We start from the raw sequence: 57671 nt of genomic DNA on the forward strand, positions 1-57671 counted from the left end.
AAATAGCACTTTCAATTTTTGTTGTAACGCTGTTAGAAGTAATATTTTTTGAAACTGGAGGATTTGCTGGATTAACGATATGTTGGAAGCTAACGCTAGCTTGGTTGGAAATTGGATTTATAGGCGGAATTTCATTGGCATTAATATGAAATGCTACGATGACAGATTGGTTTGGCGCGATATCACCAATTGGAACACCTGTAATTATATTTGCATTTGGGATGCTAATTCCGTTAAGTGTAAAACTATTCGGTTCAAAGGAAGTTCCGGCTGGAATAAGGTCGGTAAAAATAACATTCGTTGCACTAACATTTCCGCTATTTGTAATTGTAACGGAGTAGACGATATCTTGCCCGATATCTACCGTTTCCGCATTTGAATTTTTTTGTGCAGTAAGGATAGCGCTATTAATTTGAGTTGTCGTTGTATTCGATTGATTGGAAGTTGTAATAGGTGACTGGCTAGGATCAACGACATAATGATATGTGGTAGAAGCAAAATTAGAAATTGGATTAAGTGTTGGAAGTGTAGTAACAGTTGCTTGGAATGTGACGATTGCCGCATTACCACCATTAATTGAACCTATATTTACACCAGTAGATAAATCAGCGTTTGGAATGGTTTGCCCATTAACTGTGAAACTGTTTGGAATGAAACTTAAATTGCTATCAAGAATATCGATAATAGTTACATCAGTTGCAGCCGCATTCCCTGTATTAGGAAGGTTAAGTGTAAATGTTATTGTATTACCAACATCCGCAAAAGTAAGATTTGCTGTTTTTGTGCTAATAATATTTGCGTTGTTTATTTGAAGAAGTGTAGTGTTGGAGCTAGCTGTATTCGATACCGGCGGATTACTTGGATCAACAGTAAACTCATATGTCGTTGATGCTGTATTCGGTGCTGGATTAATAGGTGGAATGCTGTTCACTGTAACTTGAAAGACGATACTATATATTTCATTTGGTGGAAGTGCTGCAAGTAATACACCTGTATTTGGATCCGCATTAGGTTGTAAAATACCATCGACAGTTAATGTGTTAGGAACAAATGTGAGTCCACTTGGTAATACATCTGTGAATACAATATTAGTTGCATCCGTATTGCCTACATTGGCAATAGAAGTAGTGTAAAAAGCAGTTTGCCCGACATCTGCAAAGGATAGACTTTCATTTTTCGTCATAGATAATATAGCTTCTCTAATTTGTGTTGAAACAGGATTACTAATTGAAGTTTCTGCATCAGGCGGTGAGATTAATTGATACGATGTTGATGAGAAATTTACAATTGGGTTTTCGGTTGGTAATGACGCCACGTTTACTTGGAATGAAACAGTTACTGTAGACCCAGCTGTTATAGGCCCAATATTTACACCGTTCGATGGGTCCGCACCACTTTGAGAAACCCCGTTAATAGAAAATGAGTTTGCAATAAATGTAGTTCCGCTCGGCATTGTATCTGAGAAAATAACATTTTGTGCGGATGAGTTTCCATTGTTTGTTAAAGTAACAGTATAGGTGAGTGTGTCTCCAATACGACTAAAGGATTTATCGACTTGTTTTAATGAAAGAATGGTAGCTGTGTTAATTGTAGTGAACACTGTGTTTGAAGTAACATTCCTTGAAACAATAGGGGCATTAGGGTCAGCGATAAATGTGTAAGAAGCACTAGCCGAATTGGCAATAGGATTTTGAACGGGAGTAGAAGTAGCGGTAACTTGAAATGCAATAGATATTGAGCTGTTAGGAGCAATTGATCCAATCGTTATACCTGTATTAGGATTAAGACCAATTTGCGTGATGCCATCTATTGTAACGCTATCAGTAATAAACGCTGTACCATCTGGTATAAGGTCAGTGAAAGTAATGTTAGTTGCATTTGTATTACCACTATTCTTTAAAATGGTCGTATAGGTAATGGCATCACCTAGTGTTACAAGCGTTTGATCGACTGATTTTACCATCGTTATCATGGCATCTAGTACAGGATTTGTAACGATATTCGTTGAAATAGAAGTTGTAATAGGAGCTCCGCTTGGATCAACAGTATAAGAATATAAAATTGTGTCATTATCCATAATCGAGCTTGAAGGGGGAATAGAAATAACATTTACTTGGAAAGTAACAGTTACTGTCGCGCCGGGTGCGATATTTGGTAAATTTACTCCAAGTGCTGGTTGCGCACCAGGTTGCTGAACTCCATTTACTGTAACTGAATTTGGTATGAATGTAGTGCTAGCTGGAATAGCGCTTGTGAATGTTATATTCGTTGCTGCTGTATTCCCTGTATTTGTAATAGTAGTGGTATACGTAATCGTATCTCCAACTGAAACTATAGATTTATCAGCACTTTTTTGGGTTGTTAAAATTGCACTATTAATAGTTGTCGAAACCGCATTAGATACATTCGTTTGTGATACGGCAGGTTGGCTAGGATCGACCACATGTGCAAATTGTACAGAACTAAAATTAGAAATTGGATTTATACTTGGAATGTTTGTAACAAGTACGTTGAGAGTAATAATGGCCGTTCCACCTGGATTTATATTTTCAATCTGTATCCCGCTAGCTGGATTTCCAATTTGCTGTGTACCAGAATCGCTTGTAAGAGTCCCGGAAATAAATGTCGTTCCGTCAGGTAAAATATCTGTGAAAATTATATTTTGTGAAGTGACATTTCCAGGGTTATTTAATGTAATTGTATAAGAAATTGTATCGCCGATTGTTGCGAAATTTTTATCCGCGGATTTAACCGCTACAATTTCCCCGGAATTTATTTGTGTCGAAACAGAATTGGATGTTGTACTTCGTGAAACGAGTGGTAAATTAGGTCCTGTCATAAATTGATAATTAATAGAAGCACCGTTTACAACCGGTGAGTTTGGTCCCCCAGGCCCAATTGTGAAAATTGGATTTGGAATACTAACTACTTGCACGCGGAAGGTGACGTTTATAAAATCTCCTGTAATAATATCTCCAATTGGTATCCCATTCGCTGGATTTACTCCAGGTAATAAAACCCCACCTACTCGAACGCTATCTTCTATAAATACTGTATTATTTGGAATCGGATCTGTAAAAATGATATTAGTAGCAGTCGTGTTCCCTATATTTTCTAATAAAACAGTATACGTTAAAAATGAATTTCCAGGTGCTACGTCAGAAAAGATACGATCCACACTTTTCGTTGCTTGAATGATTGCTTCATTTATTTGAACTAAGACCGGATTACTAGTAGCCGTTTCTGTAACAGGCGGCTCGGTAGGATCAATAATAATAGAGTATGTTGTGCTAGATTGGTTCATCGTAGGGTTTGAAGCTGGTATTGAACCGACAATGGCTTGGAAAGTAATGGTTGTCGTTCCTCCAACTGGAATTGGGTCTAAAGGAACCCCGTTATCTGGCCTAAATCCAAGTTGTGGGATGGTATTAATTTGTACGCTATCAGGCACGAATGAAAGTTCAGGTGGTAATATATCTATAAAAACAGGTGTGTTTGCAGTTGTATTTCCGCTATTGGTAAGGGTTGTTGTATACGTAATTGTATCTCCAACAGCAGCAAATGCACTACTCGCAGTTTTTGTTGCGATAACGGAAGCAGTATTTACTTGTGTAAAAGTTTTATTGGATTTAACTGTTCGTGAAACAGGTGGTTCATTAATATCTACAATAAAACTATATTGAACCGATGATTTATTAGGGATTGGATTAGGATTGGGAATCGTTGCAATGTTTACTTGAAAGCTGAGTATAACTGATGCATTTGAATTTATGTTACCGATATTGATACCATTTTGTGGATTTGCATTAGGAATGGTTGTTCCATTTACTGTAAAACTATTTGGAATAAACGTTGTGCCATCTGGAATTAAATCTGTAAAAATAACATTGTTTGCGGTAGTGTTACCGGAATTAGTAATGGTGGAAGTGAAAGTAAGTGTATCTCCAATAGTAGCGAATGTTGAATTGACAGTTTTATTTATAGATAGAGTAGCATCAATGATTGGAGTAACTGTTGTGTTTGTAATTGTACTACCAACAGCAGGTGATTGGTTTGGATTCACTGTATATTCATAATTTACAAGGGCGTTATTTGTTAATGTGCCACTAGGCGGTATCGCTAAAATTTGTGCTTGAAAAGAAATAAATACAGTATTACCTGGTGGAATATCTGCTAAGTGAATACCAAGTGATGGATCTAATCCTGGTTGTGGAACATTATTGATAGTTACGGAGTTTTGGATAAATGAAGCTCCTGCGCCAAGCCCATCCGTTAAAACATTTGCACTAGCAGGGATATTTCCAGTGTTTGTAACTGCAATCGTATAGGTAACGATATCTCCAATTGCAGCTGTCGGTGTATTCACTGATTTAGTAGCGACGATCGTAGCATTATTAATTTGAGTTGTTATTACGTTACTTAACGCATTGGCGGATGCTGGAGGTAAGTTAGGATTTACGAAATATTGGTACGTTGTATTACTTTGGTTCGGGATTGGATTTGGACTAGGGATGGAATTTACTATTACTTGAAATGAGATTGTTGTATTTGTATTGGGGTTTATTGGATCAATTGCTACGCCATTTGCTGGATTTATATTAGGGAGTGTAGTACCATTTACTGTTACACTATTTGGAATAAATGAAGTCCCACTTGGAATGGCATCTGTAAATACTATATTTGATGCAAGTGTATTCCCGCTATTTGTTAAAGTAGTCGTGTACGTAATAATATCATTTACGTTAGCGAACTGTTTATCTGCAGATTTTGCAGCGGTAATCGTAGCGTTATTAATTGTTGTCTGTACCGTGTTAGAAGCCACCATCTGCATTACAGCTGGTTTGGATGGATCGTACGTATATTGGAATGTTGTGCTTGATTGATTCGTAATCGGATTTACAGCAGGGATAGTTGGTACAAGAACCTGGAATGCAACGGTTCGTGATGAATTCGCTCCTATCGTACCGATAAAAATACCGTTAGCAGGATTTGCATTTGCTATAGGGACATTGTTAATCGTTACAGTATTAGGAATGAACAGGGTACCCGCTGGAATGATATCTGTAAACGTTACATTAGAAGCAGGGATATTCCCGTTATTTGTTAAAATAGTCGCATATAATATGACATCACCAACATCAGCGAAATTTGTGCTCGTTAGTTTTGTAGCAACAATATTAGCAGTATTAATTTGTGTAGTTACTATATTACTAGTAGCGTTTTTCACAACAACAGGTAAATTTGGATCAGCGATAAAGTTATATTGAAGTGAAGCGCTATTTTGAATTGGATTTGGTGAAGGTAGCCCATTTGCACTTATTTGAAAAACAATCGTTGTAAAACCACCTGCAGGAATGGAGCCGACTTGAAGGCCGGTACTTGGGTCTGCACCTAGCTGTAAAGCGCCACCTATAAAAATACTATTTGGTACGATAGTGGTGCCGGGAGGGATTATATCGGTAACAACAACATTGTTTGCTGTAGTATTCCCAAGGTTAGCTAAGGAAATTGTATATGTGATTGGTTGCCCGACATCGGCAATAGTTAAATCTACCTCTTTGACAATAACTACATTTGCTAAATTAATTTGTGTACTTACAGTATTACTTAAAGATGTTTCTATAATTGGTGGATCACCTGGATTTAGAACGAAACTATACTGTGTACTCGATGAATTAGTTGTTGGATTTTGGGCTGGTAAAGCAGTGACAGTTACTTGATAAGAAACGGTAATTAATCCGCTAGCAGGAATAGAAGGTAACAGGACACCTATATTTGGATCTGCATTGTTTTGCAAAACGCCATTAATAAGAAAAGTATTTGGAATAAAGGTAGTACCATCTGGATTTATATCTATGAAAGTAGGATTATCAGCAGAAACACTTCCTGCATTCGTTAAAATAACGGTATAAGTTAATATATCCCCTACGGTAGCGAACGCTCGATCCACTGTTTTGGCTGAAATGACATTTGCATCGTTTACTTGAGTAAATGTAGTGGTTGAAGTAGTGTTCTTACTTACAGGTGAAGCGTTTGGATCAACAATAAAGTTATAGGAAATGGAGGCACTATTCGAAATAGGATTTGGGTTTGGAATACTAGTTATTAATACCTGGAATGAAGCTGTAATTGTAGTATTAGCATTGATGCTACCAATATTGATGCTAGCTGGTGTTGCGCCCGGCTGAGTAACACCGTTAACTATAACACTGTTCGGTACGAAGGAAGTACCATTTGCAATTGAATCGGATAGTAATACATTGTTCGCCGCAACATTTCCATCGTTTGTAAGAGCAAAGGTGTAAGTTAATACATCTCCAACTTCCGCAAATGTTTTATCCACAGATTTTATAGCATGTAGATTTGCTAGTCTAATTGTTGAGGCAACAGAATTAGAATTTGCTGTTTTTGAAGTTGGCGGCAGGCTTGGGTTTACAGTGTAAATATAAGAGGCGAAAGCGTTATTAATGATAGGGTTTTGTGCAGTAATGTTAATGACTGTTACTTGGAAGGATAAGGTGAAAGTAGCTCCGCCAGGAATTGTACCGATAGGTAAGGCAATAAGAGAAGTTACATTTTGCAAAACGCCGTTTAGCGTTACAGTACCTGGAGTCAATATCGTTCCATTTGGAAGTGGATCGGTTAGCTGTACGTTCGTTGCAGCAGTATTTCCACTGTTTGTGATAAGGACTGTATAACTGATTGTATCTCCAATTGTAGCAAATTGTTTATTTGTCGATTTTGTTAATGTTAAATTCGCATTGTTAATTTGAGTGGTAACGACGTTAGAAGCGATGTTTTTCGTAATGGGTGATTGACTAGGGTTGACAGTATACTGATAAGAAGCGCTTGATCCATTAGATACGATATTTGCTGGAGGTATTGTGTTTACTACTACTTGAAATGAAACGTTTTTGGTTGTGCCAGTTGCGATGGATCCTATATTCACACCGTTAGCCGGATTTGCTCCAACTTGTGTCGTACCATCTATTGTTAAACTGTTTAGGACAAAAGTTGTTCCTGTAGGAATGACATCTGTAAAAATAACATTGTTCGCATTCGTATTACCTGTTCCTGTAAAGGCAACAGTGTAAGTCAGTGTATCGCCAATATCTGCATAGTTTTTATCTACTGCTTTTGTCATTGTTACAGTAGCATTATTCACTTGCGTGGAGACAATATTCGTCGTGTCAGTCCCGCTTACTGCCGGCTGGTTTGGTACAGGAATGTATTGATATGTTGTTGTACCACTATTTAATATTGGATTTGTTTGTGGGATAGAAGGAACGAATACTTGAAAGGAAATAGTAGTAGTAGAATTTGCAGCAATAGATCCGATTGATATACCATTAGCGGGATTTGCTCCCCCTTGAGTAACTCCGTTAACAGTTACACTCCCTGGAATGAAAGTGGTCCCGCTAGGAATCGGATCTGTATATATAACATTCGTTGCAGCGATATTTCCTATATTAGCTAAGGCAATACTGTAAGTTAATGTTTCACCAATATCGGTAAAAAGTTTGTTAACTGATTTTGTGCCATTAATATCTGCGAGGTTAATTTGTGTTCCTGCAGAGTTACTTGTTGCAAGACCGTTAAAAGTCGTTCCTCCGGCAATCGGTGTATATTGAAATGTAATATTCGCAGTGTTAGAGATAGGATTTTGACTTGGAAGAGAAACGACAGTCGCTTGGAAAGCTACTGTACGAGAAGAGCCATTATTAATTGTCCCCAGAGATATACCGGCGACCGGATTTGCATTTGTTTGTGGTACGTTATCTATCGTTACGCTTCCAGGTATAAAGGAAGTACCGTTAGGGAGAACATCTGTAAAAGTAACGTTATTTGCAGGAAGAAGCCCGGTGTTAGGAACAGTAACTGTATAGGTTAGAATATCTCCAATTGTAGCGACACTTTTATTCACGCTTTTAGTTGCTTGTATATTAGGTGAGTTTATATTGATTTGTAAACCGACTGTATTTAACATATATGCATCCCCGTTAGTAGTTAAACGAATTGAGGCAGATACTTGGGAATTTGTTAAATAAGGAGAAATATCAATGGAAGTAATGTCCCATCCTTGTCTTCCAGCGGAGATATTTGTACTTGTAGAGGCACTCTGGTTTCGCGTTCCAAATGTACCAGTTGTATCTAAGTTCCCTGCAGCATTATTAATTTGAGAACCGAAGAAATTATTAACAGCATTATTTGGCCCAGATAATGCATTTAATGAACTGAAATTTGGTCCAAATAAAGCTTGATCTCCAGTTAAATCAGCATCCCCTTCAGTAGAACTTAAAAATAATCTCCCGCTTACAGGTCCACCGGCAGGTGTTAAAAACCCTGAGACAGATACATCTGCACTACCGGTTTCTACAGAAACACGGTTACCAGCTACGTAAATTGTTAAATTTCTTGCGGGTAAGGAACCGTTTTGATAAGCGACAATAAGCGTCCATCCTGCAGAATTAATGGCTCCATTAGAAGCGTCTAAAGGATCTACAAGTCCAGGAACAGAACCTGTTGTATAAGATCCAGATCCAGCAGCTTGAACGAGTGACGTTACATCCGCTGATCGTGTATAAAATCCAAATGTGACAGATCCAGAAACGAATGTTTGATTTGAAGCTGTAACAGCTGAAGGGGTAATCGAGTATGTTGAAACAGGTGTTGTAAAAGAAACTGGGTTTCCTAATACACTCGTAATGTTTTGATCACGAGATAAATAGTTTCCACCCCAAACAAGTTCTGCGTAAAGAATAGTACTACCAGCAGGGATATTTAAAAGAGCGGTAGAACTATTTTGTGTATAGTTTAATGTTGTACCAGCAGGAAAAGTAGGTACTTGTAAAGCAGTATTCGTAGTTACGAATGCACCAATTGCCCCGATTGTACCAGCACGGTTTAGATTACTAATTTTACTTAAGCCTAGTGTATTTCCTGTAATAGCGAGTGCGCCGTTAGTGGTGGTAGAAAATCGATTCGTAATGGGCATGTTGTCACCTCATTTACAATATAGTCTTGGTCAAAATAGGATATGTGTGTAAGTGATAAAGGGAAACATGTACAAGTTGATTCATGCAGAATGGTTCAAACGTCTAAAGAAGGAGATGGGGAATGATTGAAGTGGAGATTAGGGTGGAGCGTCTTAGGAAAGGAAAAATAGAAGATATTGTAGCATTATCTTCTCATATTGGCTGGGATTACAACAGAGAGGAAATTGAGATGATTTTGAATACGGGTATAGTATATGGTGTAGTAAATGAGAGAGAAGAGCTTATTGCTAGCGCAGCAATTATACTATACGGGGAGACATTAGCCTCAATTGGAATGGTAATTGTACATCCAGATTATAAAGGAAGAGGGGTTGGAAAGATAATAACGGATTTATGTGTTAAAAGCGTATTAACTCAAACCCCCATTATGCTTATTGCCACGGATGAGGGGAAAATTTTATATGAAAGACTAGGATTCAGGGCTGTTAGTTATGTTTCTAAATACATATGTAACTCGTACAATGCGAATTACCATTGTGTAGGAAATGAAGAGTATATTGTGAATTATGAAGAATGTGATTTAGAAGAAATAATACAAATAGATAAAGATGCATTTGGAACAAATAGAGAAGAGTTTTTAAAGTATCGAATTATTCAAAGTGAACAATGTATTGTTACAAAGGATGCACAACAAAATGTATTAGGTTACGGTTTAAGTATACAAACGCCAGAAAATAAAATAATAGGACCGGTCGTTGCTAAAAATGATGCGATGGCAATGAGAATGGTACATTATTTAGCAAGGGAGCATCATGGTAAATTAAGAATTGATGTACCAGAAGGAAAGAAAGGTTTCATGAAAGAATTAGAGATTACTGGTTTTCAAAAGGTTAATACCCCACCAATTATGATAAAAAATAGTGATCAATTTTTGAAAAGAAATGGAGAACTATACAGTATTGTAGCGCAAATTTTTGGATAAAAAAGAATCCTTTTGTGAAAAGGATTCTTTTTCGTTAATCACGATATTGGTCGTGAGTTGGCTGAAAGAGATCTTCCTCGATATCTCTCACCATAGAAAAATGATCAACATTATAATGACCGTGTAGAGTTTTATTATGATGACCAATAATTTGCTCTGCAGACAATACGTCAGAATCAGTTGTGGAATGACCATTTTTAATTAATGTAACGTCAAATCCTTGTACAGTAGCTGTTCTAACTGCGGTGTCAATGCAATGTTCTGTTTTACATCCACCTATAACAATATGATTAATTTTTTCTTCTTTTAAAAGTTCAAGTAAAGAAGTGCCATAGAATGAGTTTGTTGCTGCTTTATTAATAAGGATTGCAGACTGAGGTACTTTAATTTGATTATGTACTTCAAATCCTTCTCCGCTACCAGAAGCAACATCGATATCTCTTACGAAAACAGTAAGGGCATTTGCATCTATTGCTTTCTGTACGGCTGTATTTAGTGTAGATAATAGCTCGGTTTTACGAAAAACTTCATTTTCTTGTTCATTTCCATCCATTAATTCTTGCTGAGCATCGATAATTAATAGTGCTTGTTTCATTCGATATCCCCTTTAATATAAAATAAATTCCACTTTACATATTCTTTTATATTGTAAGGAACTCCTCTTTTTTCTAAGAAGTAGACGATAGATTTACAAAGTTGTCAAATAAATTTCATTCTCATAGAGTATAAAAACATGTATGATAAGAAGTGGAGAATTTTTGAGTAGGTGGGAATATCATGCAAACAGTAGAAGATTATCTTTCATTCTTACATACGAAAGGATTTAAATTATCAGAGGAAGCACAAGGATTTATTATGTTCGGACAAGGATATACTGGTGCATCTGATGGGATTGTGAACGTAGCAATAGAAGCGACGATTAAACATCAATTACAGTTTGATGGCAGTTATTTTGTCGCGTTATTAGAACGATTGAAAGAAGAAGAAATTACAGATAAAAAAAGCGCTAAGGCTTTTATGCGGAAGTTACAAGCGTAACTTCACGCAGCCTGCGCTTCTTTTTTTGTTTTGGAAGGTAATTCAACAAAAACCATACCTAGGAAAATACATAGACATCCAATAATAGCAGAAATAGAAAGCTGTTCATTTGCAACTAGAACGCCTGTTAATGCAGCAAAAACGGGCTCCATTGCGAAAATAATTGCTACTCTTGTTGGAGAAGTATGTTTTTGTGCCGATGTTTGAATGAAAAAAGCAATGGATGTCGCAAATAGGGAAGTTAGAAATAGAGCGAATAAAAAGGATTGATTCGTCCATAGTGAAACTGAAAATAATTTTTCCCAATCTTCAAACAAAAAAGTGCAAATAGAAGAAAATATACCGACAGCTAATACTTGAGAGGTGCTTAGTAATAAAGGTGATATTTTCTTAGAAAAGAAACCGTTAACAAGAATATGGGCAGCAAAAGCAACTGCACAACCGAGAACGAGTATATCTCCAATGTTTAATTGAAAAGAATCACCAGCCGTTAATAAGTATAAACCTGCTGTTGCTACAGCAATGCCAAGTACGATGAAAATGGTAGCTTTTTGTTTTAAAAAGATAAAAGACAAAATTGGTACCATAACGATACTAAGCCCTGTTAAGAAACCAGCTTTTGAAGAAGTTGTATAAAGTAAGCCGAATGTTTGTAATACATAGCCAACACATAAAAAGAATCCAACAATCAATCCAGCGAGACTACTCTGTTTTATATCTTGTTTTGAAGTTTTTTGTGAGAAAATCATTTGAACGAATAATAAAATAATTCCAGCGAATAAAAAGCGAATCCCATTAAAAGTAAATGGACCAACGAAAGACATAGCATTTTGGACGACAACAAACGTAGCTCCCCAAATAAAAGAGACAAATAATAAAGCAAGAGGAGCAATCCAATCTTTTTTCACACTCATACCCCCGTTAATTTTGTAAGATAGCTTTTCTAGCTAATTCATCAGCAACTTTATTTTGACTACTTGGAATCCACTTAATAAAAAAGAGATCGAAACTTTTTATGTACTGCAGTGCTTCCTCTAATAGTGGTGCAAATATTTTATTTTTTGCGTATTCTTTTTCGACAGCTCGCTCGACAAGCTGCGAATCGGTACGAAAAGAGACAATGTTATAATTATGCTCCGTGCAATATTTTAATGCCGCAAGTAAAGCGTGGTATTCTGCTTCATGATTGGACATTGTCCCAAGGGGCAATGATAACTGAACAGCTGGTTGCACCCCTTTAATAAACACTCCTGCACCAGAAGGACCAGGATTTCCTTTTGATGCACCATCAATATATACTTCAATCAAAATGAGAAACCTCCAAATTATAAGATGATCCCCTACTTATATGTTTCTTTGAAGTAGGGGATAGAGTACTTTAGCCGATTGTAATACTATAACGACATGTAAATGTTTCATTCGCTTGTAAAGATTGAATTCCTTTTTTTTCCTTGAAATCTTTTGCCGGATTTACTTCATCAGCAATACCGTACCAAGGTTCAATACATAAGAAAGGTGCGTTTTCGCCTGGTGTCCATACGCCGACAAATGGGAATCCGTCAAATTCTACTTTTACAAATTTATTATGTTTATGAGAACGAATAGAGATTTCATCCGTATTCATATTTTCAAAAATAAGTGCATCATTTTTGAATAAATCGTATGTAAGTGGTAATTCATTCGTATTTTCAGCAATTAATTGTTTTTTACTTGAAAGGTAAGGTCCTTCTAATACGCTTGTTTCTAAGCGTTCAGAACCATTAAATGCTAAATGATAATCAGTAAATGATTCGCCCTCTAATAAGGGGAAGTTGAAACCAGGATGTGCTCCGATTGAGAAGGACATCTCTTTTGAAGCAGGATTATTTACTTCATATGTTACATGAACGATTTGTCCGTCTAGCTCATAAGAAACGAGTAATTCGAATTCGTATGGGTATTTTTTTAATGTTTCTTCATTACTAGTTACAATATAAGTGATTTTCGTTTCACTTTGTTCTTGTACAGAGAATGTAAGATCACGAGCAAAGCCGTGTTGTGTTAAAGAATACGGTTTACCATCTACGTAGTATGTATTATCTACTAATCGGCCGACAATTGGGAATAAAATTGGTGCGCGGCGCCCCCAATAAGTAGAATCGCCTTGCCATAAGTATTCAGTGTTATCTTCTTTTAAGCGAACGCTTTGTAATTCTGCACCTTTGTCAGAAATGGAAACGATCACTTTTTCATTTTGAATTGTTGCTGTCATGAAGTGAAACCTCCTAAAACTTTCATATGTTTTATTATACGTTTTCTAAAAGAAAAAAGGTAGTTAATGATAGGAATCTATTGACGAGAGAGTGTCTATTGCGTAGAATATATTCTTGTTGCTTAAAAAACGAATAACGTGGTTCGAAACCATCCCACGTAAAAAAACTAAGGAGATTTTGTCATGAATATAAGGACATTAGTCGGTAATGGTATTTTAGCGGCATTATATATTGCTGTTTCTATGCTTATTCAGCCATTTGGCTTTACCAGTGTACAGTTTCGTATTTCAGAGATGTTTAATCATCTTGTTGTATTCAATAAGAAAGCAATTTACGGGATTGTATTAGGTGTATTTTTAACGAATCTCTTTTTCTCACCTATGATCGCTTATGATTTAGTATTTGGAGTAGGGCAATCCATTCTTGCATTACTTGCAACTATTATTTCTATGCGCTTCATTAAAGGTGTTTGGGCTCGTATGATTTTTAATACAGTTATTTTTACAGTCACAATGTTTATGATTGCAATTGAACTTCATCTTGCGTTTGATCTGCCATTTTTATTGACATGGCTAACTTGTGCAGTTGGTGAATTTGTTGTAATGGCAATTGGTATGCCTGTAATGTACTGGATTAATAAGCGAGTGCAATTTGAAAGATTTATGCAATAGATGAAAGAGCTGTCCTTACTTAGGATGGCTCTTTTTGTATGTGATTAAATTGTATATAATACTGTGACTCTTGATAAAATATAATAAAATAAATATAAGAAGTCTTATAAAAGGGGAATCTAGTATGAAATATAAAATACATTGGTTGTATAAAACGAAGCGTGGTTTACAGACTGAATTAACAACAGATTATATGAACATAGAAGAAGTACTTCAATTTGCGGAGGATTTTGAGAAAACAGGTAGGGTGAAAGAACTTTTATTTTTCGATGAAATGGACGCGGAATGGTCATTAAAAGAAATGAAAAAACTGAGTAAGCAAGTGGAGGAAGATCCGCAAGAAATTCAAGTTTATTTTGATGGTGGTTATGATGTACAGACGAAAGAAGCTGGGGTTGGTATATGTGTATACTATAAAAAAGGAAATACAAATTATCGAATTCGTCGCAATGCATACATAGAAGGCATATATGATAATAACGAAGCCGAGTATGCAGCATTATTATACGGGATGAATACACTCGGGGAATTAGGAATTAAATATGAAGCAGTTACACTTCGTGGAGATTCTCAAGTTGTACTGCAGCAATTAGCTGGTGAATGGCCTTGCTATGATGAACATTTAAATCATTACTTAGATCAAATTGAACAAAAAGCGAAGCAAATGAAATTAAAGCTTATTTGTGAACCGATATCTAGAAAACAAAATAAAGAGGCACATCAATTAGCAGCGCAAGCATTAGAAGGGACGACAATTGATAGTCATAAAGAAATAACCGAATAGAGAGGTGCACACGTGAAGAAGAAGCAACTCATTACAGAGGTAAATGACTTATTAGAAACGTATTGCGGAGGGTGTTTCCTGCAGGAACATAATCGGAAAAATCATAGTAAATACTATGCCCATTCTTTTTGTATACGGCAATGTACGGTTGGAGAGAAGTTGAAAAAGTATGGGGAGCAATTGTCATGAAAAAACATCCAGAGAATTTTCTCTGGATGTTTTTTAGTGCTTCGCTTCATGTAATTGATGCTCGCATTTACTTAATTTTTTTTCTTCATTCATTAGAAATGGCTCATCTAAATCCGTTGCAACGGATTTCATGATTTCAAGCTGAGAACGAGCCGATTCTACTGCAGTAGTGGCATGCTCTAATGTGTCTGGATCCATTGAAATTGTTGCAGAACCTACCATTTTTTGTGCAGTTTCTACACGGAATTTTACCTCTTCAAAATCATTTACATGTGACCCCATTGTTATTGCCTCCTTTGTATTTTGCGCATTTCACATAGTTTTTGCTCTGGAAAACGGAAATATACAAAGGAATAACAAAGGAGGTTACCAAGTAAGGTAACCTCCTGTCATATGTGGGATTAAAGTTTTGCTACGTTAGCAGCTTGAGGTCCACGGTTTCCTTCAGTAATGTCGAAAGATACTTCTTGACCTTCCTCTAAAGCTTTGTAGCCGTCGCTTTGAATAGCAGAGAAATGTACGAATACATCTTCAGAGCCTTCCATTTCGATAAATCCAAAACCTTTTTCATTGTTAAACCATTTTACTTTTCCTTGCATGTCACAATTCCTCCTAAAAACGATTCCTTTTTTCATTTAGTGAAATTCATTAAAAAATAATAAAAATAAAAAATGCTATATTATCGAATATTCTGCTAAATGATTAATTTAAATATACATGAATTGGTAGAATTTAGTCAAGTAAGCGTTTTTAAAATTTTGTATTTTGAATTAATTTTTCTCGAATTTTTAAAAAGGTATAGGACAAGCCGAGTATGTAATATTCTTAAGTGAATGCTGTACATAATGAGGTGAAAGAATGGATAAGTCTTATTTATTAGATAATGAAGGGATGAAAAATAGAGTCGACATACCGAATTGGGTTGCAAAAGAATTTCATGATTTTTCGAGTGTCGTGTTAGAACCAACCTTCCCGTGTTATTTCGGTTTAACAGCTTTGAAGAAGAATGAACTTCGTTATTCATTTCTCTCTCATAATGATTGGAGTCATTTGCCCAATACAATGTTAACTTTTTTGGAGCTAATGAAAGAGCGGCCGATTGTAAGAAGAGGATTTTTTCTTTTTGTGGAACCGGAATGTGAAGAAAAATCAATCGAATATTATCGAGATTATTTTTGGAAAGTACTACAATATTTGCATGAACAAGATAATCAATTATGGCCAAAGCAAATCCCGAAAAATCCAGACCATCATTTATGGGAATTTTCATTTGGTGGTGAACCAATATTTGCATTTGGGAATGCGCCAGCTTATAAACAGCGAAAGACTAGGCATTTAGGAAATTCTCTCGTTATTGGATTCCAGCCACGAACTATTTTCGATGGATTAGAAGGAGATCGTCCTAAAGGGTCGTATTCAAGACAAATGGTCCGTGAACGAGTTGAAAAGTGGGATCAGTTGCCGAAGCACCCTAACATTAGTCACTACGGCGATCCTAATCATCGTGAATGGAAACAATATTTCATAGGGGATGATATTGAGCCGATTAAAGGTAAATGTCCTTTTCATCATAGAGTAGAGAAATAAGAGCCATCAATTGGATGGCTCTTTTGCATATTTTGGATAAAAAAGGGTATTGTATTAGTGAATAATTTTTATGAAAGCTAGTCTATTTTCTTTATTTGCATCATTACTTAATAGTAAAAGAAGTAGAAAGGATAGAGCGATGTTTGGAGCAATTATACAACAAATAGTATTAGGTATTTCATTAGCTGCACCTGTAGGTCCGATTAATATTGAAATGTTAAAACGAGGAATTGAACGTGGATTTTGGCATGCGTGGATTGTTGGAATCGGAGGAATGACTGCTGATATTTTGTTTATGCTGCTTATTTATTTTGGTTTATCTTCTGTGTTTATGTATACATATGTACAAGCTTTTATGTATTGCGCTGGTTTTTTCTTGTTGTTTTATTTAGGGTTTCAAAGTGTAAAACAAGGAATTTCTCACTCTAATATGGAATATAAACAAGAAGAGATAGGTGGACTTAAACAATCTTTTATGGCAGGATTTCTAATTGCGATATCCAATCCATTAAATCTCGTTTTTTGGTTTGGTATATATGGAAGTACACTTAGCTCGTTGCTTACAAAGGTAACGAAACAAGAAGCTTTTTTGTACAGTCTTTGTATTATTGTTGGTATTATTTTGTGGAATTTAAATATTGCTTTTTCTGTACATTTTGGAAGAACTTTATTAAAGAAAAAAGCACTTGGCTATATTACAGCCGGAGCAGGTATTATTTTAGTAGGATATTCTATCCATTTTGCATACAAAGCTTTACAGTTGTTCATATAAGATTGAAGGGGAGATTTTTATGTATCGAACCACTATTGACGGAAAAGAAATTATCATCACTTTAGCACCAAAAATCCGAAAAGAAATTACTGATAGGAATCCACTATATGAAGCGGTATTTAAAAATGCAGCAAGGTTACTGCAAACGAAACAACCAACGTTTGCGGTAAATCATGAAGTATTTGGTCTCATTATTGGAGAAGTACAAAGAGGAGAAGTAACAGTGTTTGCAGTAGAACACATTATTCCGAAGCAAAATATATTTGGTCCGAACACTTTTTTCTCGACAATAGAACAGCAGGCAAATTTGTAAAGTGAATAGAATAAGAATGAAATAGAAAAAAATGGTCGTAACGATATGTTGCGGCTGTTTTTGTGGAAAAGGGGGAAGTAAGATGAAGAGAGTGGTGAAAGAGTTTTTTTTACAACATGATATTGTTATTATGTATAGTGTTCTATTAATTTTTATTATTATTTTAAAAATGCAATTTTTCACATGGATTGGTATGTTAGCGTGTATGTTTGGGATTGTTTTTTATACGTTTAACGAATATATGACACACCGTTTTTTATTCCATTTAAAGCCGCCTAAAAACGCATTTTTATTAAAAATGTTAAGAAGATTACATTATGATCATCACGTATATCCAGATGATTTAAAACTTTTATTTTTGCCTGTATGGTTTAGTATACCTAGCTTTACTATATATTTACTTATAACGTATGGTATTACAAAAAGTGTTACTGTTACACTTTCATTCGGAATCGGAATGATTATCATGCTCCTCGTTTATGAATGGAAACATTATATTGCACATAAACCGATTCGTCCCTTCACTAAGTTTGGAAGATGGCTAAAAAAACAGCACATATTACACCATTATAAAAATGAAAAGTTTTGGTTCGGAGTTTCAAATCCAGTATTCGATTTTATATTTGGAACACTTAAAGATGGAAAAGACGTTGAATTAAGTAAAACAGCTCGTAATTTAGAAAAGGAGACAAAGAAAGAAGTAGTGCGATAAGCACTACTTCTTTCTTCTATTTTAATGGGAATAAAAGTTTAATCTAATCAATCAAATTTTATGTTAAAAAAGTATATTGGAAATTTAGGAGAAAATGACGAAAAATGTCTATCGAAAAATCTTTGCAGGAATGTACGGATTGTCTAAAATGAAAATAAGTTTCTGAATATTTATAAAATTTAGTCTTTGTGTATGCAAGGGGAATTGTATTTTAAGTTAAGAGAGGGGACCAGAGAATGAAACGAGATGATACGTCAGCACGTAAGTTAAAAAATGAGGTGAATTATACAGAAGTTGTTCAGTCTGAAGAGTTTCAATTGTTATTAAATACGAAAAAGAAGTTTATCATTCCGATGAGTATTTTCTTTTTAAGTTTTTTTATAGCACTACCTATTTTAACATCGTATTCAAAGGTGCTTAATACACCGGCGTTTGGTGATGTGACATGGGCATGGGTATTTGCTTTTGCGCAATTTATTATGACATGGTCATTATGTATGATTTATAGCAAGAAAGCCGAATCCTTTGATGGGATTTCGCGAAAAATTCTGCAAAATATGCAAAAAGGGAGGGGCTGAATTTGAATACTACTGCGTTTGCACTATTTTTAATTATTGTCCTTGGTACGCTCGTCATAACCTATTTTGCATCAAAAAAAACGAAAAATGCGAGTGAATTTTATACGGCTGGAGGGGGATTAACTGGCTGGCAAAATGGTCTGGCTATTGCTGGGGATTACATGTCTGCTGCGTCATTTCTTGGTATAGCCGGAGCGATAGCGTTAACTGGGTTTGATGGGTTCTTTTATAGTATCGGCTTTTTAGTTGCTTATTTAGTTGTTCTATATCTTGTCGCAGAACCGCTTAGAAATTTAGGGAAGTACACGTTAGCGGATATGATTGCGGCACGTTTTGATGCTAAAAAAGTTCGTGGTATAGCAGCGGTTAATACGATGACGATTTCAATTTTTTATATGATTGCACAATTAGTTGGTGCGGGTGCACTTATTAAACTATTATTAGGTATTGAATATACAACATCTGTATTAATCGTAGGTACACTTATGACTGTGTATGTTATTTTTGGAGGAATGACAGCTACGAGCTGGGTTCAAATTGTAAAGGCTGTACTACTTATGGCAGGGACATTTATTATTTCTGTTATCGTTTTCTCCAAATTTAATTTCAGTGTGACTGAAATGTTCGCTCACATGAAAACAGCTACTCCATTAAAAGATTCGTTTTTAAATCCAGGAGTAAAGTATAAGGATGGTCTTGATACACTTTCTTTAAATTTAGGACTAGTCCTTGGTACAGCGGGATTACCACATATTCTTGTCCGCTTTTTTACAGTACGTGATGCAAAAACTGCACGTCAATCTGTTGTATATGCGACGTGGTTAATTGGCGCGTTTTATATTATGACAATTTTCTTAGGGTTTGGGGCAGCAGCGTTTGTAGGAAATGAGGCGATTATTAAAGCAAACCCTGCTGGTAATATGGCAGCACCTTTATTAGCAAAAGCATTAGGCGGAGATTTCTTATTTGCTTTCGTATCAGCAATTGCTTTTGCAACTATTTTAGCTGTAGTAGCAGGACTTGTGTTAACAGCAGCATCAGCATTCGCGCATGATTTTTATAATGAGATTATCCGTAAAGGAAAATCAACGGAAAAAGAGCAAGTGTCAATGGCTCGTTATGCGTCTATTGGAGTAGCGATAGTATCTATTATACTTGCTTTATTTGCTCAGACATTAAACGTAGCATTTTTAGTATCACTAGCATTTGCGGTTGCAGCGAGTGCAAATTTACCGGTTATATTATTTACAATCTATTGGAAGCGTTTTAATACAACAGGAGCAATTTCTGGTATGATTGTTGGTCTTGTATCAGCGATTGTTCTTGTAGCGTTAAGTCCAAATGTTTGGAACCCAGTAGCTGGAAAAGCTATTTTTGTTGGAGAAGCGATATTCCCATATACGACACCTGGAATTATTTCGATCCCGCTCGGGTTTCTTGCAGCATATTTAGGAACTGTTTTCTCTAGTAAGAAAGAAGATGCAGCGAAATTTGATGAAATTCTTGTGAAATCTAATACTGGTCATGGTATTAGTGATGCATCTTCGCATTAAAAAAAGAGGAGCTTTTCGAAATATAAGAAAAGCTCCTCTTTCTTTTGACATTTTCTTATAAATATTACTTTAATTTTGGTAGGATTTGTCTTGTATTTGTGGAATGAAAATAGGCAGGGAGAAATTTAACTCATCATGGCACCAGCGCAGCTTTGTGAAAAATAAGTTGTTATGGAAGGTGGAAGAAATGATGAAGACAAAACAAACCGATGAATTATTAGCAAAAGATGAGCAATATGTGTGGCACGGAATGCGTCCCTTTAGTCCAAGTAGTACAATGGTAGGGGCAAAAGCAGAAGGGTGCTGGGTTGAAGATATACAAGGAAAAAGATACTTAGATGGTATGAGTGGTCTTTGGTGTGTAAATAGCGGATATGGAAGAAAAGAGCTTGCAGAGGCAGCTTATAAGCAATTGCAAACATTATCATATTTTCCGATGTCACAATCACATGAACCAGCAATTAAGCTCGCTGAAAAGTTAAACGAGTGGCTTGGTGGAGAGTATGTTATTTTCTTCTCTAATAGTGGATCAGAAGCGAATGAAACCGCTTTTAAAATAGCAAGACAATATTATGCTCAAAAAGGTGAACCGCATCGTTATAAATTTATGTCGCGTTATCGTGGTTATCACGGAAACACAATGGCAACGATGGCGGCAACTGGCCAAGCACAACGTAGATATCAATATGAGCCATTTGCTTCAGGGTTTTTACACGTAACGCCTCCAGATTGTTACCGCATGCCAGAAATGGAATCGCAAAATATTTATGATGTAGAGTGTGTGAAAGAAGTAGATCGTGTTATGACATGGGAATTAAGTGAAACGATAGCCGCATTTATTATGGAGCCAATTATTACAGGCGGAGGTATTTTAATGCCACCACAAGACTATATGAAAGCAATTCACGAAACATGTCAAAAACACGGAGCACTACTTATAAGTGATGAAGTTATTTGTGGTTTCGGGCGTACAGGAAAAGCATTTGGGTTTATGAACTATGACGTTAAGCCTGATATCGTTACGATGGCAAAAGGTATTACGAGCGCATACTTACCATTATCAGCAACAGCTGTAAAAAAAGAAATTTATGAGGCATTTAAAGGAACAGGAGAATATGAATTCTTCCGCCATATTAATACATTTGGTGGAAATCCAGCGGCTTGTGCATTAGCGCTTAAAAACTTAGAGATTATGGAAAATGAAAATTTAATTGAGCGCTCTGCACAAATGGGTTCGCTTTTATTAAATCAATTAAAAGAAGAAATCGGAGAACATCCACTTGTTGGTAATATTAGAGGGAAAGGGCTATTAGTTGGAATCGAACTAGTAAATGATAAAGCGACGAAAGAACCAATTGATAATGACAAAATTGCAAGTGTTGTAAATGCTTGTAAAGAAAAAGGGCTCATTATTGGGCGTAACGGTATGACAACAGCAGGATATAATAATGTCTTAACATTGGCACCGCCGCTCGTTATATCAAGTGAAGAAATTGCTTTCGTTGTTGGTACGTTGAAGACGGCGATGGAGCGTATTTAATTAATTGAGCGAGCTGTAATATACAGCTCGCTTTTGTTTATTACGTGAAATAGGATAGCTTTTTAAAGGAAGGGATATTAATGGAGAAATATGACCCTAGTAAACATTATCACATCGGATATTATGAAGATGGATATGATTTAGAAGTGACAGCGTATAAAAAAATAAATGAACCAATTTGGGATGCCTATATTCCACACTATGAGGTAGATGATTTTTACAAAAAAGTGGAGGAAATGAAGCTAGGTGAATATATAGATGATTACGGCATTAAAGTCTATTCATTTCGTGATGATATCGATGATGAAGAAGCACGCTCCATTTTTGAAAAATGGTTAAAAACGAATGGAATTGTTTAAAGAGAAAATGAAAAAGGAGATTGCTATCTTTTAAGATAGCAATCTCCTTTTATTATAGTAAACTTATTTACTTGCTTTCATTGCTTTATCTTTTGCACCAAAAGTGTATTTTAACATTGGTGGTGTAATCATTGTAGTTAAAATAACGACAATAACGATAGCTGTAAAGTAATCTTGTGCTAATAGGCCAGAAGAAAGTCCTGTTCCTGCGATGATAAGTGCAACTTCACCACGAGAAACCATACCAGCACCGATAATTGCAGAAGACTTTGCATCAAATCCAGTCATTCGTGCACCGAATCCACAACCAATTAGTTTTGTGAATACAGCGATAACTGTTAATGCTAAGATGAACCAAATTTGATCGCCAATACCGTCAAATGTAATATTCATACCGATACTAACAAAGAATACTGGAACGAACATAGCGTAAGCAATTGGTTCTACTTTCTTTTCTACTTCATGTTTGTAGTTCGTTTGAGAAATAGCGATACCAGCTGCGAAAGCACCGATAATACCAGCAATTCCTAATAGTTCGCCGAAGTATGCGAATGAGAAACAGATGATAAGCGCAGCACTAACGATAGACTCAGATACGCGAAGCGGTGATAACCAACGCATGATTGCTGGAACACCTTTCCAACCAATTAAAATGATAGAAGCAAAGAATACTACTTTCTTCAAGATAATCATTGTTAAGTTAACGTCATCTGTGCCTAAGAAGCTCATTGCAAATGCTAATAAAATAACAACAAGAATGTCATCAAATACAGCGGCTCCAAGCATCGTCGTACTTTCACGTGTTTTCATTTTACCTAAATCACGAAGTGTTTGAACGGAAATACTAACACTTGTTGCACATAGAAGTAATCCTAAAAAGACAGCATTCCCTTGTTCCATACCGACAACAAGACCGGCAACGTAACCACCTACGAATGGAAGAACGATACCTCCAAGTGCAACAGCTAAAGAAGAATTACGATTTGCGTTTAATTCTTCTAAGTCTGTTTCAAGTCCTGCCATAAACATTAAAAGAATAACTCCGACATTACTTAATTGTGTTAGAAGCTCTGAATTTTCAATCCATCCGAATATAGCTGGACCGATAACGATACCAACAATTAATTTACCGAGTACAGAAGGTTGACCTAATCTAACACTAAGGTCACCAGCGAGCTTTGTACTTAATAAAATAAGTGCAATCTGAAAGAAAAATTCGAATTCCATTTGATCCTCTCCTCATCATTTTTTATTTTTATCATACGATTTCTCGGAATTTGCCTAATGATAATATGTAAAGATCCATTAAACAAAGGGTCTGATTACGAGTTCTTTTGAACTTGTAATTTGAACCTGTAATTAATATATAATAAAATTTATTAAAAATCAATGAAAAAATAGCAGATTTTCATGAGAGGATTCGTTTTAGAAACGGGGGATATAGATATATAATAGGAAGTAATAAAGTTTACATATAATGAATGGAGAAAGAAAAATGTTATTAAATCAACGTTTTACAATTGGGGAAATGGCGAAAATGCATAATATAGCGGAATCTACATTACGTTATTATGATGAAAAAGGGATTTTTCATCCGTCAATTGTTGACCCTCAAACCAATTATCGTTATTACACAATTGATCAGTTTTCACTATTAGATACGATTAAATTTTTACGCCAATTGAACATCCCGTTAAAGGAAATAAAGAAATATATTGATGAACGAAATCCATCTTATGCGCTGAATTTACTTGAAAAACAACAAGAAATGATGCTGAAAAAACAAAGAGAAATCGAGTATGCTTTGGCAAAAATGGAACATAAAATCCATTTAATGAAGAAAGCGACGAAATCTGAAGCAAATCAAATTATTTATAAAAAGATACCGAAACGAAAAATTACAGCAATTGCAGTTGCACCAAATACAACGGATGATATGTTTGAATATTATATCCATTCGTTGCAAAAAAATATGAAGCAAATTGATAATAGTTTATTTTCAGGTGATATCGGTGTAACAGTTTCAAAAAAAGCATTAATGCAAAATGAGTTTCAAGCATATAACAGTGTGTTTATTTTATTGGATTACATGCCTTTTGAAGCGCATACTTCAGATGAAATAAAAGAAGGGGTATTTGCCTGTTCTTATCACCATGGACCATATGAAGAAACAGACGCAACGTATACGGAATTATTAAAGCACATTGATAACGAAGGATATGAAGTGTGCGGAGATGCACTGGAACTTGCATTAATTGATTGGTCCGTAACAGAAAATCCGAAGGAGCAAGTAACGGAAATTCAAATACCTGTTGTTAAAAAATAGGCTTATATATTTTTCGATTCTCTATTGACCTTCAAGTAACTTGAAGGTTTAAACTGTGAACAGAGCATTGAAAAAGGAGCATTTATATGATGGAAACAACAGAAAAATTAAGAGAAAAACCAATTAAAAGTTTATTTATTACGTATTTAATACCAGCTGTTCTTGGGATGGTATTAATGTCGGTTAATATTGTGATTGATGCAGTCATGATTAGTAGAGGAGTTGGAGCGAACGGTTTAGCCGGAGTAAACGTAGCTATTCCAGCATTTTCAATTTTCTTCTCTATTTCATTATGGATTGGAATGGGCGGAGCAACGCTATATTCCATTGCACTAGGTGAAAATAAACTGGAAAGAGCAAGGTCTATCTTTACTCAATCTATGACAGTAGCAGTTGTTATCGTTGRCGTTTTAGCGGCTATTTGCTTATGGAGAATAGAAGATTTAGCATATTTATTTGGTGCGAATGAAGTGATTTTACCATACGCATTAGACTATTTACAGGTGTTATTAACATTTGGAATGATATACGTTTTAGAAAATATTTTAAGTACATTTATACGAAATGACGGAAATCCTAATTTAGCAATGGCAGGTCTTGTTGTAACGGCTGTATTAAATATAGTGTTCGACTATATTTTTATTTTCATCTTTGGATGGGGTGTAACTGGTGCTGCTTCAGCTACTATTCTTTCGGCGGCAATTGGTTTCCTTGTATTATTAACTCACTTCTTTAGAAAAAGTAGTATTTTAAAATGGACGAAATTCCATTTTGAATGGGATACGGTTAAACAAATTATGGTGATCGGTTTCCCAAGCTTTACAGCAGAAAGTACAGTTGCAATCGTAACAATCGGTTTTAACATTGCATTCGTTCAATATGCAGGAGAAATAGGAGTCGCTTCCTATGCGATGGTGAATAGTATTCATGCAATGACATTACTATTATTCTTCGGTGTTGGTGCAGCATTACAACCAATCGCTAGTTTCCATTACGGTGCAAACTTATCAGAAAGATTGCGTGAAGGATTACAGTTTGCTGTGAAAATTGCGCTTGTACTCGGAGGCATTGCGATTGTTGTCGGTTTATTCTTTGGGAAATATATTATAGGTTTATTTAATGTTCAATCGCCAGAACTATTGGAGTTAACGTTAACAGGTATTAGTTTATTCTTTATTCAATATGTATTTTTAGGCTATAACATTGTGTATGGAGAGTATTTCCAATCAGTGCGACAAACGAAAAAATCAGTACTTATAATAATGAGCCGAGGTTTACTATTTGTTATCCCATTGTTATGGATTATGCCAAAAGTATTTGGTATAAACGGAATTTGGCTCGTTATGCCAGTAGCGGAAGTATTGACAGCAATTATCGTATTTACGATGAATCGTATGAAACATCCTGTTCCGTTAAACATGGCGAGAGAGAAAAAAGTAATATAGTGAAGAAAATCCCCTTGAACAAGTAAGGGGATTTTTTTTCATTCTTTTAAACTAATCGCAAAAGATCCATCTGTCTCCTGCACAGAAGCGAAAGCCACATTTTTAATATTTGTAACACCTTTCTCCATTAACTCTGCATGTAACCACTTTTCATTTTTATGGATTAATTTTAAGTTATCGTATTGAATTTGTGAATCAACGATAAGAGCAATTGGTAAGCCTGCATACTTAACATTTATATTCAAATCTTTTGGAGTCAGAGGCACAAGTTCTCTTTTTGGTAAAATACTAATAGCTCCATTCGCTTCTAATATCGCATACTCAATTTCATGAACACTTGGATATCCTGCGACGCGAAGGTTAGAAAGCAATTCAGGGATCGGATATCTACTTTTTTGTAAGTTCTCAAAAATAATATCACCATGTTTAATTAAAATAATGGGGTGTCCGAGAATAAAACGATTTAGTTTGTTGAGTAGGCTTAATTTTGTAAGAAGCAAATGCAAACATGTAATAACGACCATACCGAGAAATGCTTGTAAAGCACCAGCGACTGGTATGGCTTGAAAAGCTAAATAAGATAAAAAGATAATAGCCCCAAAATCATGAGGAGTTAGTTGTGCTAATGCAGATTTACCAAGTAGCTTAAGTGATAGTAAAAATAAGATGAAAAAGAATGATACGTTACATAAAAAGAGAAGCAATAGGGACACTCCTTCGTGCGAAGTTGTACTTACTATTCCCGAAATTAATAGAAATATTACCTTTTGGAGGATAAATTAGGCTTAATTGGAATTTGTCTGTATACAAACGAATAACTGGATATTATGATGAAGGAAGTAAAGGGAATAGGGGTATATGGATATGAGAAAGAAGAAAATAATCAAGTATATTTTAGTTGTTATAATGATTTGCGCCGTATATGCGGGGTTTTTACAATATAACATTTATAAGCATGGGCATATGAATGCAATTGATGATGCGGATTATATAATTGTACTAGGATCGAAAGTAAATGGAACAAAACCTTCTTATTCATTGCAATATCGTATTGATAAAGCAGCTGAGTATTTAAAATTACATGATAAAACAATTGCTATTGTATCTGGAGGCCAAGGAAAAGGTGAAGATATTACAGAAGCATTAGCGATGAAACAAGGATTAATGAAACAAAATATTGCAGAAGACCGCATTATAATGGAAGATAAGTCGACGAGCACAGATGAAAATATTAAATTCTCAAAACCGTTAATTCCAGCCAATATGAAAAAAGGTATGATCGTAACAAACGATTTCCATATGTTTAGAGCGAAAAAAATAGCTGCAAAACAAGGTTTGCAATTAGAAGGGCTTCCGGCCAAAACACCGAAGCCAATTATCATTCCATCGAATGTACGAGAATATTTAGCGATTACGCAATATTGGTTTATGAATCGAATATAGTTAAAGTAATCCCGCACGAAATTTGAGGCGGGATTTATTTCGAGGAAAATCTTACAAAAATGTCATGTTCATGAAAGGTAAAGCGATAGTTTCTGGAAAGGTTTCCTGACATAATGAAGGTAACAAAAACTTTAGAGGTGATTCGGTTGAAAGGAAATAATATTTTATCTTCGCTATGTTACTTTAGTATCTTTTTTGCACCATTTTTACTACCAATTATCGTGTACTTCGTTGCGGAAGATGAAGTGAAATATCATGCGAAAAAAGCATTTTGGTCACATGTTTTCCCATATGCAATTTTATTTGGAGGGTTAGCTTTATCAGGAGTATACGGTTTAAGTTTCAATCAGTCTGAGAGCGTTGGAATTGGGATGGTTATAACGTATGCAGTGTTTATTCTTGTAGGGATTTACTACTTCATTTGGAATATTGTTAAAGGTATTAAAGTATTGAAAGCAGCTTAACAAGAATTGTATAATAGTATATTAATTCGACGTTATTTAGCGATAGATTAATATATTGAAATTGTCGCTAATATAATTTCATTTACCATAATAAAAGATACTGTAAAAAAAGAGCAATTCAAAAAGAATTGCTCTTTTTATGCTTATAAGTTGTGAATATTAAAAAAGATATGTTAATTTTTCATTATGAAGAGAAAAAAGGAGTGATTTTTATGAGTGAGATGATACATAAAATGGAGCAACACGTTTCAGTTCGTAAATATAAAGAAGAAACAATTTCAAAAGAGGTAGTAGAAAGAATGGTGCAAGCTGCACAACATGCGGCTTCCTCACATTTTGTACAGGCGTATTCTGTTATATATGTAACAGATCAGGAACTAAAGAGTAAACTAGCTGAATTATCCGGGAATCGTCACGTGAAAGACTGCGCAGCATTCTTTGTTTGTTGTGCAGACTTAAAACGACTTGAAATGGCGTGTGAAAAACATGGCACAGAGATAAAGCATGAAGGAGTGGAAGACTTTATCGTTGCGACGGTAGATGCTTCACTTTTTGCACAAAACTTAGCACTTGCAGCTGAATCTTTAGGATACGGTATTTGTTATATTGGCGGAATTCGTAATAACCCGAAAGAAGTGAGTGAATTGCTTCATTTACCGGATAAAGTATATCCGGTATTCGGAATGACAGTGGGTGTACCAGATGAAGATCATGGAGTTAAGCCACGTTTACCGGTAGCGGCCATTCTTCATGAAAATGGATACGATGAAAAGAAATATGATGAATTATTAAACGAATATGATGAAACGATGAGTGCGTATTACAAAGAAAGATCGTCAAATCAAAAAAACGTAACATGGACGGAATCAATGAGCTCATTTATGTCCAAAGAGAAAAGAATTCATATGAAAGAGTTTTTAAATGAAAAAGGATTAAATAAAAAATAAGTAAAAAGGCAAACCTGGAATGCGGGTTTGTCTTTTTTTTGAGGAGAAATATCTTTTTTTGCTATCATATACATAGAAATAAAAATTAATAAATTTTTACAAAAGTGATAGAAAATGAGAATGAAATGCCAATAGTAAGTAAAAGCAGCTGCTAAAGGGGAACTGAGGAAGGAAGATGTTTATGATTTTTGATTCTGAAGAGGATTTAATTATAGCTATGAAAAAACGTGATCAAGATGCTTTGAAAGAAGTCATTGATCAATATGGAAAATTAATTTTATACATTATTCATAAATCATTAAGTACCCCTATTGAGAAACAATATGTAGATGATTGTTATAACGATGTATTTACTGTCATTTGGTTTAATATCGACCAATTTGATATAGAAAAGGGAAACTTAAAATCTTGGATGATTGGTATTACTAAATTAAAGGCCTTGGAATATAAAAAGAAAGTATATAGAGAGAACAAAATGGATAAAGACGTCGAAATAGATAAAGGTATCCATGATAGTTATGAAATAGAACAAGAAGAAGAGATTATGGAAATCGTGCAAGATTTAAATAAAAAGGATCGATATATCTTCTTAAAGAGGTATATTGATGGTTATTCCATTGACGATATTGCAAAAGAATTAAAAGTAACGGCGGATTATATATACAACCGAATTTCTCGAGGGAAGAAAAAACTTCAAAAACTGTGGAAGGGGAGTGTGTAATATGGATAAAAGATTATTATCGATGTTAAATGAGCTCCAATATTCAGAAGAAGAAATTACACGTTTAGAGAAGGAAGCAAATGATTCTATAAATATAGATAAATATTATGTGAGAAATGGAGAGCTACTAAAAAAATTAACTTTACAAATGTTAGAAGAATCAATCAGGAACGAATTACAAGCTGGTGAAGAAATTGAGAAGGAACTGTTAGTAGACGAAGGATATATGGCAAGTAATAAAGTAATACCAAATATATATTACGTAGGAGCTACTTTTTATTATTATATCGTTTTAACAAATAAAAGAGTGATTATGAAAGGATTAGATTGTTATTTTAAAAAAACAAATGAACATAGCATGCCAATAGAGGATATACAATCCATTTCGCAACATAAAAAAATGAAAAATGTCTTTGAGATTAAATATAATAACACTCATATACAATTTGGAAGTATTGAGTATGCACGTGAAGTTGCAATGATAGTTATGGAGTTAAAAAAACGCGGAGTAAAAGTAGAAAAGTATACAGATTTTGAAAAAGGGTTTTTCTTATTTTTTAATATATTCGTGATAGTAAGTGCAGGTCTTTGCTTTATAAAATATTTAATGTAAAAAGCGGCATAATAACCGCTTTTTATCGTTTTATTTAGTATTCGATTTAAAATATTTGTCTTATGAAAGAACGATTATTGCTAATTGGAAACTGCCAATAAAGTTATTTAAGTTTTGATATAGAATGCCCCATCGCACTTGAAAATGCAGCAATAATTTCGTTTGAACCTATCTATTATTGTCCACTATCTAAAGCACCCTCTATAACAAGTTCAAACTTTCAATAAGAAGATACCCCCCCGTGCAACTTAAAAGGATATACGTAAATATTTTAAAAATCCGTTGATTAAGCCATTTGAAAATAATTTGACCTATATACAAACCTAGAAATACGATTGGAATAGCATAAAAACTTGATTCCCAAATTGTTTTATTTGTGCCAGTAAAGAGTATTTGAGTTAGTAGACTAATGAAATATATAAATAGATAAAAAGCTAAAGTAGTTGCTCTCAACTTCTCTTTTTTCGTATCAGTTCCTGTAAAGTAAAGTAACAGGGGTGGTCCTGGCATACCGATACTTGTCGTTAAAAGACCGGATAATCCACCCACTAAGAAATCTCTAGATTTTGTTGATTTACTATTAAAGTTGCATATTAGCATCAACGTTAATAGTAAGAGCAGGATGCTAATTGCTAATTTAAATGTGTTGATGTTAATGGAAATGAAAATTAAAATACCAAAAGGAACACCAACTATACTTCCGAAAATTAATCTTTTCAGTAGAATAAAATCAATGTCCATTCTTATTTTCCAAACGAGTGATATGGAAATAATTAATGATAAAATGATATTTATTTGTATAGCTTCTTGTGGTAGAAATAGCATGAGTAAGAAAGGTGTTGCCATAATAGAAAAGCCAAAACCTGTACTTGTTTGTAAAATAGAAGCTACTAATATAATACATATGAAAATGAATATAATCTCCAAAATAGCCCCCCTACATAATCAAATCCAATAAATATTTTAACATAAAGTGAAATTTTAATCAGTGGGGGTTTTGTTCATCCCTCACTGATTATTAGCCCACACCAATTGGGATCTTGCTGCCCGGCAAATAGCCGCTTTTTATGTTGCGGTTAATATTCCAAAGATGATCCTGTAGCTTTAAAATATTTTTCTCGTGAAGGCGTCATTACCCGGATTGCTAATAAACAGGAAAGGAAAAGAATGAGTAATGAACTACTGATTACAGTAATTTGAACGGAAAGAAATTGTGCGGATGCTCCAATTGCTAAAATGAAAAAGATTTGGATGAAATTTTTTATTGAATCAAACACGCTATCGATACGTCCTATCATATGTACAGGGATGTTATTTTGATAAAATGTTATAAAGCCAGTACCAGCAAATGATGAAGAAATGCCAAGTAAAATGAAACCGCTCGCTGCGACTATAAATGAATTTGAAAAGGCAAAAATCACATAACCTATTGCTGTGAAAATCATACCTAATCCGATACAATGTTGAATTGGTAATCGTTTGGCAAATAGAGAGACAAGAAATGAACCGAAAACGTAAGCGGCACCAGTTATACTAACAAGCATGCTATAATCTATATCGGATAAAAACAGTACTTGATTTGTGAAAACAACTTCTTGTGAATCGAGTGCCATAGAAACAAGCATAGTAGCTTGAAATAAAACGAATATGAGAATTATGTAAGTTTCCGTTCGAGCGAATGAAAAAACTTGTTTCCAATCACTTCGTAATGTTTGTAAGAAAGTATTTGAAACCTCTTCGTTTTGCTTTGTTTGTAATGTAATGTTTGGCAAGAAGTAAATGAGAATGGTAGAAAGTAGAAATGAAAGTGAGTTGCAGTAAATAACAAAGGATGCTGAGTACGTGGTGAGAAGTATTCCAGCAAGGGCTGGACCGATAATAAAAGCCCCGCTTGTACAAAAATTATTCCAAGCGTTGAATTGAGCGCGCTCTTCAGCTCGTATGAGCATTGTTTTATAAGTAAATGAAGCTGGATCGAAAAATGATGTAGCAATGCGAGTTAAAAAGATAAAAATATAAATGACCCAAATAGAATCAAATAGTGGAATACAGCCAATGAGAGCTGCTCGAATTATATCTGTGATGAGCATAATTGACCGTTTATTTAATCGATCTACAATACTACCAGACCATATTTTTGTAACAACGGTGGCAATTGGACCGACAATCCATAGGCCTGCTACAGCAGCGGGAGAGTTTGTACTATTTAACACCATTAAGTTTAGAGCTATGAGGTACATAAAATCACCTAAACGAGAAATGCCTGTGCCCGACAATAATAATAATTTATTTTTCATGGGTATATGGACCTTTCTTTCATTGTTTTTTTATCCGGCAGGAAATAGCGTATTCTTCTTCTGAGGCTGATTGACGAGCGGTTTTGCTTTCCCAGCGTAATAAAACTTGTGAGATTTCCCAAGTGAGTTGTTGTAATTCCTCTGGAGTTAAAAATAAATGAGATACAATATGGCTCCCTGTATTTGTTCCTTCAGTGCCTGCTTCTTCAATATAGAAGTGAGCAGATTTTGCTTTATAGTACTTTTCAATAATCCCCCGTTTTTCCTTTGTATCTACTAATTCAAGTAAGCCTCCGTCAAATAAAATTTGGATGTGATAGTGAACGCTACCAGCAGATTTATTTAGTTTAGTAGATACTTGTTTTGCAGTGAGTGTTTCGTCTTTTAAAAGTTGAAGGATTTGAATGCGAGTTGCATTGGAAATTAGCTTTTGTTGTTCTGCTGAAATGGTAAGTCGATCCTCAAACATTATGTTAGCTCCTTTCTTATAATCTAAATTTATTGTACGTTCTAAAAAATTAGATTGTAAGAGAAATAAATCGCCTTTTTCTTGTGAATTTCGACATAAATAAAAATGGCATGTACATATACATGCCATTAAGTGATAGTAGATTCTTCACTAAGCTCCCCATGATAAAACAAGAACAGCCATATAAAACTAACGAAAATACAGCATATAGCTAACAGGCTACCAATAACTTGCGGAGAAAGAATTTCTAAAAGCCATCCTGTTATAAACATAGATAACTGAATAAGAGATCCATAAATGGAATAATGAAATGAAAAAACTTTACCAATCATGTTTTCTTCTGTATACATTTGTAGCAATGTCGTATCAAGTGGAACGATGATTCCTCCTGCTATACGCATACAGAGTAATGTAATGATACCGATAATAAGTTGATCGGATAGAACGAATCCGAGAAAGAAAATTCCTTGTAGTAAATAGGCCCAACCAAATGCTCTTTTCATTTTGTCTTCATTTTTAGATATATATAGGTTAACGAGAAGGCTACCAATCATAAGTCCAGCCCCTTGAACCGTATATAAAATTCCAATGTTAGAGTGGAAAATTCTTTCGGCATAGATTGTTAAGAGTAGTTGATAAGCACCTCCAATAATTCCCCATGAAATTCCGACGAGAATTAATGATAAAATAATTTTTCTTTGTAATATGTATGTATAACCATCTTTTATATCAGTAAAAAATGCTTTTTTCGTGCTAAAAGTGTCACGAGAAGGGATCTTTATTTTATAAATAATATAGGCTGAAATAAAGTATGATAGGCTATTAATAAAAAAGGCAATCTCGATACTTAAAGATTGTGCAATGAGCCCACCTAAAGAGGCTCCCATAATAGACATAAAACCATTGATTGTACTAGAAAGAGAGTTAGCGGTTACTAAATGCTTTTGATGTACGATATTTTTTAGGGTTGATTGCTTAGCAGGCTCGAATAAGCAAGAGAGTACCGCTAAACATATATTAGAAACGAAAATAATTTCAATCTTGTAGAATGCTAATAAATAAGTGAGGACGATAATTCCTCGTAAAATATCGGTAAAAATCATAATTTTCTTTTTTGAAAAACGATCTACAATTCCGCCTATGAATGGGCTCAGAAGAAGTTGAGGTAACCCTTTGCTCATAAAGGTGAGTGCTAACATAAATGAAGATTCTGTTATGTTATAGACGAGTGTTAATAAAGCGACAGTATGAAACCAATCCCCAAGTACACTTAATGTTTGACCGAAAAATAGTCTTTTGAAGTTTGTATTTGTTTTAAGAAGCCTGTAATAAGAAATTGACATGAGAAATTAAACCTTATCTATAAGTGATGCCTGTACTTGTTTTTTCCATTCACTTAAATACATTTTCTCTGCTTTAGGTAGTCCAACAGGCAATTGTGTAATGAATTCTAAACTATTTCCATCAGGATCGTTAAAATATACGGAGGCGTGTGCTAATTCTGGAAAAACGATTGGTTCAATTGGTTCCATTCCAAAGTCTTTTCGTGCTGAAATTCCTTTCTGTTTGAGCCAGTGTATTGCGTTTTCTAAATCGTGTAAGCTTACTTGGAAGGCGATATGTCGTAAGGCTGGATGATAATTGACTTTGTATTCTTTTCCTTCCCAAAGACCAATCCAACTTGCATTTTCTACAATCCAAAAGAAGGCGATATCTTTGTCTCTTTTATATAATTTCAGCCCTAGTGATTCATAAAAAGGTATCGAAATTTCTAAATTACAGACAGGTAAATGTGCTTCATAAAGACCTTTAATCATCATAATCCTCCTTAGTAAAAACGTTTTCTTATTCAATAGTAAACGATGTTTTGTTTATTGAAATCGCAAAATAGAAGGAGAATAAACTCATACGAAAGTATGAAAAAACAGCTCAATTATGAGCTGTTTTCATATAGTTTTTAGTTAACATATTTCATTCATTTAGAGTTTAGCGAAAAGGATACGTATTATATTTAAAACCCTCCGCCGCCACCCCAACAGCTACATCCGATAATGATTAGAAGGATGAATAGCACGATGAGTAAAGCAAATCCACCGCCGAAACCAGCGCAACTACCACCAAAGCTCATGTTTTTTCCTCCTTTTTAGGAAATTAATCTATATAACTAATGGATTACTTTATAAGATATGTTTTTATTTAGAAAAGGAGCAAGTCTTACTTCTAATTAGACAAGAGCCTGTGATCGGATTTAAATGTGATATTTACTTTGTTTCATAGCGAAATGGTAAAACAATGTGGAAGTGTATACTAGGTGAATGTATTGCAAATGAAAGGGGTATGTAACTTACAATTACATTAAAATTTCTTTTCATAAATATAAAATTTGTAAAAAAAGCCATTTTTTTATTTTTTTATGAGTGGAAATGTACTATAATTTTACAAGTAATATTATGGGAAAAGGGAGTTTTAGTATAGAGATGGAGATGGGACAATTACACAATAAAATAGAACACAAAAAGAAAGAGTTAATTCAACTTGTTGCTAGGCATGGATTAGATCATGATAAAGTTTTGTTATTTAGTCGAGATTTAGATATACTAATTAATAAGTTTATGAATATAAAAGGCAAAGTATGTAAGTGATTAATCTTTAATTTTTTATATTAGGATTATTTACTGATAAAGGAGAGAACAGTTATTGGAACATTTACAAGAAGAGTTGTATAAACAAATAAAAGAAGAAAAAGGTGCAGTTACTATATTTTTAAAGAGCGGAGTAAGAATAGTAGGGGAAGTAGTTGGAGTAGATAGATTTACAGTATTAATATTAGTAGATGGAAAACAACAACTTATTTATAAGCAGGCAATATCAACAATTATGAAATAAGACACTCATTTTGAGTGTCTTATTTCATAATTAAATGGTTATTGTTTACATGCTTCAACGTCAATGCCAGCAGCTAGTAATTTTTTTTCTCCGTCTTGTTCAATGATTTTTTGTAATCTAGATAAGAAAGAGTCAAAATCTGTATGTTTACCAACTTGGAAAGTCATTTTATGCTCAATTGGTAGCCAAGTATCAATATCAGCTTCGTTATGCTGAATTTTCACTTCAAGTTTATCAAGTGCGTTAGCAACTTTTGCTTCATACGTTTCTTTCGCTTCGAACTCCATCCATAAATCGTATAATTCCACGCCGAGAGGACCTTCTAGTGTACGTTTAATATTTAAAATGGCCTCTAGCTCATTTTTCTGTTTTTGTAATTGTAATTCACGGCTATTCATCGTATCAAAGGCAGGAATATCACCAGCTTCTGCTTCGACAAGGTCATGAATAATAACCATTTTAAGTAATTTTTCTATATTTACTTTTTGATCCAAATAAGGCTCAACTAAGATAGCCATTAGGGACATACGCCACGTATGTTCAGCAACACTTTCTTGACGTCCGTTAGAAAGCCAACTATGTCGCATTTCATATTTTAGTTTTTCTGCTAATGCAATGACTTGTAAAATGTTATGTTCCATCGTGATCCTCCTCATATTTCCATACTATGATTCTAATATAGAAATGAAATGTGTCAATTTAATGAGTATATTGCGATAAATAGATGATACGCGTATAATGATTGTTATATGTGAAAACGCATTATTAAAATAAAAAAATGTTTTGTGAAAACGAAAAAGGAAGGGCAGGAATATGGGAGACGAAAATCAAGGATTAGCTAGACCGCAAAGGAAAAAAAGGAAGTTTGATATTTCTAGCCCCTTTGGCATTGTAGTAGGTTTCGTTATTTTAATTGCAGCGATCATGCTTGGCGGTGGTGGAATAAAAGCTTTTAAAAATTTCTTAGATGTTTCATCTATTTTGATCGTTATAGGGGGAACAACAGCGACAATTATTGTGGCATATAGATTTGGAGAAATAAAAAAATATACGAAAAGTATTTTTACTGTTTTACATAGAAGAGAGGAAAATCTAGAACAGTTAACGGATTTGTTCGTTGATTTTTCAAAGAAGTCTAAAAAACATGGTTTACTCTCGTTAGAAGTTGATGGAGAGCAAGTAGACAATCCTTTTATTCAAAAGGGGATTCGTTTAATGTTAAGTGGATATGATGAAGCAGAATTAAAAGAAGTATTAATGAGAGATGTTGAAACAGAAGTATATGAGTTAAGAAAAGGAGCAACATTATTAGATAAGATTGGTGATTTCGCTCCAGCGTGGGGTATGATAGGAACTTTAATTGGTCTTATTATTATGCTTCAAAACTTGCAAGATACATCGCAAATTGGTACAGGAATGGCAGTTGCTATGTTGACGACATTGTATGGATCTGTTATTGCAAACATGATTGCAATACCGTTATCTGAAAAAGTGTATCGTGGCATTGAAGATTTGTATACAGAGAAGAAGTTTGTAATAGAAGCAATCACAGAGCTTTACCGAGGACAAATTCCTTCTAAGTTAAAGTTAAAACTTGATACATACGTATATGAAACGAAGATAAAAAAAGAAAAACGAGCAGCCTAATATTTCAAGGAGTGGTATGGTGATGATAAAACGACCGCAAAAAGGATCGCCTCGTTGGATGACGACTTTTACTGATTTAACGATGTTGTTATTGACTTTTTTTGTACTATTAGTTGCTACATCAAAACAAGATACAGTAAAATTATCGAAGATGCTTGAAAAGTTTAGTGATGCAGAACAAGTGGATGCGAAAGTAATGGAAGGTACAATACCAGATATTTCACATGAAAAAAATGATGAAAAAGCAGTTTCAAAAAAGCGAATGGATGAATTGTATAAAAAGTTAAAAGCATATGTAGATAATAATGGTGTTAGTCAAGTGAATGTATATCGAGAAGATACAGGTGTTAGCATCGTTATAGTAGATAACTTAATATTCGATACAGGCGATGCGAATGTTAAGCCGGAAGCAAAAGAAGTAATTAGTCAATTAGTAGGGTTCTTTCAATCGGTACCAAACCCAATTGTTGTAGAAGGACATACAGATAGTAGACCGATTCATAATGAAAAATTTCCTTCCAACTGGGAATTATCTTCAGCACGAGCAGCTAATATGATTCACCACTTAATTGAAGTGTATAATGTAGATGATAAACGATTAGCAGCGGTAGGATATGCGGACACAAAACCAGTAGCATCAAATGATTCACCGCAAAATTGGGAGAAAAACCGGCGCGTTGTAATATATATTAAAGAATAATATATTTCCATTTTATTAATAAAATAATAAAAATACAGAAATTCTTTTAAAAAAATATTAAATTTTCTCGTTTTATTTTGTATAATGAGTGAGAATGATAAGGTGAAATATTAAGATATATTTATACATAGAGGGAGAGAACCAAAAAGAATGGCACATAAAATTTTAGTTGTAGACGATGCAATGTTTATGCGAACAATGATTAAAAACTTATTAAAAAGTAATTCAGAATTTGAAGTTATCGGTGAAGCAGAGAATGGGGTAGAAGCGATTCAAAAGTATAAAGAACTGCAACCTGATATTGTAACACTAGATATTACTATGCCAGAAATGGACGGACTTGAAGCATTAAAAGAAATTATGAAAATTGATTCGAGTGCAAAGGTTGTTATTTGTTCTGCAATGGGACAACAAGGTATGGTATTAGATGCAATTAAAGGCGGGGCAAAAGACTTTATTGTAAAGCCATTCCAAGCCGATCGTGTTATCGAAGCTTTAACAAAAGTAGCAAATAGCTAATATAGAAGGGGTGCCACAAAGAATCAAATCAATGATAGCGGATAGACGTGTGGCCCCCTTTTTTCTCGTTATAAAACACTAAATTGTTATACATAAATGAAATGTTTGTTAGACAGGTAGGGGATTAAAATGCAAACAGATCTATTAAATATATTTTTTGAAGAAGCAGAAGAACATTTACAGTCGCTAAATGAAAATGTGCTAAATTTAGAACAGAATCCTGCCGATATGGGTGTTGTAGGGGAAATATTCCGCTCAGCTCATACATTTAAAGGTATGTCTGCGAGTATGGAATTTGCAGAAATGGCAGATTTAACTCATAAGATGGAAAATGTTTTAGACGAAATCCGTCACGGAAATATGATGGTGAATGCTAATATTATTGATGTTATTTTTGAGTGCATTGATAATTTAGAAAAGATGGTTACAGATGTGCAGCAGGGCGGAATGGGTAATATTGATGTTGTATCTACAAAGCATAAATTAGAAGCATTATTAAATGGGAATGTAGAAGCTTCTATGGAACAAGTAGAGCAAAGTAGTATAAACAATGATGATACAGTTTCACATGAAGTATATATAACCGTCGAACAACAAGCCATTTTAAAAGCAGTACGTGCCATTATGTGTATTGAAGCATTACAAAATGTAGGGGATATACAAAAAACGGTTCCAAGCATTGAAGAAATCGAAGCGGATGCTTTTGGATTTGAGTTTACAGTATATATGGATACTGATCGTAGTGTTGAAGAATTGAAACAGGTGGTGCTTCACGTTTCTGAAATTGAGAAAGTAGAAGTGAAGCAAGGAAATATAGCTGAAGAAGGAATCGTACAATCTATTGCAGCAACGCAGCTGGATCCATCTCTAGAGGCACGAACTCCAACAGCTAGTACTACACCGGCTAAAAGTACTACAAAAACGAAAAATGCTAAAGTAGAGAATCGTTCTATTCGTGTTCAGTTAGAAAAAATCGAAAGATTAATGAATATGTTTGAAGAAAGTGTAATTGAGCGTGGACGAATTGATGAATTAGCAGAAACGATTCAAAATAAAGAGTTAATTGAGCATTTAAATCGATTAGGGGATATTTCAAAAGATATCCAAAATGTATTATTAAATATGCGTATGGTACCGATTGAAACGGTTTTCAATCGTTTTCCGCGTATGGTACGTATGTTAGCGAAAGATTTAGGTAAAAAAATCGATTTACAAATTAAAGGTGAAGATACTGAAGTTGATAAAATTGTTATTGACGAAATTGGTGATCCACTCGTTCATTTAATTCGTAATGCAATTGATCATGGTATTGAAACTGTCGAAAACCGACGTGATGCCGGGAAAAATGAGACAGGTACTATTAAATTAGAGGCGTTTCATAGTGGAAATCATGTCGTAATTCAAATTACTGATGATGGAAATGGTATTCATAAAGGAAAAGTATTAGAAAAAGCGATAAAAAATGGTGTTGTAACGGAATCAGAGGCAAATAAATTAACGGATCGTGAAGTGTTTGATCTTATCTTCCAACCGGGATTTAGTACAGCGGAAGTTGTATCTGACCTTTCTGGACGTGGGGTTGGATTAGATGTTGTTAAACATACGATTCATAGTTTAGGTGGGCATTTAATTATTGATTCTGAAGAAGGAAAAGGAAGTACATTCAGAATTGAACTTCCTTTAACATTGTCTATTATTCAATCAATGCTTGTTCAAACAAATGATAAGCGTTATGCCTTGCCTCTTGGCAATATTGCTGAAGCCATTCGAATTAAGAAAGAAGACATACAATCGTTACAAGGGAAAGACGTTTTAAACTATCGCAATCAAATTATTGAAGTGAAACATTTAAGTACTGTATTTGGTGAAAAAACAGTAGATGAGGCGTTCGCATCATATGATAGTCAAATGGTTCCTGTGTTAATTGTTCGTAATACACATCGTAGCTATGGACTTATCGTAAACACAATTATCGGTCAAAGAGAAATAGTTTTAAAGTCATTAGGTGATTTCTTTGCAGAGAGCTCTAACTATTTCTCTGGTGCGACAATTCTCGGTGATGGACGAGTGGTCCTCATTTTAAACCCAGAAGGTTTATAATAGGAATGAAGGAAGCTCCCCACTTGTATACAATTGGGGAGCTTTTTGGGTAGAACTAATAATATAAGTATATGAAAACCGTCGTTTACACATATTGTGGAAATAAATACATGTTCACAATTCGGATGATAAGTTTGGTAAAATATAACGAGTGTAATAGAGAGCTTAAATCATTTGATAGAAAAACAAAAATGAGGAGGCAGGAAAAATGCCTGAGCAACACACAAAAGGGGATACTGGCACAATTGTGCTAGAAAAAGAAAATGAACATTTAACGCCTCAAGAATGCGATATTCTTGGTGAGATTGCTAATATATCATTTGGTTCAGCTTCGACTGTATTATCAACAATTTTAAATAGGCAAGTAAGTATTACTGCTCCTCAAGTAGAATTGGTAGATTTATATGATACAAGTGATGTTGAAATTCCACATGTTGTATTAAATATCCATTTCACAAAAGGATTAGATATGGAAAATCTTCTTGTTCTTCAACAAGATGTTGCTTTATCTATTGCTGATTTAATGATGATGGGAACAGGTGAAGTTGAAGAGGGAAAAGAGCTTGGTGAATTAGAGCTAAGTGCAGTACAAGAAGCTATGAATCAAATGATGGGATTCGCAGCAACATCTATGTCAGAATTCTTCCAAGATACGGTAGACATGTCTCCGCCAACAATTAAAGTTGTGCAACTTACAGAAGAGATGGAGAAGATTTCTGGTATTAATGGGAATAATATGGTTGTTAAAGTATCGTTTGAATTAAAAATAGATAATCTTGTGAATTCTCAGCTTGTACAGGTTGTTTCAGTTGAACATGCGAAGCGAATGATAAATAAATTGTTACAATTATCTGGTGGTGTGGAAGAAGAAATAGATGAGCCGACGGAAGTGCAGGAAACTGAGATTGTAGAAGAGCATGTAGAAAAAGAGCAATTAACACAAGAAGAGAAAGATGTGCTTGGTGAAATTGCGAATATTTCAATCGGTTCGGCTTCAACAGTACTATCGACGCTTTTAAATCAGCCTGTCACTATTAGTACACCAAATGTAGAGGCGATTAATGTTCGTCATTATGAAGGAGTACCGGTTCCGTTTGTTATTTTAAATGTCGATTTTGTTGAAGGACTAAAAAATGAGAATGTATTCGTATTTACGAAAGATGTTGCTTTAACAATGGTAGATTTAATGATGATGGGAACGGGTGAAATTGATCCGGAGAAAGAGCTAAGTGAATTAGAGTTAAGTGGCATTAAAGAAATTATGAACCAAATGATGGGGCATGCTGCAACAGCGATGTCAGAAATGTTTAAAGAAAAAATGGATATGACACCACCAGACGTTAAATTTGTTTCTTTAAAAGAAGAAATGGAGTATTTGGGAGAGTCGATGGCAGTTGACGAACTCGTTCAAATTACTTTTAATCTTGAAATTGGTGATCTCCTTCAATCAAAGATGTATCAAATACTACCGATATCAGAAGCGAAAGAAATGGTTAGAAGACTTCTATATCCGATGGTGGAAGAGCAAGAAGAAATAGTTGAGGAAGTTGTTGAAGAGGAAGAAATTCCTGCACCAGTCGTACAGCCAATTGAATATAAAGAAGTCAAGCAAGTTGAGCCAGTATATATGGATACATCTATTCTACAAAATGTAGAAATGAATGTTAAATTTGTATTTGGAAGTACAGTGAGAACAATTCAAGATATTTTAAGTCTACAAGAAAATGAAGCGGTCGTACTTGATGAAGATATTGATGAACCGATTCAAATTTATGTGAACGATGTATTAGTGGCGTATGGAGAACTTGTAAATGTAGATGGGTTTTTCGGAGTAAAAGTGACGAAATCGCTATAAGGCGTCAAAATAGGAGTTTGAACAAATAGATGAAAAAAGTAAAGTTTTTTCTAGTTAGTTGGCTATTCTTACATATATGCATATTTTCACCATCACAAGGGCAGGCAGAAGAAAAAAGTGTACAAGATCAAAATATAAGCGAAATGAATGACCAAGAGGGAAAAAATAAAGAAGTTCAGGAACAGCCGGAACAAGTGGAAATGCCCTCGGTTGAAGATGAAAAAAAAGTAGTAGAAAATGAGCAAGGGAAAGAAAAAAAAGAAGAAAGAACGATAGAAACAGACCGAGGGGTTATTACAGTTAATAAGCAGGAGCTAAAGGTTGGCGAAGAAGTGCGGATTGCTGTAGAATCAAATGAAAAAAACATTCAAAGTGTAAAAGGCATATTACAATTACAAAAAAATGGTGAGCAGTACAGACAAGAGAGAATAATATCTTTTGAGTATGAAGAAGAAACGAAGCGATGGATCGCTAATTATAAGGCCGGAATATATGATTTACAAGGTGATTGGAACCTTAGGCTCGTTGAAAGCTATAAAGAAGATGAGAAGGAAGAAGTAATAGAGAACGAATTAAATGTCCCGCTCATTCGTATAAACAATGAAGCACCAACTATAGATAAAGAATTGCCAAAGTTAGAGAAAGTTAGTATTGATGAGGCAAAAGGGAACTTAATTGAACGGAAAAAGGGAGAATCCGTTCATATACGAGTACAAACGGTAGATATAGAATCGGTTGTTAAAGAAGTGCGCGTTATATTAAAAGGAAAAGAAGACGGTAACGATATTACTTTTTTATTAGACTATAATAAACGCGACATGGATTGGCAGAAAATATTTGAAATAACAGAAGCTTTACCTGTTGGGCCGCATCAACTTATTGTGGAAGTAACAGATGGGGCAGGTAACAAACTTGTGACAGAGAGTGAATATATCGTTTCTATCATCGAACAAAAAGTGAAAGATGATGAAAAGATAGAAGAGCAAGAGAATCAAAATGAAGTAGAAGATAAGAAAGAAATTGAGAAGCAGGAAGATCCGAAAATAGAGATGCCGCTTCCAGAAGAAAAACTTCCAGTTATTCAAATTCCAAAGCAAGACGAGAAAGTAAACTATTTTATAAAAGAGCCGTTGAAAGAGAAAGAGGAAATCAACTACGTTATAAAAGAGCCAGCGACAGACAATAAGGAAGTAAATAATGTGAAGGCTCATAAAGAGAAAAAAAGCAAAAATGAAAATCAAGTCGTTTCTAAAAAGAAAGAGAAAATAGAAGAACAACAAGAAAAGAAAGAGGAAAAAAGTGAGCAGGGAGTACAGGCTTCTAATGTGTTTGCTGTTATGTCAGGATTATTTGTACTATTTTTAGTTTTAAAGAGTAATAAAGAGTGGGGCTAATAATTTGATAGTAGTGGAGGCGCTTAGATGGAAATTAAACGTACTACAATTGAAAATAAGACGCTACACCCATTAAAACAGCCTGCAGCTATTTCAGAACATGAAATTCAAAAAGAGCGAAAACGGAGTAATCTTGTGTTTACCGGGCGGTCCCAAATCATTTCGAACAATAATGAAATAGGGATTCTACTTGCGAGTTTAGGTGATGGAAAGATTGTAAAAGAAATGCTTTCTAAGGAAATGGATACCGTGTTGCAGTTGTTTTCAAAGCTACATATGTTGTCTGAGGAAGGAAAGCAATCGGAAAAAATATATGAACAAATTGTTAAAAGTTTGCAGGGGCTTATTAAACAAGCTCATATAAAGGGAGTTCCGTTATTAGACGGAACGTATGATTTCGCTGAAGTGCAGCTTTCGTTTGGAAGAAAAGTGCATATTCCGTTACTTGATGTAAGTGCGCTCATTTCTAGAGTGGAACAAGATACATCAGAAGGAAATACGAATTTAATGATAACAGTTATTACAGCTTACATGACAAAATTGTCTAACGAAACAATTTTAATTAGCGGTACGGATCGTATTTCTAAAGAACGTGATGTGAGTGTGTGGAGAGCACTTGCAGAAATGAATATGACGCAATTATCGCATGCGTTGAAACATACGATTCAAGAGCATAAATGGTCTGTTACAGCTCTATTTCTCTTTATATGGGTTATAGGTATCATATTGATTCGTATTATATAATAAAAAAAGGTCGTCATTTCAATTATGACGACCTTTTTCTATATTTTTTCGTAGAAGAATGTATCAAAACGCTGAAGGTTGTAGCGTTCGGGTGTTAAAATTTGTTCTGTGCTACCAACGAATAGTACGCCGCCTTTTCGTAAAGAACGACTAAACTTTTCATAAAGCTTTATTCTTGCTTCTTCTGTAAAGTAAATCATTACATTTCGACAAATAATTAAATCGTAGTTCGTATCAAATGTCTGCATTAATAAATCATGTTGTTTAAATGTAACTTGCTGTTTAATATTTTGATGCAATATATATGTATCATCTTCTTTTGTGAAATGACGTTGTTTTAAATCATTAGGTAATTCTTTCAAAGAGCGTTCTGTATATTGACCACGTTTTGCAGTTTCTAAAACATGAAAATCAAGATCCGTTGCTTGAATGTCATAACGAAACGGAGCTAGATGCTTCGATAATATTAAAGAAAGTGTATACGGTTCTTCACCGGCAGCGCAAGCAGCACTCCAAATTTTTAATTTACCGTTATTTTGTTCAAGTAGCTTTGGTAGAGCTTTCGTCTCTAACGTTTGCCAGCGCTCTTTATTTCTGAAAAACTCTGATACGTTAATTGTAATATAGTCAATAAAACTTAAAAATAACGTTTGATCGGTGCGTAAATTATTTAAAAAATTTGTGTAATTTTCAAAACCTTTTCTCGAAATGAAAGCGTCGATTCTTCGGCGCATTCTATCTTGCTTATAGGAAGCGATATCCATATTAAAGTGCTGTTTAAAACTTACGACAAATTGATTATAATCTTGTTCAGTTATCATATTTACAATAGGCACAATAACGATATTGTGCCTCCCCCTTTACATCATACGAATTTTTTGTTCAAAGCTTTTTTTCATCTGCTTTTCATGTAAGCCTGGTAAATCATAAATAACAGCATCAATTCCTTCTTCTTTTGCAACGTCAACGGGAATAACAGACGTATGTTTATCGCCGTTATAAAAACAGAGAACTAAATCGGTATCTTCGATAATTTGCTTTACAAAAAACATATAATCTGATCGATAAATGGAGTCGGAAGGATGATCAAAAGCAATATACTCTGCTCCGTGTTTTTTTAAATAATCAACGACTTCTTGAAATTCGTCTGTTAATACATGTAACGGTTGCAGTGTGTAAAGGCATAAATTTTGAGCGAGCCTTTCATTTTCAATGAAAAAACGAAGAACCTCATTTTCAATAGATTTATAACATAATATGTAAATTTTATGTTTGTGAGCATAGTCAATTAAAAATTTTTTTATTTCTTCCTGATCTAATGCTGTTAATTGATTTGAACCACAAAGAAAAATATTCATAGATTTGTGCCACCTCATGCTAAATTGTAACATATCTTCTATAAAAAATAACTGCAAAATATCATTGTACAGAGTATAATTATAAATAACTAGATTTTACGATTAAGTTTAGAAGGAAATAAAAAAATAAATAGGTGATATATATGCTGCGTTCTATCTCGCATAATCCAATTTTATCGCATATACCGCCTGCTACTCAAATGCCGAAAGAAGCAAATGTCAGGACAGGACTTGCTTTTTCGGATAATTTGCATGCAGATCCGAAAAACGATAAATTGTTAGAACAAATGGAAGCACTTGTTGATAACATTGGAGAAATTAAAGAGAAAATCGAATTAGAGTTAACGCTCGATAATGTAATGGAATACAAAAATACTGTAAAATCATTTTTGAATTTTTACGTTGATAACGTATTGCAGTATAAAGATGTTATGTCTCGTCATCCGCGTTACGGATATTCGCAGAAAATGACGATCGTAAAACAAGCTGAAATGGGATTAACTGAGTTAGAAGATGTTATGAATTTAATTAATACGAAAACAGGGCATTTAGAAATGTTAAATCAAATTGGAGAAATTCATGGTTTAATTGTAAATTTAGTCTTGTAAAGGAAAGGAAGCTATATGTACATACAATTATATGAAAAGCTCGTTATTATTCAAAAGGCATATGAAAATATTCAAACGCTTGGGGAACAAATATATGAGAATTTAAAAAATAAAAATGTAAATGCAGTTCAAAAGTTGCAAGTAGAGCAATTGCAGTACATAGAAGGTGTTAAAGGATTATCGCGATCTTTTGAGGAAATGGTTGTTCAGCTTTGTAAAGAAAAACAAGTTGAACCGTTGCGTATGCGTTCGCTATTTTCGTATTTTTCACAGGAAGAAAATGAAAAAATGGAAGAATTACAAAAAAGTTTAAATGAATTAGAAGAAAATGTAAAAATGATTCTTTTGAAAAATCAATATTACTTAAACGTACTATTAAAAACTACAGAAAGTATTGTGGATTCCGTTTCTGAATACAATTTGGAGAAAAACAATAATTCGCAAATCTTTATGAATGAACTATTGTAAAGGAGAAGTGAAGCATTATGAGATTATCTGATTATAATACGCCGTTATCTGGTATGCTAGCGGCCCAAATGGGATTACAAACGACAAAACAAAACTTATCTAACATTCATACGCCGGGTTATGTTCGTCAAATGGTAAATTACGGATCTGTTGGAGCAAGTAACGGTCATACGCCTGAACAGAGAATCGGTTATGGTGTACAAACATTAGGAGTTGACCGTATTACAGATGAAGTGAAAACGAAGCAATTTAATGATCAGTTGTCACAGTTCTCTTACTACGCATATATGAATTCTACTTTATCACGAGTAGAGTCTATGGTAGGAACGACAGGGAAAAATTCATTATCTAGTTTAATGGATGGATTCTTCAATGCTTTTCGTGAAGTTGCAAAAAATCCAGAACAACCAAACTACTACGATACATTAGTTTCTGAAACTGGGAAGTTCACAAGTCAGATAAATCGTCTTGCGAAAAACTTAGATACAGCAGAAGCACAGACGACAGAAGATATTGAAGCACATGTGAATGAATTTAATCGTCTTGGTGCTAGTTTAGCAGAGGCGAATAAAAAAATTGGACAAGCAGGGACACAAGTACCTAATCAACTATTAGACGAACGTGATCGCATCGTTACAGAGATGTCTAAGTATGCCAATATTGAAGTATCTTATGAATCTATGAATCCTAATATCGCGAGTGTTAGAATGAATGGTGTTTTAACAGTAAATGGACAAGATACATATCCACTTCAATTAAATAAAGAAAAAGAACCAATGTCTGTTGCGATTTATGGATCGGATATTCCTTTAAATGGTGGAGCAATTCAATCAGCGATAGATACGAAAGCGAAGATTGCTAGTTATAAGAAAAACCTTGAAGAATTAATGAGTTCTGTAAAAGGTCAAGTGAATACAGTGATGGGAAAAGATTTCTTCGTTGGAGATCATGCGAAAGATATTCAGTTAAACCCTGAATTCGCAAAAGATGTTTCGAAAATGAAAATCTCCGCTGAAACAGCAAATAAACTAGCAGGAATTACAGATGGAGATTATAAAGAAGGTCTTTCTTATAAACAAGCATTAGACCAATTTATAGTTGGTGTAGCTTCTGATAAAAGTGCAGTGAATGCTTATCAAAATATTCATAAAGATTTATTAGAAGGTATTCAACAAGAAAAAATGAGTATTGAAGGCGTAAATATGGAAGAAGAAATGGTTAATTTAATGGCTTTCCAAAAATATTTTGTCGCAAACTCTAAAGCTATTACGACGATGAATGAAGTGTTTGATAGTTTGTTTTCGATTATTAGATAACATGTAGAAGGATCGAAAAAGCTTTTATTGTGATGGAAGAGAGGGTCCGGCGCAGGATAGAAGCGGACAGAGCCTTTTAGTGGACCAAGCCATGTTAGACCAGAGATATGAGATGGTTGAATGGGAAGTTACGGGGGAGAATAGCCATGTTTAGCAAGAGTCCTCCCCCATGTAAATTAAATGAAAACGAAAAAGTCTTTTTTATGAGGGAAGAGGATAGCTGTATATAGGTGAGGTTTCTTCTTCGCACCAATTCAAATATAGATAAAGGAGAAGGTAAAGATGAGAGTATCTACATTTCAAAATGCAAACTGGGCAAAGAATCAGATGATGGATTTGAATGTGCAACAGCAATATCATCGAAATCAAGTAACTTCAGGTAAGAAAAATCTTTTTATGAGCGAAGACCCACTTGCGGCAAGTAAATCATTTGCGATTCAGCATTCGTTAGCAAATATTGAACAAATGCAAAAAGATTTAGCAGATTCGAAAAATGTATTAACACAAACTGAAAATACATTACAAGGTGTTTTTAAATCTTTAACAAGAGCGGATCAATTAACATTACAAGCGCTAAATGGGACGAATAGTGAAAAAGAATTGAAGGCAATCGGTGCAGAGATTGATCAAATTTTAAAACAAGTTGTATATTTAGCGAATACGAAAGAGCAAGGCCGTTATATTTTCGGTGGGGATAGCGCTGAACAGGTTCCATTTACAGAAGATGGTACGTATCAAGGTGGAAAAAATGATGTGAACTGGCAGCTAAATGATGGTTATGATTTAAAAGCATTTCGTAACGGAGAAGAATTATTATCACCAGTTATAAAAACGTTAAAACAGATGAGTGAAGCGCTGAATAACGGTGATCAAAAAGCTTTGCAACCGTTATTGGGAGAAAATAAGAAAAACTTAGATAGCGTCATTAACCGTACAACTGAAGTTGGTTCAACTATGAACACGATGGAGACGTTTAAAACAATTTTAAGCGAGCAAAATTTAGCGCTTCAAGAAAATCGTAAAGAAATTGAAGATGTTGATTTAGCGGTAGCAATTTCTGACCTAGCGTATATTAATGCAACTTATGAAGCAACGCTTAAAGCAGTTAGTACGATGAGTAAAACGAGCATTTTAGATTACATGTAAATGATAAGGAGTGAAAAATATGGCAGGGACAATATCTAATTATGGTGACAGACAGCAAATATGGAATTTAGGAAATAACATGATAGATACAAAGAAGTTAGTAGATTTAGAGTTACAAGCATTGGAAATGAAAAAATCACCATATACTACACAAAAACAAACGTTAACAAATGAAAACAAAGTGTATGCGAGCATGAAAAAAGAGTTTGCAAATTTTGTGCAAGTATTCAAAGATTTAAACACATTTAAAGGTGATGAAAAGAAAACAACTCTATCCAAAGATGGTTTTATGACAGCACAGGCGGATGCTGCTGCAATTCCTGGAACATACACAATTACAGTAGAGCGAGTAGCAGAAAGGCATCAAATAACTACAGCTCCACTTACTCCCCCAAAAACTCCTGAAGGTACGGAGCAAAAATTCAGTTTAGATTTAAAGCTTGGAGTAGATGATGTATTTCAGATAAATGGAAAAGAAGTTAAAATTTCGGAAGATATGACGTATAAAGATCTTGTCAATAAAATTAATAATGGAAATTATGGTGTATCCGTATACACATTAGGGGATCAACTATTTTTCACATCTACTATTGCAGGAAAAGAGGGAGAGCTGAAATTAACGGATGGTGCCAATGGCTTTTTACAAAATATAGGGCTGGTTACTTCTGCGAAAAATACGGATGGAACGAATGCCATTGCACATCAAGTGACAGGAGCAGTAAATGCAGAATATACAATAAATGGAATTAAAGGAACTAGTAAAACAAATAAGATTGATACAATTCCAGGATTAACTATTAACTTAGAAAAGGTAACTACAGAGCCAATTAAATTAACTATCGAAGATTCAGATATAAAAAATTCGATAGATTTAATCAAAAAAATGAAAGATGAGTATAATAACGCTGTTAAAAGTTTAGATTTGTTTTCTGGTGAAAATGGAGTAATGCAAGGGAATAATGTTTCATTTGCTATCAGTAATGCAATGACAAGCATTTTTAGATTTTCCCAAGATGATAAGTATTTATTTTCTTTTGGGATTCAAATTGATAAAACAGGAAATATGACTCTTGATGAAGAGAAATTGAAAATAGCTTTTAAAGAGAATCCAGAATCTACAAAACAATTTTTCTTTGGTTTTAATGGCATTGGTCATGATATAGATAAAAAGCTCGAGGGAATCTTTGGAGATGAAGGGATTATTGGAAAACGCTCTAAAAGTATTGAAAAGCAAGTAACTGATTTAGAGAGAAAAATTCAAGATATTGATACAATTAATAAGAAAAAACAAGAATCAATTATTGATAAATATGCAAAGTTGGAAAGCCAGCTAGCATTGCTTGATAGTCAGCTGCAGACAATCAAAGCAATGACAAAAACAAAAAGTGATGATTAATGAAAGCTGAGGAAGTGATTATATGCAAGCATGGCAACGTTATATGCAAAACGATATTATGACGAGTAATCCGATTAAAAATACAATATTTATTTATGAAAGATGTATCGTAGAGTTTCGTAAATTAGAAGAACTTTTAAATACATTTAAACTTCAAGAAGGAGACGACCTTCTTGAAAAGTTAGAACGTATATTTGAAGAGTTGAAGCTTCAATTAAATCCTGATATTTCGAAAGATTTATATGACAGCCTATTCGGTTTATACGATTGGATTAGCATTCAAATTCAAACGATGAAAGTAACGCGTGAAGCAAAAGACATTGATGCGATTGTACAAGTGTTACAAGATTTAATAGACGGTTACCGTGGAGCGCTCGAAAATGAACAATGATATTTATCGAACGTTTGTCAGTTGTTTTAATGGAATCGGTGAATTGCAGGTTTCAGATGAAGAATTTGCTGAGAAAAGTGAGATGTTAAATCGTTGGATGATGACATTGGATGAAGAAACGCGCGCAGATGTTGCAACGGAAGTTACCCCGTGGATTATTAAGGCAGCGCAGCATATTCGAGATAAGCAAAAGATTTTGGAAGAAATGATTATGGAAAATGATGGGCGAATGAAAGCTAATTCATTTTATGGTAAATATTAATGATAAAGTATGGAAACGGATTCCCCTTTTTAAAAGGGAATCCATTCCTTGTTTAAATAAAGAGTTCCGCTGATTGAGGTTTCACTTTATGCCTGTAATGAGAAAGTAATCTAAATAATATAAAAATTAACTTTGATTTGTATTTCATATATCGAAATATTTCATGGATTACTACGTGTATACATTTTTTTGTATTCTTTTTTATATTTTTGTATTTTTCTAAAGACAACAATGGAAAAATGGAATAAAATATGTAAGGGTACATAATAGTAAATATTTTAATAAATACATATAAGGAAATAAATAATGAAGTGAAACTTCCATCAGTGGATCATTAAGTTAGAAAAGGAAGGGTGTGGAATATGCCAGATTTAGTTAGTGATGTAAGTCATTATATGAACTATTTAGTAACGAAGCGAAATACCGTTTCTAGTAATATTGCAAATGCGAATACACCTGGCTATAAAGCACAAGATGTAACATTTGCTGAGAAAATGAATATGAGCAGTGGATTATACAAAAAAAATGCTGCGGATTTAAAGAGTAATCCAGATTTATATCAAACGAATGTAATGCACTTACCGACAGCAAATACGAAAAATACATACGCAAAGATTCAAACGAAATCAATGCAAACGAATAAAGATGGAAACAGTGTTGATGTAACGACAGAAATGCTAGATTTAATGAAAACAAACCAATTATACGGTGTTTCAATTAATGCAATTAATACGCAATACGCTATTAACCAAGCAGCACGTGGACGTTAATAGTAAAAGGAGAGACAAAGATGTTTCAGGCAATTAATGCAAGTGGTTCAGGGCTAACTACAGCGAGAAAATGGATGGAAGTTACTTCTAACAATATCGTAAATGCAAATACGACGGGAGCACCGGGTGCAGAGCCGTATCACCGTCGAAGTGTGGTGTTGGAATCAAATAATAGTTTTGCAAGCATGCTAGATGGAGCTCCTACTAACGGAGTGAAAATAAAAAGTATTGAAACGGATCGAAATGAAAATCTTGTGTATGATCCGACGCATCCGCATGCAAATGAAGAAGGATATGTACGTTATCCGAACATTGATGTGACAGCTGAGATGACGAATGTAATGGTTGCTCAAAAAATGTATGAAGCAAATACAAGTGTATTAAATGCGAACAAAAAAATGCTCGATAAAGATTTAGAAATCGGCCGAGGATAAGAGGGAAGAGGGGAAATATGAAAATTCAACCAATGTTAAATACACAGCCATTTGGAGCGATTCAGCCGATTGGCACACAGAAAACTTCAGAAACATCTGTAGTTGAAGGCAAAAAGTTTATTGATTTATTGGAAGATATGAATCAAACACAAAATAATGCCCAAACAGCAGTATATGATTTACTGACAAAAGGGGTAGGAGAAACGCATGACGTTTTAATTCAGCAGAAGAAAGCTGAATCACAAATGAAAACAGCTGCTCTCGTACGCGATAATCTTATTGAAAATTATAAGTCACTAATTAATATGCAAATTTAGGAAAATGGACGGGTGTATTTAAATGGAAAAGATAAAAAATGTTTTCCAATCGTTGAAAACGTGGCATAAGTTAGTGATTGGTGCTGCGCTTTTAGCGATTGCAACAGGAGCACTTTTATACTTCACCTTGCCAGATAAATATGTTGTTGTATATCAAAATTTAAATGATACAGATAAGCAAGAGATTACAGCAGAATTATCGAAGCTAGGTGTTGATTACCAATTAGCAGCCGATGGTTCGATTCGAGTGCAAAAGAATGATGCTCCATGGGTTCGAAAAGAAATGAATGGAATGGGCTTACCGTTTAATTCAAAAAGCGGTGAGGAAATTTTATTAGAAAGCTCGCTCGGTTCAAGTGAACAAGATAAGAAAATGAAGCAGATTGTCGGTACGAAAAAGCAATTGGAGCAAGATATTGTACGAAATTTTGCGACGATTGAAACGGCAAATGTGCAAATTACATTACCTGAAAAAGAAACAATTTTTGATGAAGAAAAAGCAAAAGGAACAGCGGCGATTACTGTTGGTGTGAAGCGTGGACAACTATTAACAGCTGATCAAGTTGCTGGTATACAGCAAATGATTAGTGCGGCAGTTCCTGGCGTGAAAGCAGAAGAAGTAAGTGTTATTGATAGTAAAAAAGGTATCATCTCAAAAGGAGCAGATGAAGCGCATTCTAACAGCTCCTCTTCTTATGAAAAGGAAGTAGAGATGCAGCATCAAATTGAAGGTAAATTAAAGCAAGATATTGACGCAACGTTAATGACGATGTTTAAATCAAATGAATATAAAGTGAATACGAAAGTGTCTGTAAACTACGATGAAGTTACACGTCAGTCAGAAAAATATGGCGATAAAGGTGTACTTCGCAGTAAACAAGAGCAAGAGGAAAGCTCTACTGCGCAAGAAGGAGCAGATACGAAGCAAGGTGCGGGTATTACAGCGAACGGTGAAGTGCCGAACTACGGTACGAACAATAATCAAAACGGTAAAGTTGTCTACGATAATAAAAATGGTAACAAAATTGAAAACTATGAAATAGATAAAACAGTTGAAACGATTAAGAAACATCCAGAATTAACAAAAACAAATGTTGTTGTATGGGTAGATAACGATACGTTAGTAAAACGAAAAATTGATATGACAACATTTAAAGAAGCGATTGGCACAGCAGCTGGGCTTCAAGCTGATCCGAATGGAAACTTTACAAACGGTCAAGTTAACGTTGTAACTGTTCAGTTCGACCAGCCGAAAGTTGAAAAAGAGAAAGAGCCAGAAAAAAGTGGTATGAACTGGTGGTTATTCGGTGGAATTACAGCTGGCTTGCTAGCACTAATTGGCCTAGTATGGTTCTTCTTAGCAAGACGTAAGAAAAAGAGAGAAGAAGAGGAATATGAAGAATACTTAGCAGAAGAGGAAGTTGCTGCTAGTAGTGAAAGTATTTTTGAAATTCCTGAAGAAAAAATAGTACCAGAACCAAAACCAGAGCCAGTAGAACCATCAGAGCCTACATTAGATGATCAAGTGCAGGAAGCTACGAAAGAGCATGTAGAAGGTACTGCAAAAGTAATTAAAAAATGGTTAAACGGACAGTAAGGGAGGAAAAACAATGTTAGATGAAATCTCCTCCAAAGAGAAAGCTGCCATCCTCATTCGTACATTAAACGAAGAGGTGGCAGCAAAAGTCATTGAATATATGACGGCTGAGGAAAAAGAAGTATTACTTCGTGAAATCGCGAAGTTTCGTGTATATAAACCAGAAACGTTAGAAAATGTATTAGGGGAGTTTTTGTATGAACTAAATGTAAAAGAATTGAATTTAGTAACTCCAGATAAAGAATACATTCGTCGTATATTTAAAAATATGCCAGAAGAAGATCTGGAAAAATTATTGGAAGACCTTTGGTACAACAAAGATAATCCATTTGAATTCTTAAATTCACTTACAGATTTAGAGCCACTGCTTACAGTGCTTAATGATGAATCGCCACAAACGATAGCGATTATTGCTTCTTATATTAAGCCGCAACTTGCTTCTCAATTAATTGAGAGATTACCAGATCATAAACGTGTAGAAACGGTAATGGGGATTGCAAAGCTTGAACAAGTAGATGGTGAATTAATTAATCAAATTGGTGAGTTATTAAAAGCAAAATTAAATAATATGGCATTTAGTGCTATTAATAAAACAGATGGATTGAAAACAATAGTGAACATTTTAAATAATGTTTCACGAGGTGTTGAAAAAACAGTCTTTCAAAAGCTGGATGAAGTCGATTATGCGTTATCTGAGAAAATTAAAGAAAATATGTTTGTCTTTGAAGACTTACTTGGTCTTGAAGATCTTGCGCTTCGCCGTGTATTAGAGGAAATTACAGATAACGGTGTTATCGCGAAAGCACTTAAAATTGCAAAAGAAGAAATTAAAGAGAAACTATTTACATGTATGTCTTCAAACCGTAGAGAGATGATTCTTGAAGAGTTAGATGGCTTAGGACCGCTTAAGATGACGGATGCTGAAAAAGCACAACAAACGATTACAGGTACGGTGAAAAAGTTAGAAAAAGAAGGAAGAATTATCGTTCAAAGAGGTGAAGATGATGTCCTTATTTAAAAACAGAATTCCGAAGAATTCTGTTTCTTTTTCTGAAGAAACGTATGAATTACAATTTCCGAAACCAGTATCAGTTCACATTGAAGAAGAGATACAAGTGGATCATGCAGAACTTCTTGCACAGCAAGATGCATTACATATTGAAATGAATCAGCTAAGGCAGCAGCAGCAAATGCTAGAACGAGAGCGTCAGCAGTTGTTGCAAGATAAAGAACAGTTTCAAATGCATATTCATGAACAAATGGAACAGATGGAAGTAGCGCGTATACAGTTTCAAAAAGAACAACAAGAAACAGCATACGAATGGACAGAGTTATTATGGAATCAATCTTTTCAGTTAGCAGAAAAAGTAGTGAATCAAGCGGTAGATTCGCGCTTATTAGACGTTTTGCCGATTTTAACAGGCATCGTGCAAACATTGCCTACTTCATTTGAAAAATTAATTATAACGGTTCATCCAGAAACATTTGAACGTATACAAGAAGAGAAAGAAAATACGAAAGAGTATTGGCTACTACAATTAGTAGAATGGAAGTATGATTTTTCTTTACAGTTTGGCGAATTTGTTCTGGAAGAAGAGAAAGAGTTTTTTGAATTTAAATTTGCACCGATATTTGCGAAGCTTCGTCATAAATGGGAAGAAGAGAAGTTGTTTGAGGAGCAAAACGTATGAACAACGAGCTAATGAATGAGCATAATAAATGGAATACATTTATTGAAACACCGTTTTATACGAAAGTTGGCAAAGTTCATAGTGTACAAGAGCAGTTTTTTGTAGCGAAAGGCCCAAAAGCGAAGATTGGAGATGTTTGTCTCGTTGGAGAGCATAGCGTCTTATGTGAAGTTATTGCAATTGAAAAAGAAAACAATATGTTACTCCCATTTGAACAGACAGAAAAAGTATGTTACGGAGATTTAGTTACATTAATTACAGAAGATGTCGTTGTTCCCCGTGGTAATCATTTACTTGGCAAAGTGTTAAGTGCAAATGGAAAAGTGCTAAACGAAGATGCCGAGAACATTCCACTGCAAAAAATAAAATTAGATGCACCGCCGATTCATGCATTTGAGCGTGAGGAAATTACAGATGTATTTGAAACGGGAATTAAATCAATTGATTCTATGTTAACGATTGGGATCGGTCAAAAGATAGGTATTTTTGCTGGATCAGGTGTTGGTAAATCTACTTTACTTGGAATGATTGCGAAAAACGCAAAAGCTGATATTAACGTTATTAGTTTAGTAGGTGAGCGTGGCCGGGAAGTAAAAGACTTTATTCGAAAAGAGTTAGGCGAAGAAGGAATGAAAAAAAGCGTCGTTGTTGTAGCGACGTCAGATGAAAGTCATCTTATGCAACTTCGCGCTGCAAAGCTTGCAACATCAATTGCCGAATATTTCCGCGATCAAGGTAATAACGTACTACTTATGATGGATTCTGTTACACGCTTCGCTGACGCACGCCGAAGTGTTGATATTGYAGTAAAGGAATTACCCATCGGTGGTAAAACACTGTTAATGGAAAGTTATATGAAGAAGTTATTAGAGAGGTCAGGAAAAACACAAAAAGGATCCATAACAGGTATTTATACAGTACTCGTTGATGGTGACGATTTAAATGGTCCTGTACCAGATTTGGCGCGTGGTATTTTAGACGGACATATTGTATTAAAGCGTGAGATTGCAACGCTTAGTCA

At 34.5% G+C, this 57671-nt stretch carries 61 protein-coding genes and 1 riboswitch (2 of these 62 running past the window's edge); of the genes, 43 read left to right on the forward strand and 18 right to left on the reverse strand.

The annotated features are described in order from the left end of the window. Positions 1 to 8995: the 5' portion of a DUF7507 domain-containing protein gene (locus tag AC1DS7_RS09640; RefSeq protein WP_476998936.1), read on the reverse strand. Its footprint begins 6038 nt before the window's first position; only the first 8995 of its 15033 coding nucleotides appear in the window; it begins with the start codon at positions 8993 to 8995; the stop codon falls past the left edge of the window. 122 nt (positions 8996 to 9117) lie between these two features. Here AC1DS7_RS09640 and AC1DS7_RS09645 point away from each other — a divergent pair, with 122 nt between their 5' ends. Then, on the forward strand, positions 9118 to 9978 hold the full coding sequence (locus tag AC1DS7_RS09645; RefSeq protein WP_476998937.1) for a GNAT family N-acetyltransferase: 861 nt from the start codon (positions 9118 to 9120) through the stop codon (positions 9976 to 9978). Between the two features lie 34 nt (positions 9979 to 10012). Here the strand turns inward: AC1DS7_RS09645 and AC1DS7_RS09650 are convergent, their stop codons facing one another. Continuing rightward, positions 10013 to 10573, reverse strand: coding sequence for a cysteine hydrolase family protein (locus tag AC1DS7_RS09650; protein ID WP_002030879.1), 561 nt, complete (start codon positions 10571 to 10573; stop codon positions 10013 to 10015). Positions 10574 to 10755: 182 nt separating this feature from the next. On the opposite strand from AC1DS7_RS09650, the gene AC1DS7_RS09655 reads away from it, so the two are divergent. Beyond that, the gene (locus AC1DS7_RS09655; protein WP_001195213.1) at positions 10756 to 11016 is read left to right on the forward strand and encodes a DUF6123 family protein; all 261 of its coding nucleotides are present in this window, start codon (positions 10756 to 10758) and stop codon (positions 11014 to 11016) included. A gap of 2 nt (positions 11017 to 11018) precedes the next feature. Here the strand turns inward: AC1DS7_RS09655 and AC1DS7_RS09660 are convergent, their stop codons facing one another. The 3 genes from AC1DS7_RS09660 to AC1DS7_RS09670 all read right to left on the reverse strand — a co-directional run bounded on the left by AC1DS7_RS09660 (position 11019) and on the right by AC1DS7_RS09670 (position 13267). After that, positions 11019 to 11924, reverse strand: a complete 906-nt coding sequence (locus tag AC1DS7_RS09660) for a DMT family transporter (RefSeq protein WP_476998938.1) — start codon at positions 11922 to 11924, stop codon at positions 11019 to 11021. A gap of 13 nt (positions 11925 to 11937) precedes the next feature. Next, a complete protein-coding gene (locus AC1DS7_RS09665; protein WP_002011911.1) occupies positions 11938 to 12324 on the reverse strand; it encodes a reverse transcriptase-like protein in 387 nt (128 codons plus the stop codon). Positions 12325 to 12394: 70 nt separating this feature from the next. Next, entirely contained in the window at positions 12395 to 13267 is an 873-nt protein-coding gene (locus tag AC1DS7_RS09670; protein ID WP_078184219.1) for an aldose 1-epimerase family protein, read from the reverse strand. A gap of 132 nt (positions 13268 to 13399) precedes the next feature. Further along, positions 13400 to 13444: riboswitch (PreQ1 riboswitch) on the forward strand. A 6-nt stretch (positions 13445 to 13450) separates the two neighbouring features. Here AC1DS7_RS09670 and AC1DS7_RS09675 point away from each other — a divergent pair. From AC1DS7_RS09675 to AC1DS7_RS09685, 3 genes are all read left to right on the forward strand, one after another. Next, complete coding sequence (locus tag AC1DS7_RS09675) at positions 13451 to 13939, forward strand: QueT transporter family protein (RefSeq protein ID WP_002011909.1); 489 nt, start codon at positions 13451 to 13453, stop codon at positions 13937 to 13939. A gap of 124 nt (positions 13940 to 14063) precedes the next feature. Next, a complete protein-coding gene (locus AC1DS7_RS09680) occupies positions 14064 to 14723 on the forward strand; it encodes a ribonuclease H family protein (protein WP_012260647.1) in 660 nt (219 codons plus the stop codon). 12 nt (positions 14724 to 14735) lie between these two features. Further along, a complete protein-coding gene (locus tag AC1DS7_RS09685; protein ID WP_002011906.1) occupies positions 14736 to 14912 on the forward strand; it encodes a zinc-finger domain-containing protein in 177 nt (58 codons plus the stop codon). Between the two features lie 33 nt (positions 14913 to 14945). Here the strand turns inward: AC1DS7_RS09685 and AC1DS7_RS09690 are convergent, their stop codons facing one another. Further along, positions 14946 to 15194 carry a DUF2564 family protein gene (locus tag AC1DS7_RS09690; RefSeq protein ID WP_002011905.1) on the reverse strand — a complete coding sequence of 83 codons (249 nt, stop codon included), beginning with the start codon at positions 15192 to 15194 and terminating at the stop codon, positions 14946 to 14948. Positions 15195 to 15313: 119 nt separating this feature from the next. Beyond that, a complete protein-coding gene (gene cspB / locus AC1DS7_RS09695; protein WP_002011904.1) occupies positions 15314 to 15511 on the reverse strand; it encodes a cold shock-like protein CspB in 198 nt (65 codons plus the stop codon). Positions 15512 to 15770: 259 nt separating this feature from the next. Between cspB and AC1DS7_RS09700 the strand changes: the two genes are divergently transcribed. The 8 genes from AC1DS7_RS09700 (at position 15771) to AC1DS7_RS09735 (ending at position 22326) form a co-directional block, all read left to right on the forward strand. After that, a complete protein-coding gene (locus AC1DS7_RS09700) occupies positions 15771 to 16499 on the forward strand; it encodes a YqcI/YcgG family protein (protein ID WP_002141079.1) in 729 nt (242 codons plus the stop codon). 139 nt (positions 16500 to 16638) lie between these two features. Next, the gene (locus tag AC1DS7_RS09705; RefSeq protein WP_002030886.1) at positions 16639 to 17271 is read left to right on the forward strand and encodes a LysE family transporter; all 633 of its coding nucleotides are present in this window, start codon (positions 16639 to 16641) and stop codon (positions 17269 to 17271) included. Positions 17272 to 17290: 19 nt separating this feature from the next. Beyond that, positions 17291 to 17584 (forward strand): hypothetical protein, encoded by a 294-nt coding sequence (locus AC1DS7_RS09710; RefSeq protein WP_002011898.1) that lies wholly within the window; start codon positions 17291 to 17293, stop codon positions 17582 to 17584. An 82-nt stretch (positions 17585 to 17666) separates the two neighbouring features. Further along, positions 17667 to 18296, forward strand: coding sequence for a sterol desaturase family protein (locus tag AC1DS7_RS09715; protein WP_012260648.1), 630 nt, complete (start codon positions 17667 to 17669; stop codon positions 18294 to 18296). Positions 18297 to 18532: 236 nt separating this feature from the next. Beyond that, on the forward strand, positions 18533 to 18874 hold the full coding sequence (locus AC1DS7_RS09720) for a DUF485 domain-containing protein (protein WP_012260649.1): 342 nt from the start codon (positions 18533 to 18535) through the stop codon (positions 18872 to 18874). 2 nt (positions 18875 to 18876) lie between these two features. Continuing rightward, a complete protein-coding gene (locus AC1DS7_RS09725; RefSeq protein WP_012260650.1) occupies positions 18877 to 20427 on the forward strand; it encodes a solute symporter family protein in 1551 nt (516 codons plus the stop codon). A gap of 190 nt (positions 20428 to 20617) precedes the next feature. Then, positions 20618 to 21967 (forward strand): aspartate aminotransferase family protein, encoded by a 1350-nt coding sequence (locus tag AC1DS7_RS09730; protein ID WP_016103047.1) that lies wholly within the window; start codon positions 20618 to 20620, stop codon positions 21965 to 21967. Between the two features lie 80 nt (positions 21968 to 22047). Beyond that, the gene (locus AC1DS7_RS09735; RefSeq protein WP_002141082.1) at positions 22048 to 22326 is read left to right on the forward strand and encodes a DUF3986 family protein; all 279 of its coding nucleotides are present in this window, start codon (positions 22048 to 22050) and stop codon (positions 22324 to 22326) included. Between the two features lie 63 nt (positions 22327 to 22389). Here AC1DS7_RS09735 and AC1DS7_RS09740 read toward each other — a convergent pair whose 3' ends face one another. Further along, positions 22390 to 23553 carry a cation:proton antiporter gene (locus AC1DS7_RS09740; protein WP_002030896.1) on the reverse strand — a complete coding sequence of 388 codons (1164 nt, stop codon included), beginning with the start codon at positions 23551 to 23553 and terminating at the stop codon, positions 22390 to 22392. A gap of 268 nt (positions 23554 to 23821) precedes the next feature. Here AC1DS7_RS09740 and AC1DS7_RS09745 point away from each other — a divergent pair, with 268 nt between their 5' ends. Then, positions 23822 to 24652, forward strand: a complete 831-nt coding sequence (locus tag AC1DS7_RS09745; protein WP_012260652.1) for a MerR family transcriptional regulator — start codon at positions 23822 to 23824, stop codon at positions 24650 to 24652. An 89-nt stretch (positions 24653 to 24741) separates the two neighbouring features. After that, positions 24742 to 26097, forward strand: a complete 1356-nt coding sequence (locus tag AC1DS7_RS09750) for an MATE family efflux transporter (protein ID WP_476998939.1) — start codon at positions 24742 to 24744, stop codon at positions 26095 to 26097. Between the two features lie 38 nt (positions 26098 to 26135). Here the strand turns inward: AC1DS7_RS09750 and AC1DS7_RS09755 are convergent, their stop codons facing one another. Continuing rightward, the gene (locus tag AC1DS7_RS09755; RefSeq protein ID WP_002126540.1) at positions 26136 to 26801 is read right to left on the reverse strand and encodes a DUF421 domain-containing protein; all 666 of its coding nucleotides are present in this window, start codon (positions 26799 to 26801) and stop codon (positions 26136 to 26138) included. 202 nt (positions 26802 to 27003) lie between these two features. Here AC1DS7_RS09755 and AC1DS7_RS09760 point away from each other — a divergent pair, with 202 nt between their 5' ends. The 5 genes from AC1DS7_RS09760 (at position 27004) to AC1DS7_RS09780 (ending at position 30285) form a co-directional block, all read left to right on the forward strand. Further along, the gene (locus AC1DS7_RS09760) at positions 27004 to 27540 is read left to right on the forward strand and encodes a YdcF family protein (protein ID WP_306475273.1); all 537 of its coding nucleotides are present in this window, start codon (positions 27004 to 27006) and stop codon (positions 27538 to 27540) included. Between the two features lie 146 nt (positions 27541 to 27686). Beyond that, complete coding sequence (locus AC1DS7_RS09765; protein ID WP_002011879.1) at positions 27687 to 28004, forward strand: magnetosome magnetite crystal formation protein family; 318 nt, start codon at positions 27687 to 27689, stop codon at positions 28002 to 28004. A gap of 212 nt (positions 28005 to 28216) precedes the next feature. Further along, entirely contained in the window at positions 28217 to 28951 is a 735-nt protein-coding gene (gene nfsA / locus AC1DS7_RS09770; protein WP_002086525.1) for an oxygen-insensitive NADPH nitroreductase, read from the forward strand. A gap of 175 nt (positions 28952 to 29126) precedes the next feature. After that, the gene (locus AC1DS7_RS09775) at positions 29127 to 29672 is read left to right on the forward strand and encodes a sigma-70 family RNA polymerase sigma factor (protein WP_012260654.1); all 546 of its coding nucleotides are present in this window, start codon (positions 29127 to 29129) and stop codon (positions 29670 to 29672) included. Position 29673: 1 nt separating this feature from the next. Continuing rightward, a complete protein-coding gene (locus tag AC1DS7_RS09780) occupies positions 29674 to 30285 on the forward strand; it encodes a PH domain-containing protein (RefSeq protein ID WP_012260655.1) in 612 nt (203 codons plus the stop codon). A 201-nt stretch (positions 30286 to 30486) separates the two neighbouring features. On the opposite strand, the gene AC1DS7_RS09785 is transcribed toward AC1DS7_RS09780, so the two are convergent. The 6 genes from AC1DS7_RS09785 to AC1DS7_RS09810 all read right to left on the reverse strand — a co-directional run bounded on the left by AC1DS7_RS09785 (position 30487) and on the right by AC1DS7_RS09810 (position 35179). Beyond that, a complete protein-coding gene (locus AC1DS7_RS09785) occupies positions 30487 to 31212 on the reverse strand; it encodes a sulfite exporter TauE/SafE family protein (RefSeq protein WP_012260656.1) in 726 nt (241 codons plus the stop codon). Between the two features lie 149 nt (positions 31213 to 31361). Beyond that, complete coding sequence (locus AC1DS7_RS09790; protein WP_012260657.1) at positions 31362 to 32582, reverse strand: MFS transporter; 1221 nt, start codon at positions 32580 to 32582, stop codon at positions 31362 to 31364. A 19-nt stretch (positions 32583 to 32601) separates the two neighbouring features. After that, positions 32602 to 33051 (reverse strand): ArsR/SmtB family transcription factor, encoded by a 450-nt coding sequence (locus AC1DS7_RS09795; protein ID WP_012260658.1) that lies wholly within the window; start codon positions 33049 to 33051, stop codon positions 32602 to 32604. Between the two features lie 128 nt (positions 33052 to 33179). Beyond that, the gene (locus AC1DS7_RS09800; protein WP_215588895.1) at positions 33180 to 34394 is read right to left on the reverse strand and encodes an MFS transporter; all 1215 of its coding nucleotides are present in this window, start codon (positions 34392 to 34394) and stop codon (positions 33180 to 33182) included. Positions 34395 to 34400: 6 nt separating this feature from the next. Beyond that, the gene (locus tag AC1DS7_RS09805; RefSeq protein WP_088039090.1) at positions 34401 to 34868 is read right to left on the reverse strand and encodes a VOC family protein; all 468 of its coding nucleotides are present in this window, start codon (positions 34866 to 34868) and stop codon (positions 34401 to 34403) included. Between the two features lie 194 nt (positions 34869 to 35062). Beyond that, the gene (locus AC1DS7_RS09810; RefSeq protein WP_000007805.1) at positions 35063 to 35179 is read right to left on the reverse strand and encodes a YjcZ family sporulation protein; all 117 of its coding nucleotides are present in this window, start codon (positions 35177 to 35179) and stop codon (positions 35063 to 35065) included. Between the two features lie 295 nt (positions 35180 to 35474). Between AC1DS7_RS09810 and AC1DS7_RS09815 the strand changes: the two genes are divergently transcribed. Both AC1DS7_RS09815 and hfq read left to right on the forward strand, forming a co-directional pair. Continuing rightward, a complete protein-coding gene (locus tag AC1DS7_RS09815) occupies positions 35475 to 35693 on the forward strand; it encodes an aspartyl-phosphate phosphatase Spo0E family protein (protein WP_002141097.1) in 219 nt (72 codons plus the stop codon). A gap of 55 nt (positions 35694 to 35748) precedes the next feature. Beyond that, on the forward strand, positions 35749 to 35937 hold the full coding sequence (gene hfq / locus AC1DS7_RS09820; RefSeq protein WP_002012071.1) for an RNA chaperone Hfq: 189 nt from the start codon (positions 35749 to 35751) through the stop codon (positions 35935 to 35937). Between the two features lie 38 nt (positions 35938 to 35975). On the opposite strand, the gene AC1DS7_RS09825 is transcribed toward hfq, so the two are convergent. Then, positions 35976 to 36578, reverse strand: coding sequence for an HD domain-containing protein (locus tag AC1DS7_RS09825; RefSeq protein WP_002030912.1), 603 nt, complete (start codon positions 36576 to 36578; stop codon positions 35976 to 35978). Positions 36579 to 36750: 172 nt separating this feature from the next. Here AC1DS7_RS09825 and AC1DS7_RS09830 point away from each other — a divergent pair, with 172 nt between their 5' ends. From AC1DS7_RS09830 to AC1DS7_RS09860, 7 genes are all read left to right on the forward strand, one after another. Then, positions 36751 to 37584 carry a flagellar motor protein MotP gene (locus AC1DS7_RS09830; protein WP_002012069.1) on the forward strand — a complete coding sequence of 278 codons (834 nt, stop codon included), beginning with the start codon at positions 36751 to 36753 and terminating at the stop codon, positions 37582 to 37584. A 22-nt stretch (positions 37585 to 37606) separates the two neighbouring features. Next, positions 37607 to 38284, forward strand: a complete 678-nt coding sequence (locus tag AC1DS7_RS09835; protein ID WP_002012067.1) for an OmpA family protein — start codon at positions 37607 to 37609, stop codon at positions 38282 to 38284. A 150-nt stretch (positions 38285 to 38434) separates the two neighbouring features. Continuing rightward, positions 38435 to 38803 (forward strand): response regulator, encoded by a 369-nt coding sequence (locus AC1DS7_RS09840; protein ID WP_000940577.1) that lies wholly within the window; start codon positions 38435 to 38437, stop codon positions 38801 to 38803. 129 nt (positions 38804 to 38932) lie between these two features. Next, on the forward strand, positions 38933 to 40903 hold the full coding sequence (locus AC1DS7_RS09845) for a chemotaxis protein CheA (protein WP_002141100.1): 1971 nt from the start codon (positions 38933 to 38935) through the stop codon (positions 40901 to 40903). Between the two features lie 208 nt (positions 40904 to 41111). Next, positions 41112 to 42758: a flagellar motor switch protein gene (locus AC1DS7_RS09850; protein WP_002012064.1), complete on the forward strand. Its 1647-nt coding sequence runs from the start codon at positions 41112 to 41114 to the stop codon at positions 42756 to 42758. Between the two features lie 29 nt (positions 42759 to 42787). Then, positions 42788 to 44152: a hypothetical protein gene (locus tag AC1DS7_RS09855; protein ID WP_002012063.1), complete on the forward strand. Its 1365-nt coding sequence runs from the start codon at positions 42788 to 42790 to the stop codon at positions 44150 to 44152. Between the two features lie 27 nt (positions 44153 to 44179). Further along, positions 44180 to 44896 carry a hypothetical protein gene (locus AC1DS7_RS09860; protein WP_012260661.1) on the forward strand — a complete coding sequence of 239 codons (717 nt, stop codon included), beginning with the start codon at positions 44180 to 44182 and terminating at the stop codon, positions 44894 to 44896. Positions 44897 to 44934: 38 nt separating this feature from the next. Here AC1DS7_RS09860 and AC1DS7_RS09865 read toward each other — a convergent pair whose 3' ends face one another. Both AC1DS7_RS09865 and AC1DS7_RS09870 read right to left on the reverse strand, forming a co-directional pair. Continuing rightward, positions 44935 to 45717: a CheR family methyltransferase gene (locus tag AC1DS7_RS09865; protein WP_002166047.1), complete on the reverse strand. Its 783-nt coding sequence runs from the start codon at positions 45715 to 45717 to the stop codon at positions 44935 to 44937. A 39-nt stretch (positions 45718 to 45756) separates the two neighbouring features. Further along, the gene (locus tag AC1DS7_RS09870; protein WP_012260662.1) at positions 45757 to 46254 is read right to left on the reverse strand and encodes a flagellar motor switch protein FliG; all 498 of its coding nucleotides are present in this window, start codon (positions 46252 to 46254) and stop codon (positions 45757 to 45759) included. 143 nt (positions 46255 to 46397) lie between these two features. On the opposite strand from AC1DS7_RS09870, the gene AC1DS7_RS09875 reads away from it, so the two are divergent. From AC1DS7_RS09875 to AC1DS7_RS09940, 14 genes are all read left to right on the forward strand, one after another. Further along, positions 46398 to 46862 (forward strand): YaaR family protein, encoded by a 465-nt coding sequence (locus AC1DS7_RS09875; RefSeq protein WP_002141107.1) that lies wholly within the window; start codon positions 46398 to 46400, stop codon positions 46860 to 46862. A gap of 15 nt (positions 46863 to 46877) precedes the next feature. After that, positions 46878 to 47330, forward strand: coding sequence for a flagellar export chaperone FlgN (locus AC1DS7_RS09880; RefSeq protein WP_002064619.1), 453 nt, complete (start codon positions 46878 to 46880; stop codon positions 47328 to 47330). Positions 47331 to 47347: 17 nt separating this feature from the next. Continuing rightward, positions 47348 to 48646, forward strand: coding sequence for a flagellar hook-associated protein FlgK (flgK, locus tag AC1DS7_RS09885; protein ID WP_002141110.1), 1299 nt, complete (start codon positions 47348 to 47350; stop codon positions 48644 to 48646). A 282-nt stretch (positions 48647 to 48928) separates the two neighbouring features. Then, a complete protein-coding gene (locus tag AC1DS7_RS09890) occupies positions 48929 to 49792 on the forward strand; it encodes a flagellar hook-associated protein 3 (RefSeq protein ID WP_012260663.1) in 864 nt (287 codons plus the stop codon). A gap of 19 nt (positions 49793 to 49811) precedes the next feature. After that, positions 49812 to 51188 (forward strand): flagellar hook-associated protein 2, encoded by a 1377-nt coding sequence (locus tag AC1DS7_RS09895; RefSeq protein WP_012260664.1) that lies wholly within the window; start codon positions 49812 to 49814, stop codon positions 51186 to 51188. Positions 51189 to 51210: 22 nt separating this feature from the next. Continuing rightward, positions 51211 to 51579 (forward strand): flagellar export chaperone FliS, encoded by a 369-nt coding sequence (locus AC1DS7_RS09900; protein ID WP_012260665.1) that lies wholly within the window; start codon positions 51211 to 51213, stop codon positions 51577 to 51579. Next, positions 51569 to 51841 (forward strand): hypothetical protein, encoded by a 273-nt coding sequence (locus tag AC1DS7_RS09905; RefSeq protein ID WP_002135383.1) that lies wholly within the window; start codon positions 51569 to 51571, stop codon positions 51839 to 51841. Before AC1DS7_RS09900 ends, AC1DS7_RS09905 begins: the two co-directional genes overlap by 11 nt. 362 nt (positions 51842 to 52203) lie before the next feature. After that, the gene (gene flgB, locus AC1DS7_RS09910; protein WP_012260666.1) at positions 52204 to 52611 is read left to right on the forward strand and encodes a flagellar basal body rod protein FlgB; all 408 of its coding nucleotides are present in this window, start codon (positions 52204 to 52206) and stop codon (positions 52609 to 52611) included. 20 nt (positions 52612 to 52631) lie between these two features. Further along, positions 52632 to 53045 (forward strand): flagellar basal body rod protein FlgC, encoded by a 414-nt coding sequence (gene flgC / locus AC1DS7_RS09915; RefSeq protein WP_002030933.1) that lies wholly within the window; start codon positions 52632 to 52634, stop codon positions 53043 to 53045. A gap of 17 nt (positions 53046 to 53062) precedes the next feature. Continuing rightward, positions 53063 to 53362 (forward strand): flagellar hook-basal body complex protein FliE, encoded by a 300-nt coding sequence (gene fliE / locus AC1DS7_RS09920; RefSeq protein ID WP_002064631.1) that lies wholly within the window; start codon positions 53063 to 53065, stop codon positions 53360 to 53362. 22 nt (positions 53363 to 53384) lie between these two features. Continuing rightward, entirely contained in the window at positions 53385 to 54959 is a 1575-nt protein-coding gene (gene fliF / locus AC1DS7_RS09925; protein ID WP_012260667.1) for a flagellar basal-body MS-ring/collar protein FliF, read from the forward strand. Positions 54960 to 54972: 13 nt separating this feature from the next. Then, a complete protein-coding gene (locus AC1DS7_RS09930; RefSeq protein WP_002012042.1) occupies positions 54973 to 55977 on the forward strand; it encodes a flagellar motor switch protein FliG in 1005 nt (334 codons plus the stop codon). After that, a complete protein-coding gene (locus AC1DS7_RS09935) occupies positions 55964 to 56650 on the forward strand; it encodes a FliH/SctL family protein (RefSeq protein WP_012260668.1) in 687 nt (228 codons plus the stop codon). Before AC1DS7_RS09930 ends, AC1DS7_RS09935 begins: the two co-directional genes overlap by 14 nt. After that, on the forward strand, positions 56647 to 57671 hold the 5' portion of the coding sequence (locus tag AC1DS7_RS09940; protein ID WP_476998940.1) for a flagellar protein export ATPase FliI. The gene runs 280 nt beyond the window's last position; 1025 of the gene's 1305 nt are visible here — the first part of the coding sequence; its start codon is at positions 56647 to 56649; its stop codon lies off the right edge, out of view. Before AC1DS7_RS09935 ends, AC1DS7_RS09940 begins: the two co-directional genes overlap by 4 nt.

It is taken from the genome of Bacillus sp. P4_E1 (assembly GCF_056401715.1).

Bases quoted from the DNA above. Each gene is read 5' to 3' on its own strand.
- AC1DS7_RS09645 (WP_476998937.1), top strand. From the start codon at position 9,118: ATGATTGAAGTGGAGATTAGGGTGGAGCGTCTTAGGAAAGGAAAAATA.
- AC1DS7_RS09650 (WP_002030879.1), bottom strand. From the start codon at position 10,573: ATGAAACAAGCACTATTAATTATCGATGCTCAGCAAGAATTAATGGAT.
- AC1DS7_RS09655 (WP_001195213.1), top strand. From the start codon at position 10,756: ATGCAAACAGTAGAAGATTATCTTTCATTCTTACATACGAAAGGATTT.
- AC1DS7_RS09670 (WP_078184219.1), bottom strand. From the start codon at position 13,267: ATGACAGCAACAATTCAAAATGAAAAAGTGATCGTTTCCATTTCTGAC.
- AC1DS7_RS09675 (WP_002011909.1), top strand. From the start codon at position 13,451: ATGAATATAAGGACATTAGTCGGTAATGGTATTTTAGCGGCATTATAT.
- AC1DS7_RS09680 (WP_012260647.1), top strand. From the start codon at position 14,064: ATGAAATATAAAATACATTGGTTGTATAAAACGAAGCGTGGTTTACAG.
- AC1DS7_RS09690 (WP_002011905.1), bottom strand. From the start codon at position 15,194: ATGGGGTCACATGTAAATGATTTTGAAGAGGTAAAATTCCGTGTAGAA.
- cspB (WP_002011904.1), bottom strand. From the start codon at position 15,511: ATGCAAGGAAAAGTAAAATGGTTTAACAATGAAAAAGGTTTTGGATTT.
- AC1DS7_RS09700 (WP_002141079.1), top strand. From the start codon at position 15,771: ATGGATAAGTCTTATTTATTAGATAATGAAGGGATGAAAAATAGAGTC.
- AC1DS7_RS09705 (WP_002030886.1), top strand. From the start codon at position 16,639: ATGTTTGGAGCAATTATACAACAAATAGTATTAGGTATTTCATTAGCT.
- AC1DS7_RS09710 (WP_002011898.1), top strand. From the start codon at position 17,291: ATGTATCGAACCACTATTGACGGAAAAGAAATTATCATCACTTTAGCA.
- AC1DS7_RS09715 (WP_012260648.1), top strand. From the start codon at position 17,667: ATGAAGAGAGTGGTGAAAGAGTTTTTTTTACAACATGATATTGTTATT.
- AC1DS7_RS09720 (WP_012260649.1), top strand. From the start codon at position 18,533: ATGAAACGAGATGATACGTCAGCACGTAAGTTAAAAAATGAGGTGAAT.
- AC1DS7_RS09730 (WP_016103047.1), top strand. From the start codon at position 20,618: ATGAAGACAAAACAAACCGATGAATTATTAGCAAAAGATGAGCAATAT.
- AC1DS7_RS09735 (WP_002141082.1), top strand. From the start codon at position 22,048: ATGGAGAAATATGACCCTAGTAAACATTATCACATCGGATATTATGAA.
- AC1DS7_RS09740 (WP_002030896.1), bottom strand. From the start codon at position 23,553: ATGGAATTCGAATTTTTCTTTCAGATTGCACTTATTTTATTAAGTACA.
- AC1DS7_RS09745 (WP_012260652.1), top strand. From the start codon at position 23,822: ATGTTATTAAATCAACGTTTTACAATTGGGGAAATGGCGAAAATGCAT.
- AC1DS7_RS09760 (WP_306475273.1), top strand. From the start codon at position 27,004: ATGATTTGCGCCGTATATGCGGGGTTTTTACAATATAACATTTATAAG.
- nfsA (WP_002086525.1), top strand. From the start codon at position 28,217: ATGAGTGAGATGATACATAAAATGGAGCAACACGTTTCAGTTCGTAAA.
- AC1DS7_RS09775 (WP_012260654.1), top strand. From the start codon at position 29,127: ATGTTTATGATTTTTGATTCTGAAGAGGATTTAATTATAGCTATGAAA.
- AC1DS7_RS09780 (WP_012260655.1), top strand. From the start codon at position 29,674: ATGGATAAAAGATTATTATCGATGTTAAATGAGCTCCAATATTCAGAA.
- AC1DS7_RS09790 (WP_012260657.1), bottom strand. From the start codon at position 32,582: ATGAAAAATAAATTATTATTATTGTCGGGCACAGGCATTTCTCGTTTA.
- AC1DS7_RS09795 (WP_012260658.1), bottom strand. From the start codon at position 33,051: ATGTTTGAGGATCGACTTACCATTTCAGCAGAACAACAAAAGCTAATT.
- AC1DS7_RS09800 (WP_215588895.1), bottom strand. From the start codon at position 34,394: ATGTCAATTTCTTATTACAGGCTTCTTAAAACAAATACAAACTTCAAA.
- AC1DS7_RS09805 (WP_088039090.1), bottom strand. From the start codon at position 34,868: ATGATTAAAGGTCTTTATGAAGCACATTTACCTGTCTGTAATTTAGAA.
- AC1DS7_RS09810 (WP_000007805.1), bottom strand. From the start codon at position 35,179: ATGAGCTTTGGTGGTAGTTGCGCTGGTTTCGGCGGTGGATTTGCTTTA.
- AC1DS7_RS09815 (WP_002141097.1), top strand. From the start codon at position 35,475: ATGTACTATAATTTTACAAGTAATATTATGGGAAAAGGGAGTTTTAGT.
- AC1DS7_RS09825 (WP_002030912.1), bottom strand. From the start codon at position 36,578: ATGGAACATAACATTTTACAAGTCATTGCATTAGCAGAAAAACTAAAA.
- AC1DS7_RS09830 (WP_002012069.1), top strand. From the start codon at position 36,751: ATGGGAGACGAAAATCAAGGATTAGCTAGACCGCAAAGGAAAAAAAGG.
- AC1DS7_RS09835 (WP_002012067.1), top strand. From the start codon at position 37,607: ATGATAAAACGACCGCAAAAAGGATCGCCTCGTTGGATGACGACTTTT.
- AC1DS7_RS09840 (WP_000940577.1), top strand. From the start codon at position 38,435: ATGGCACATAAAATTTTAGTTGTAGACGATGCAATGTTTATGCGAACA.
- AC1DS7_RS09845 (WP_002141100.1), top strand. From the start codon at position 38,933: ATGCAAACAGATCTATTAAATATATTTTTTGAAGAAGCAGAAGAACAT.
- AC1DS7_RS09850 (WP_002012064.1), top strand. From the start codon at position 41,112: ATGCCTGAGCAACACACAAAAGGGGATACTGGCACAATTGTGCTAGAA.
- AC1DS7_RS09855 (WP_002012063.1), top strand. From the start codon at position 42,788: ATGAAAAAAGTAAAGTTTTTTCTAGTTAGTTGGCTATTCTTACATATA.
- AC1DS7_RS09860 (WP_012260661.1), top strand. From the start codon at position 44,180: ATGGAAATTAAACGTACTACAATTGAAAATAAGACGCTACACCCATTA.
- AC1DS7_RS09865 (WP_002166047.1), bottom strand. From the start codon at position 45,717: ATGATAACTGAACAAGATTATAATCAATTTGTCGTAAGTTTTAAACAG.
- AC1DS7_RS09870 (WP_012260662.1), bottom strand. From the start codon at position 46,254: ATGAATATTTTTCTTTGTGGTTCAAATCAATTAACAGCATTAGATCAG.
- AC1DS7_RS09875 (WP_002141107.1), top strand. From the start codon at position 46,398: ATGCTGCGTTCTATCTCGCATAATCCAATTTTATCGCATATACCGCCT.
- AC1DS7_RS09880 (WP_002064619.1), top strand. From the start codon at position 46,878: ATGTACATACAATTATATGAAAAGCTCGTTATTATTCAAAAGGCATAT.
- flgK (WP_002141110.1), top strand. From the start codon at position 47,348: ATGAGATTATCTGATTATAATACGCCGTTATCTGGTATGCTAGCGGCC.
- AC1DS7_RS09890 (WP_012260663.1), top strand. From the start codon at position 48,929: ATGAGAGTATCTACATTTCAAAATGCAAACTGGGCAAAGAATCAGATG.
- AC1DS7_RS09895 (WP_012260664.1), top strand. From the start codon at position 49,812: ATGGCAGGGACAATATCTAATTATGGTGACAGACAGCAAATATGGAAT.
- AC1DS7_RS09900 (WP_012260665.1), top strand. From the start codon at position 51,211: ATGCAAGCATGGCAACGTTATATGCAAAACGATATTATGACGAGTAAT.
- AC1DS7_RS09905 (WP_002135383.1), top strand. From the start codon at position 51,569: ATGAACAATGATATTTATCGAACGTTTGTCAGTTGTTTTAATGGAATC.
- flgB (WP_012260666.1), top strand. From the start codon at position 52,204: ATGCCAGATTTAGTTAGTGATGTAAGTCATTATATGAACTATTTAGTA.
- flgC (WP_002030933.1), top strand. From the start codon at position 52,632: ATGTTTCAGGCAATTAATGCAAGTGGTTCAGGGCTAACTACAGCGAGA.
- fliE (WP_002064631.1), top strand. From the start codon at position 53,063: ATGAAAATTCAACCAATGTTAAATACACAGCCATTTGGAGCGATTCAG.
- fliF (WP_012260667.1), top strand. From the start codon at position 53,385: ATGGAAAAGATAAAAAATGTTTTCCAATCGTTGAAAACGTGGCATAAG.
- AC1DS7_RS09930 (WP_002012042.1), top strand. From the start codon at position 54,973: ATGTTAGATGAAATCTCCTCCAAAGAGAAAGCTGCCATCCTCATTCGT.
- AC1DS7_RS09935 (WP_012260668.1), top strand. From the start codon at position 55,964: ATGTCCTTATTTAAAAACAGAATTCCGAAGAATTCTGTTTCTTTTTCT.